This is a genomic window from Paraburkholderia sp. AV2 (assembly GCF_054968425.1).
In genome coordinates, this window is the sequence record NZ_JBANLK010000014.1 from 1 (window position 1) to 57,320 (window position 57,320).

Sequence of the window (57,320 nt, forward strand, 5' to 3'; positions counted from 1 at the left end):
CCCCATCGGTCAGCATGCCCTGCTGCCCGAGCGTGCCGTCCGGCAGGTAGATGCGATAGGCCCTGCCCTGGCGATGGTTCGTGAAACTCATCGTCAAAGACCGCCAGTTCCAGGTGAAGCCGGCGTACGAGTTCCCGGGCGGCATCGCCGCTCGCCCCGTGGGCCAGCGGCGGCCTGGGCGCGGTCGGCCCGTGCACGAACCCGACGCCCGCCACAGACTTCGCATCCTTCACGACCAGATCGTTCACGCCGTTGCGTGGCAGCACGCAGGACAGGTCCTCGTTGGTGAGCCAGGCGTGCAGCGTGAGGTGGTGCACATCGCTGTCGTCCGGCTCGCGTGCGGGGCCAAGCAGTTTCAGCCACGTATGTGTGCGGACAAACTGCTGAAGGGTGTCGTACCGGCATTCGTTGTTCCCGACCAGTTCCAGCTCACGCCGCAGCGAGAAGTAGCGCGGGCTACGGCGCGTATTGTCGGAAAGGGCCGTGTCAAGCGGACGAAAGGGAATGTGCTCAGAGTCCTCGTTCACCTGCCCGACCACGAAATCAACCGAATGCACCCCGTAATCGTCCGGTTTGTCCACCACGGGCGTAAGCCGGTGCTCGGTGTCCTGTGGATTGATATCGAGCCGCGCCGTCATGATCGGAAAATAGTTGGTCACGGGTGCGCAGAAAAGTGCAAGCTGCGACGCATCGACCTGCTGGTCAAACGCGGCGACTTCGCGGTTGAGCAGTAGCACGATCTCAACCGCTGGTCCTTCTATCCTTTTCAGACCAGCAGCGAGGCCCGTGAGGGTGAAGAACCAGAACCGGGACGGCAGCGCATAATATTCTTGGACCTGCATCTGCCCGTAGAACTTCAGTCGCACCGGGCGCAAGAGGCTTTCGTCCGGCTCCAGCCCCTCATACCCCACCCGCATGCCTGGCATGCCGGGAACCTGTGCGCCGTACAGGTTGCACTGATCGAACTCACCCGATATGCCCATCACCGACGTGTGAATCAGCTCGAACAGGCGCGAAGCCAGCGCTTCCTCGCCACACAGATAGACAGGCAGGCGGTCCAGCCCGTCAAGGCGGGCGAGCGGCGTGCCATTGAGGGTCGCGAGGCGAACGCGCAATGCACTACGCAAACGCGTCAGGTCATCGCTGTTGTGGAGGTAACGATGCAGGCTCGGAATGTCAGGGGGAATGCCGGTAAATCGCAGGTACTCAATTCCGAGAGGCCATATCCCGACCGGCTGGCTCGTGAGGAATTCGCAGAGCGTGGCGTTGTCCCCGGCCTCGCCCATCGTGAGCGTCGTGTGCCGTGGCAGGGTGAGGCCCTGCGGGCTGTGCGCCGCCAAGGCGTCGAGATAGAAACGCACCACGCCCATCGACGGCTGTGGTGCTGCGAAATTCGGATTGACGCCCTCCAGGATGCGCAGCGGAATCTCAAGGGGCCAGCGGTCGATGTGCAGGCATGTGCGGGCATTGATGAAGGCCGCCCCCTGGAGCAGTCGCTCCACGTAACGGTTCCCGACCTCGCTCGCCTGGACGCCCAGCCTGGCAGCGATCTTCACATGCCCCTGTGTGAACTCGCCAAACAAGGCGGTGATATAGCGCAGTTCGTGCACGTAGCGCTCTGGAAGTTCCAGGTCCATCGCCATCCTGTCAGAATTATCAGTAATTCGAACGATGCGTCACGGTAAACTCCATACTACGAAAACTCAAATGCGGGGCGCATCAAGTCACTTGATGCTGATGGACCTCAAGGCGCGAATCAATTCGACGGATGCCCGCGAACGCAAAGCGGGCGAGCGGGCACTGAACGGGGTTAGCAGACCGCACGGGCGAGTCCGCGTCGTAGTGGCGGCTGATCGCGCGGATGGCATCCAGCGTGTATCACTCGATGCGACCTGGCAATACTCATGGTGCAAATGCTTTTCAGAGTAGTTCGATATCACCCTGCTGATCTGGTCGCATATCAAGAAATAAGGCTCCATCACATTCCGCTTCCAGAGAGGTTCCACAATGGCAGTTCCTTTGCATCTGTGGTTGAGAGACGAACACAGGCGATACAACCATGATTAACAGTATCAGGCGTGGTAACTTTCGCATTCATCCTGAAGGGCAAATGCGACTTAGCGAAGGATGCATTACCGTTATCAATCACCTTGAATTCGATCGGCTACGGCGGTACATCCGGTCTCATAAGCCCGACTTGCCGGTTCCCGGTGGCCCGTTGCGCGCTTACGGTACGGTGGACGTTCGATGAATCGGCTACTTCGACGCGCGGCATATCTGATTGCGTTCATTGCCGCGTCGGTTGTCGGAGGGTGGTGGATAGGCAAAGCCCTTTCGTCGTTTTCATTCGAAATGCCGTATTGGCTCGACGTCACCATTCGTGCAGGGATGCACCTGACGGGCATGCATGACCCGCTCAATCCCGAGGACATCGAGACAATCGGTCTTTTCGCTCTTTGGCTGATTTACTCCCTTGTCGTTGCCGCCATGTTAGGGATCGTGCTGTCCGGGTTACGACGATATTTGAAGAAACGCCGTGCGTGCGGCTGGTACGGTTGAAGTGCGATGAAGACGATCCCGCTGCGCGGCACGCGCTCCTTGGGTTTGACAGGACGCCGTGGGGAAACTCGGGGAAGATGTTTGCAGATGCACGGAAACGACGCCACTCCCCACGCACGAGCAGAAAATCTTTGCGCAACAAGGTCTTGACGCGATTGGTCAGGTGTTATCCACGGACCTTTCCACGGTTTCTGTGGATAACGGCATGCCGCCCTCATACCCTCGCGGGCCCAATCAGACGGCCCACGAAAAATTACATTTCCATTTCACACCCTGTAATTTCCAGAAATATTCCAAACCCTTACTAACAACAACCCTACGATTGAAATAAATAGAAACATATGAAATGATACCGATTCTCATTCGGATCGACCCAAAACGCATCGGTCCAATCAATAACAACCAGCCAGCGTAGCGTCGTGTCCTTGTCTGTTTGAGGGGCGGCCCAGCCAGCCAACGCACCCGTGCCGTCATGCGCTGTCACGCATGTCCAGCCGGCCGGGGCCTTCGTCGGACAGGACTCCCATGTTGAACAGGACGCCGCTCGCGAGTGCGCTCGCGCTGGCTTTTGCCGTGCCCTTCGCTTCCACCGCGCTCGCGCAGAGCGCTCCGGCCGCCGCCGCACCAGCCGCGGCCTCCTCCGCTGCGGCGGAAGGCTCGACGCTCCCCGCCATCTCCGTGTCGGGCCAGACCGATCCCCAGGACTTCCAGGCCGAGCGCTCGACGGTGGGCGCGAAGACGCCCACGGCGCTGCGCGACATCCCGCAGTCGGTCACGGTCATCAACAAGGCCGTGATGCAGTCGCAGGGCGCGACCTCGTTCCAGGACGCGCTGCGCAACGCGCCCGGTATCACGATAGGCGGCGCGGAAGGCGGCCAGATCGGCAACAACATCAACCTGCGCGGCTTCACGGCGCAGAACGACATCTACCTCGACGGCTTCCGCGACCGCAACCAGTACTATCGCGACACCTTCGACCTCGACGCCATCGAAGTGCTCTACGGCCCTTCGTCCATGCTGTTCGGCCGCGGCTCGACAGGCGGCGTGGTGAACCAGGTGTCGAAGAAGGCCAATCTCACGCCGTCGGCGGAAGTCTCGACCACGGTCGGGACCGACGACCGCTATCGCACGAGTGTCGACCTGAACCATCCGCTGGGCGACACGGCGGCGTTCCGCCTGAATGCGTTCGGCCAGTCGCTCGGTTCCACGCGCGACGAGATGAAGAACAAGGACTACGGTATCGCGCCCGAACTGCGCTTCGGCATCGGCACGCCGACCGAGGTGACGCTCTCCGCGCTGATCCAGCACAACTACGACATGCCCGATTACGGCGTGCAGTCGATCAACGGCCATGCGTTCGCGCCGTCGAAGAGCACGTATTACGGCCTTACTGACGACCGCACGATCCAGGACGTCCAGACGGTCACGGCGCGCGTCGATCACAAGTTCAACGACCAGTTCAAGATTACCAACCAGACCGAGTTCTCGCACTCGCTCACCGACGCGCGCGAGACCGCGGCCGGCGCCGTGCTGACCGGTCCGCTGGCCACGAGCCCGGCGCTCTCGAACGGCAACTACACGACGCTGCCGCTCTCGGACCTCTACGTCAAGCTTGCGAGCCACGACCGCGTGATCGAGAACCACTCGATCTACAACGACTCGATGGCCGAGTACAAGTTCGACACGGGCTTCCTCAAGCACGACGTGATCGCGGGTGTCGAGGTCGGCCACGACAGCTATACGAACCAGGCCTATACGCGCAACAATCTGCCGATTCTCTCGCTGCTCGATCCGGCGTACATGTCCACGCCATCGAACGTCACGCAGACCGTGGGCAATCACGCCGAGTCGGGCGCGACCTCGCTCGCGGCCTACATGAACGAGACGATGTCGTTGGGCGAGCACTGGAAGCTGATAGGCGGGCTGCGCTGGGACCGCTTTCAGGCGCACATCTCGAACACGATCAGCGCGCCGGGCTATGCGGACCAGACCAACACGTTCACGAGCGTGCGCGCCGGCGTGATCTATCAGCCCACCGACTGGCAGTCCTACTATTTCTCTTACGGCACTTCGTTCGACCCGTCGCTCGAATCGCTCACCGTCACGAACAATACGCAGAATCTCGCGCCGGAAACCACCAAGTCGTACGAGGTGGGCGGCAAGTGGGATCTGCTGAACGGCAATCTTTCGGTGACTTCGGCGCTGTTCCAGCAGGAGATGAACAACGCGCGCACGCAAACCTCCTCGGGCGAGTACCTGCTGGAAGGCGACGTGCGCGTGCGTGGCTTCCAGGCGGGCGTGAGCGGCCACCTCACGGACAAATGGCAGGTGTTCGGCGGCTACACCTACATGGACGGCGTCGTGCTCCAGGCGCTGGACGGCACCCAGGGCAACACGCTCGCGAACACGCCGCGCAACACGCTGACGCTCTGGACAACTTACGAGGTGGCGCCGCACTGGGAAGTGGGCGGCGGCCCGACCTACATGTCGGCGCGTTATGCGGCGAACACGAACTACGTTTCGGTAGGCGGCTACACGCGCTGGGATGCGATGGCCGAATATCACCAGAAGAAGTGGGACGTTCGCCTGAACCTGCTGAACCTCACCAACAAGTTCTACTACGACGCGCTCATTCAATCCGATGGCGGGCGCTCGGTGCCGGGCGTGGGACGCACGCTGCTCGCGACCTTCGACTATCGGCTGTGAGCGCAAGATGCCGTCACACGCCGTAACGCAATTGCCCGAAAAGTCGCGCACAATGCGCGGTTTTACGCGCGTGGCGAGCGTGGCGGATGGAAAGGAAACCCGATGCTGGTGCACATACCGAATGTACTGACACCCGACCAGGTGCGCGGCCTGCGCGAGCGGCTCGACCGTGCGGGCGACGCCTGGGTGGACGGCCGCGCGACGGCCGGTTATACCGGCGCGCCCGTGAAGCGCAATCAGCAGATCGCCGAGCACACGCCGATCGCGCGCGAACTGGGCGATGTGGTGCTGGCCGCCATCGAGCGCAATCCGCTCTTCATCAGCGCGGCGCTGCCCAATCAGGTGTATCCGCCGCTCTTCAGCCGTTACGAGGGCGGCATGACGTTCGGCAGCCACGTGGACGGCGCCGTGCGGGTGCTGCCCAACGGCGTGAAGCTGCGCACGGACGTTTCAGTGACGTTGTTTCTTTCGGCGCCCGACGAGTACGACGGCGGCGAGCTCGTGGTCGAGGACAGCTACGGCGTGCAGGAGGTCAAGCTGCCGGCCGGCGACATGATCGTCTATCCGGCCACGAGCCTGCATCAGGTCACGCCGGTCACGCGCGGCGTGCGCCTCGCAAGTTTCTTCTGGGTGCAGAGCCTCGTGCGCAGCGATACCCAGCGCGCGCTGCTTTTCGACATGGACACGGCGATCCAGCGCCTGAACGCGAGCGACGCGGACGCGCAGGCCCGCCGCAGCCTGGTCGGTTGCTATCACAACCTTTTGCGCATCTGGAGTGAAACGTGAACTATCCCGAGGCCGTGGAAATCGAGGCGGCGAAGCCGCGCCCGGCGCAACTCGACGCCGCGGCGCGCGATGAGCGCGCGAAACGTTCACGCCGCGGTTCGCGCCGCGCGACCTTCATCAAATGGTTGCGCAAGGTGCACGGCTGGGTGGGACTCTGGGGCGCGGCGCTGGGCCTCCTGTTCGGCGTGACGGGTTTCGTGCTCAACCATCGCGGCGAGCCGCTGCGTATTTCGACGGGCGCACCGCAGGTTTCGACCGTGCAGCTCAAGTTGCCCGATCCCGCGCCCGAAACGCCGCGCGCGCTCGTGAAGTGGTTGCAAGGGCAGCCGGATCTGAAGCTGCCGACGCGCGTTGGCCGCGTGCAGAAGGAGCCGGAACATCCCGTGGCCTGGGGCGACCGCGAGACCGTTCAGCCCGAGCACTGGCAGTTGATGTTCTCGTCGCCGCACGAGAGCGTCACGGTCGAGTACTGGGACGGCAACGATTTCGTCACGCTCAAGCGCAACAGCAACTCGCTGCTCGCCACGCTCACGAACCTGCACAAGGGCGTGGGCATGAGCGTGGGCTGGGTGCTCTTCATCGACAGCTTCGCGGGCGCGCTGATCCTGCTTTCGCTGACCGGCGTGCTGCTGTGGACCGAGCTCAACAAGCGCAAGACGGTGGGCGCCGTGCTCGTGATCGGCTCGATCATCGTGGCCGTCTGCGCAGGGCTGGCCTGATCGCGCCCGAGGGGGCGCCGCCGCGCCTGGGTGGCTTGGGGGTGACCTGGGGGGCCCTCAATCGCCTTCGTTTTCCACGCCGCGCCGGCGCAGCAGATAGGTGTCCATGATCCAGCCATTTGCGTCGCGCGCCTCGCCGCGCACGCGAACGATCTCGTCCTTCACCTCGTCGAGGCGGCCCGATATGAGAATCTCGTCGGGCGTGCCGACATAGGCGCCCCAGTAGATGTCGAGGTCTTCGTCCGCGAGGTCGCGGTAGGCGTTCTGCGCGTCGAGCATCACGACCACGCTGTCCGTGTCCGCAGGAAAGCCCTGCGCGAGACGGCGCCCGGTCGTGATCGCCACGGGTCGACCGATGAAGTTGAGCGGCACGCGATGCTTCGCGGCAAGCGCCTGAACGCTGCTGATGCCCGGAATCACCTCGAAGTCGAACGCGAGGCGCTTTTGCGCCTGTATCGCGTCGAGAATGCGAATCGTGCTGTCGTAGAGCGACGGGTCGCCCCACACGAGAAAGGCGCCGCACTGGCCGTTTTCGAGTTCCTCTTCGATGAGCCGTTCGAACACGCGCTGCTTGTCGCGGTTCAGTTCCTCGACGGCCGCGCGATAGTCGGTGCCGTCGCGCCGCCGCTCGGGGCTTGCCGCTTCGACGATACGGTAGTCGCGATCCTTGATGAAACGCGCGCAGATTGTCTTGCGCAGCGCCACGAGCTTGTCCTTTGCGGGGCCCTTGTCCATCACGAAGAACACGTCTGCCTGATTGAGCGCATTGATGGCCTGCACGGTCAGGTAGTCGGGGTCGCCCGCGCCGATGCCGATGACCAGTATTTTCTTCCGTTCCATGGGGGTGTTCCGTTCAGGATGAGCGCCGTGCGCTGCGCAGGTTGCCGGCATTCGCGCGGAGGCGGAACGCGCCGTCCGGCGAATGATAGCGTGACTTCGACCTTGCGCTTCGGTCTTCAGGGCTCTTGCTGGCCGGCGAGGGCAATTTCCTTCAATACGCGCTTGCGCGGTCCCCTTACGCTTGGGCCGGTGATGCACTCGCCCGCCGGGCGTAACGAACATAACCCGCGATAACCCGCGATAACCCGAGGATGACCGTGAGCATGGCACTTTCCATGGCCGCTTTCGCGCTGGCCACGTCGATTACTCCAGGACCCGTCAATGTCGTCGCGTTGGGCGCGGGCACGCGGTATGGATTTCGCGCGAGCCTGCGCCACGTGACCGGCGCGACAGTCGGCTTCGTGCTGCTTCTGCTGCTGATCGGGCTCGGGCTGCACGAACTGCTCGCGCAATGGCCGTGGCTCACGCGCGCGATTCGCTGGGCTGGCGTGGCCTTCCTGCTCTACGTGGCCTGGCGCCTTGCCGCCGACAAGGGCGAGATCGGCACCGCCGCCGCCGCGCGCGGCCCCTCGCTGTGGGTGGGCGCGGCCATGCAGTGGTTCAACCCGAAGGCGTGGCTCGCCTCGGTGGCGGGCATGGGGGCCTATGCGGCCTCGGGCGAGAAGGTGCTGGTCTGGCAGTTCGCCGCGATCTACTGCGTCGTCTGCTATCTCTCGATCGCCTGCTGGGCCTGGGCCGGCGCGTCGTTGCGCCAGGCGCTGCGCAAGCCGGCGCGGATGCGCCTCGTGAACCGCAGCATGGCGGTGCTGCTTGCCGCGAGCGCGCTGTATCTGCTCAAGACCTGAGCGGCATTCAGGCGTTGCCGCGCTACTGTCCCGCGCGGTACTGTCCTGGCGTCGCAGCAACGAACTGGCGGAACGCGCGCTGGAGATGCGCCTGATCGGCAAAGCCGGCATCCGCGGCGACATCGGCGATGGCTCGTCCACGCCGTAGTTGAGCCCGGCTGAATTCGATGCGCCGGTTCACGACATAAGCGTGAGGCGTCATGCCGTACTGCTGCCTGAACGCGCGGATCAGATACGAAGGCGAGAGGTCGGCCGCCGCGCAGATTTCTTCCAGCCTGAGCGTGCGCGTGTAGTTGTCGTCGATGTATTCGGCGGCGCGCGCGAGACGATGGTTCGGCTCGCGCGCGCTGGCAGGCGCGGGATTCAGCGTTTGTTGCAGCGTCGAAAAATAGGCCGTGACGGCGCTTTCCTTGCGCAGCGTGCTCTCGTGCGTATCGGTGAGCAGCGCGTAGAGCCGGTTGAGCCCGGCGAAGAGATCGGCACGCAGGCTCAAGGTCTGTTCGAACGCACGAAAGCCCTGACCGGCGTTGAAGCCCAGATCCTGCTGCCGTTGCGCGAGCCAGTCCACGTCCAGATAGAACATGCGGTAGGCCCACGGCGCGTCTTCGGCCGGATTGCACGCATGCGCGACTTCGGGATTGACCACCACGACCGTGCCCGCGCCAATGGACTCGAGCGTGCGACCGTTCAGGTAAGTGCTGCGCCCGCCCGTTACCGCGCCGACCGAAAACGTGCTATGCGCGTGCAGGCCGTAGCGCACCTTGCGGCCGTCGGCAATCGCGCGGACCTCGATGAACGGCAGCGCCTCGTCGCGCCAGAATTGGGGCACGGCAGCGGTTCGGGGCGATGAGGGCACGGCGAGTTCCCGTTTTGAAAGGCGAGCATCGATCTTATCGCAAGGTGGCCGCTACCCGGCCTTTACCCTTTCGCCTCGCGCGTCACCGTGCGCCAGGACACATTCCTGTGAAGATTCACAACAGCGTCACATACCCCCCGCGATAATCCCACGCTCGAATAGATGGCCTATGCGTCATGAGTCGCACAACGATAGTGCGGCCGGCGCACTGACGGCCCGGGGATTTCGACATGACCATTCGTCACCGCATCACGCTACTCATCGTTCTGATGTTCGTCGCGCTGTCCGCCATCGGCGGCTACGCGGTCTACCAGACACGCCGCAGCGCCGCCGACGTCCGCCAGGTGACGCAAGGTGTCGTGCCGAGCGCGCTGGCTTCCTCCGATCTCGTCGCGCTCGTGAAGGACGTGCAGCTTGCCACCATGACGCTCGTCTACGCGCCCGACGCGAACATGGTCTCGCAGGCGCAGGACGACCTGAAGACCAAGGAAGCCGCGCTGCGCGCCGCGCTCGACGTGCAGCGCAAGGCTGCTGCGAGCCACGCGCAGGAAGGTCTTGTCGCGCAGGCCGACGACAGCATCGCGAACTACTTCTCCGCGATCGACGACACCGCGAAAATGAAGGCCGCGGGCAAGAACGAGCTCGCGCAGGCCTACCTCTTCGCGAACGTCGCGCAGTACCGCGACGAACTCGAAGGCATCGTCACGACGCTGCGCGTCGAGAAGAACCGCCAGAAAGACGACGCGATCACGGCGCTCAACGGCACGCTCGACACCACCACGAGCGCCATCGCCGGCGTGACGGGCGGCGCGATCGTGCTGCTCACGCTGATCGGCCTCCTGCTGTATCGCCAGATCACGCGACCGCTTTCGAGCATGCAGGCGATGATGAGCGAGATCGCCTCGAACCAGGACTTCACGCGGCGCGTGCCCGTGGGCCGCATGGACGAAATCGGCCACTCGATCGTCGCCTTCAACGGCATGATCGAGAAGATCCAGCAGAGCTCCGCGCAGCTCAAGCGCAAGACCGACGACATCCAGGCGATGCTGCAGAACATGCAGCAGGGCATTCTCACGGTGATCGAAGGCGCGACCATTCACAACGAGTACTCGGCGTATCTGGAAGCGATCTTCGAAACTAACGAGATTGCCGGCCGTCCGCTCATGGACCTCGTTTTCGCCAACACGACGCTCGACGCCGACACGATCGCCCAGGTTCAAGCCGCGGTCGATGCGTGCCTTGGCGAAGACAGCGTGAACTTCGCGTTCAACCAGCATCTGCTCGTGAACGAGATCACGCGCACGATGCCCGACGGCCGCGAGAAGGTGCTCGACCTGAGCTGGTCGGCGATCACCGACGAAAACGACGTGGTCGTGCGCCTCATGCTGTGCGTGCGCGACGTGACCGAACTGCGCGAACTCGCGGCGGAAGCCGGCGAGCAGAAGCGCCGCCTGCAGATGATCGGCGAGATTCTCGCGGTGAGCGAAGAGAAGTTCCATCAGTTCGTGGAAAGCTCGAAGGGCTTCATCCACGAAAACGAACGCATCATTCGCCAGAACGACTGCGCCGACATGGATGCCGTCGCGGAACTATTCCGCAACATGCACACGGTGAAGGGCAATGCGCGCACGTACAGCCTGCAGCACCTCACGGGCGTCGTGCACGAGGTCGAGCAGCGCTACGACGCGCTGCGCCGCGAGGACCCCGATCACACGTGGGACCAGCAGTCGCTGATCGAGGATCTCGAGCGCGTGAAGCATTCGCTCGAGCACTACGCGACGATCAATGCCGAGAGCCTGGGCCGCGGCGCGGGTGCGAAGGGTCGGGAAGGGCGCGTGAGCGTGGCGCGCGAACAGATCGAAGCCAGCCTGCGCGCGCTCGACGCCGCTCGCGACGACGACCTCGCTTCGCTGCGCGCCATGCGCGAGGCGGTGCGCGGCCTGCTCGCCCGTATCGGTACCGAAACGGTAGGCGATGCGTTGGCGGGCGTGCTCGACTCGCTGCCATCGCTGGCCGAAGAGCTGGACAAGGTCGCGCCGATCGTGAGGATTGCGGACCATGATTTGCGCCTGAAGAGCGAAGTGGCGCCCACGGTGAAAGACGTGTTTACGCACCTGCTGCGCAACTCGCTCGACCACGGCATCGAAATGCCGGCGCAGCGCCGCGCGCAGGGCAAGGACGAGGCGGGCCATATCGACATCGCGGCGAACGTGGAAGGCGGCGCCCTGAAGATGGTGCTCGCCGACGACGGCCGTGGCCTCGCGCTTGCACGCATCCGCAGCATTGCGGAGGAGCGCGGCTGGCTCGCCCAGGACGAAGCCGCGAGCGACGAGACGATTGCCGGCTTCATTTTCCACGCGGGTTTCTCGACGGCGCAGCACGTGACCGAGGTGTCGGGCCGCGGCGTGGGCATGGATGCGGTGCGTGCGTTCCTCGAACGCGAAGGCGGCCGCATCGAGCTGCGCTTCACGGACAGCCGGCAAGGCGCGGATTACCGCCACTTCGAAACGATAGTCTGGCTGCCGCAGCAATGGGCCGTGAGCGGCGCCGATCGCGCCGCGCACGCGCGGGCGCTGGCGGATTGATCGATGGTGGGGGCTGAAGTGGTGTTACCGATCTTGTTGGGGGGCGCGGCCGGGGCCGCGCTCGTGGCGTTTGCCGCCGCGGCGATGCAGGCGCGGCAGCGCGCGTTGTCGCGCCGCGCGTCCGAAACGCAGCTCGCCGCGCATGGCGCCGCGCTCGCGCAGGCCGAGGAACTCGCGGACGAACGCGTGGCCGCCGTCACGCAGGAAACCGGCGCGCTCCATGCGCAGATCGACACGCTGCGTGCCGAGCTGGCCCAGCGCAAGTCGCTCGCGGATGCCCTGGAGGCCGCGCTCGACGAAGCGCGCACGCGCAGCGAGGACGCCCTGCAGCGCGCCTCGCGCATCGCGGGGGAGGCCACGCGCCTGCGGCTCATGTCCGCTACCTTCGAGCGCTGGCACGAGCAAATGATCTCGCTGATGGCGCAGAACCACGACATGCACCAGAAGAATCAGGAGCTCTCGTCGATCGTGAGCCACGTGCTGATCGTTTCGCTCAACGCATCGATCGAAGCGGCGCGCGCGGGGGCGGCCGGCCGCGGCTTCTCGATCGTGGCGGGCGAGGTGCGCGCGCTCGCCACGCGCTCGCAGGACCTCTCGAAGAGCTACCGTGACAGCCTGAACCGCAACGACCTCATCACGGCAGCCACGTTCCAGGACATTCAGGCAGGCGGCAAGATGATCGCGGCCTCGCTGGCGAGCGTGGAATCGCTCTCGAACCAGTTGCAGGCGCATCTCGGGGAAGCGCGTACCGAGGCACACGCATGATCGGCGCGCAGGCAAAGGACAGCATCGAGCGCATCTTCTTTTCGGCGGTGCGCACGCGTCTCGTGACGGACGAGCAGCATGGCTGCGAGATCAGCCCGCGCCCGGCGGAAGCGGCGCAGGGCGAGCATGTCGTCGTGCTCACGATCTCGTCGATGCAGTTCCGCCTGCTGCTGCTGTTGCACTTCGAAGACGACGAAGCGACGCGCCAGTACTACCTGGGCCACGTGGGCGATGTGCAGCGCTCGCTCACCGAATGTTTCATGGAGTTCGGCAACCTGTGCTGCGGGGCGATGAACCAGCAGCTCGTCAATCATTTTCCGGACCTCGGCATGTCCACGCCGTATGCGCTCAGCAGCGCGTGCCTGCCGTACCTGCACGAGCTGAAGCCGGACTATGTCTCCACCTATGCGCTTACGCTCGACGGCAGTGTGCGGCTTGGCGCGACGCTGTGCGTCTGCTCGCAGACACCGCTCGACTTCGTCGCGGCACAAACGGAAACGGCCAGCGAAGGGGCGGGCGAGCTGGAACTGTTTTAACGAAGGAAGCGCTGCACGCGGCGCAAAGGAGTATCGATATGGCAAAGATTCTGGTGGTGGACGACTCGAGCACGGTGCGCGACGAAGTGGCGGGCTTTCTGCGCAAGAACGGTCTCGACGTGGACACGGCAGTGGACGGCAAGGACGGTCTCGCGAAGCTGCGCTCGAATCCCGGCGTGAAGCTCGTGGTGAGCGACGTGAACATGCCCAACATGGACGGCCTCACGATGGTCGAGAAGATTCGCAGCGAGCTTTCGAACACGGCCGTCAACGTGGTGATGCTGACGACGGAAAGCAGCCCGGCCATGAAGGAGCGCGGCAAGGCGGCCGGCGTGCGCGGCTGGATCGTCAAGCCGTTCAAGGGCGACGCCGTGCTGGAGACGTTTCGCAAGCTGGCGGGGTGAAGCCGGCCTGACTCTTTTCGAACGCGCGTGAGTCGCGGCGCGCGCGTTCAGGCCACGCCGGCTTCGGCGCGCGCCGCATTCACTTCCGGCACTGCAGCTGCTTTCGCCGGGCTCAGCAGCACGGGAATCGACTTGGACGTGGGCGTGCCGGCGCCGTCCGCGACGGAGGAGAGCGGCACGAGCGGATTCGTCTCGGGGTAGTAGGCGCCGAGGCAGCCGCGCGGAATGTCGTACTCCACGAGCAGGAAGTCCTCCACGTGCCGCTTCACGCCGTCGTCCCAGACGCTCGTGATGTCCACGTGCTGGCCCGCCTCGAAGCCGAGCATCGCGAGATCCTCGCGGTTCGCGAACAGCACGCGGCGCAGGCCGTACACGCCGCGATAGCGGTCGTCGAGGCCGTAGATCGTCGTGTTGTACTGATCGTGCGAGCGCGTCGTCATCAGCGTGAGGAGCCGCTCGCCGTGCAAGGCGCGCGCGCGGTGCAGGGGCGTGTCGAGCGCGACGGGATGCACGACGAACTGCGCCTTGCCGCTCGGCGTCTTCCATACGCGGTCGCGCGAGGCCACGCCGAGGTGAAAGCCGCCCGGCTTCTTGAGGCGCTCGTTGTAGTTCTCGAAGCCGTCGAACACCTTCTCGATGCCGTCGCGAATCTTCGCGTAGTGGCTCGCCAGATCGAGCCAGTCCACCTTGCCGCTGCCGAGCGTGGCGTGCGCCATGCGCGCGACGATGGCGATCTCCGAAAGCAGGTTCGCCGAAGCCGGACGGTTCATGCCGTACGAGATGTGGACCATGCTCATCGAATCTTCCACGGTCACACCTTGCGGCACGCCGTTCTGCAGGTCGATTTCGGTGCGGCCGAGCGTGGGCAGGATCAGCGCGTCGCGGCCGTGCACGAGGTGGCTGCGGTTGAGTTTCGTGGTGATGTGTACCGTGAGATCGCAGGCCCGCATCGCTTCCCACGTGCGCGGCGTGTCGGGCGTCGCAATCGAGAAGTTGCCGCCCAGGCCGATGAACACCTTCACCTTGCCTTCGAGCATGGCGTGGATCGTTTCCACCACGTCGTAGCCGTGCTCGCGCGGCGGCTCGAAATCGTAGGCCTTGCCGAGACGGTCGAGGAACGCCTGGGTCGGCTTTTCCTCGATGCCCACCGTGCGGTCGCCCTGCACGTTCGAATGGCCGCGCACGGGGCACAGGCCCGCGCCGCGCCGGCCGATGTTCCCGCGCATCATCATGAGGTTCGAGAGCAACTGGATCGTCGGCACCGAGTTCTTGTGCTGCGTGAGACCCATGCCCCACGTCGAGATCACGGCGCGCCCCTTCGCGTAGATGTCCGCGAGCCTCAGCACCTCTTCGAGCGGCACGCCGGCTTCGGCGACGAGGGTGTCCCACGACTCGGCTCGCAGATCCTCGGCGAAGGCGGCGAAGCCCACCGTATGCTGCGCGATGAAGTCGATGTCGAGCACGCGTTCGCCGCCGGCCGCGAGCGCCGCGTCGTTGAGTTCGATCACGCGCTTGGCCACGCCCTTGATGAGCGCGAAATCGCCGCCGACGCGCGGCCGGATGAACACCGAACTGATCTTCACGCCGGAGGGCGAGAGCATGTCGAACGTATGCTGCGGGCTCGCAAAGCGTTCGAGCCCGCGCTCCTTGAGCGGATTGATCGAGACGATGGTCGCGCCGCGCTTCGCGCACTCGCGCAGCTCGCCCAGCATGCGCGGATGGTTGGTGGCGGGATTCTGGCCGAAGATGAGAAGCGTGTCGGCGTGCTCGAAGTCGTCGAGCGTGACCGTGCCCTTGCCGATCCCCACCGTGCCCGGCAAGCCGCGGCTCGTGGCCTCGTGGCACATGTTCGAGCAGTCGGGGAAGTTGTTCGTGCCGTACAGGCGCACGAAAAGCTGGTAGAGGAACGCGGCTTCGTTGCTCGCGCGGCCCGAGGTGTAGAACGCGGCGCGGTTCGGATCGTCCAGCGCCTTGAGATGCTTCGCGACGAGCTTGAACGCGTCGTCCCACGTAATGGGCACGTAGCGGTCGCGCGCGGCGTCGTAGACGAGCGGATCGGTCAGGCGGCCGTGCTGCTCCAGTTCGTAGTCGGACTGGGTCATCAGTTCGCTGACCGTGTGGGCCTCGAAGAACGCGGGCGTGACGCGCTTGCCCGTGGCTTCGGCGGCCACGGCCTTCACGCCGTTCTCGCAGAACTCGAAGGTGGACGCATGCTCGCGGTCGGGCCACGCGCAGCCGGGGCAATCGAAGCCGTCCGGCTGGTTCTGCTTGAGCAGCATGCGGAAGTCGCCGCCAGGCACCCTTTCCTTGACGAGGTTGATCGCAACCTGCTTCAAAGCGCCCCAGCCGGCGGCGGGGTGGTGATACGGCTCGATGCGGGCGGACGGCTTCTTCATGATGCGTGGTGTTCGAGGTCAGGGCGCGAAGCCCGGTGGAGCAAAGCCTACTGTGTTCCTGTGCGAGCGGAGGTCACAGAAAAATGGAAAGTCGAGGGATACAGTTGCGGCGATTTGTCATAGACTGCGGGGATTGCCCCGAGATCCGCCTTTATCGGCGCCCAGGCCGCCCACGCCAACCATGACCCGCTACGAACGCCTTGCCGACGATATCGAAGCCGCGGTGCGCCGCGGCGTGTTCGGGGCGGGCGAGCGCATTCCCTCGGTGCGGCGCGCGAGCGAGCAGCACGGCGTGAGCATCAAGACGGTGCTGCACGCCTACGCCTTGCTGGAGAGCCGGGGGGTGATCGAGTCGCGGCCGCAGTCGGGCTATTTCGTGCGGGAATCCCGGCGTGTGCGCGGCGCGGCGTCGCGCGATGGCGACCTCGCCGCGCCCAAAGCGGGCCGCGCCAGCGCTCCGAAGCCGCCCGCGGCCGCGCGCGTGGACGTAAGCCGCCTCGTGCTCTCCACGCTGCGCAGCATCGGCGCGCAGGACGCCGTGCCGCTCGGCTCGCCGTATCCCGACCCGGCGCTGTATCCGTGGCGCCGCATCAACCAGTACGCGAACGCCATCGCACGCCGCCATGCGAGCTGGAACCTGATCGACGACCTGCCGCCCGGCAACCCCGAACTGATCCGCCAGATTGCCCGCCGCTATGCGGAAAACGGCACGCCGGTCGACCCCGAGGAGATCGTCGTTACCGTGGGCGCGACCGAGGCCATCAATCTGAGCCTGCAGGCCGTGGCGAAGCCCGGCGATACGGTGGCCGTCGAATCGCCAACCTACTACGCGATGCTGCACGCCATCGAGCGGCTCGGCATGCGCGCGATCGAAGTGAGCACGCACCCGGAGACCGGTCTCGACCTCGACGCGCTCGAGCGCGTGCTCAGGCGTCAGAAGGTGGCGGCCTGCATGGTGATGCCGAATTTCCAGAACCCGCTGGGCTTTCGCATGCCCGACGAGCGCAAGGCGCGGCTCGTGGCGCTGGCCGAGGCGCACGACATGCCACTCATCGAAAACGACGTCTATCAGGAGCTTTATTTCGGGCAGACGCGGCCCACGCCGCTCAAGCATTTCGACACGAGCGGAATCGTGCTGCACTGCGCCTCGTTTTCGAAAAGTCTTTCGGCCTCCTACCGCATCGGCTGGGCGATGCCGGGCCGCTATCGCGCCCAGGTCGAAAAGCTCAAGTTCCTGAACACGCTGACCACGCCCTCGGTGCCGCAAGTCGCGCTTGCCGACTATCTGCGCCACGACGGCTACGATCGCCACCTGCGCCGCCTGCGCCGCTTCTACCGGCAACAGGCGCGGCTCATGCGCGCCATGGTGCAGCGCTTCTTTCCTGCCGGCACGCGCACGTCCGACCCGCAGGGGGGCTACGTGCTGTGGGTGGAACTGCCGGCGAGCGTGGATTCGATGCGGCTCTATCAGGCGGCGCTCGCGCGCGGCATCACGATCGGGCCGGGTTACATGTTCTCGATGCGCGACGACTTTCACCACTACATCCGGCTGAACTACAGCTACCCCTGGACGGCGCAGACTGAGGCGGCGCTGAAAACGCTTGGCGATCTGGTCGCGCAGAGGATCTGAGGAAAGAGACGATGAACGCAGAAACGAATGGAGCAGGCGACGAAGACGAGGGCATCGACCCGGTGCTGGTGGCCGTCCTCGAACAGCTCTGGCGCGCCGGGCGCGAGACGCCGGAGCGCGCGTGGTCGCTCGCGAAGCTCTCGAAGCAGGCCGCCGTGCCAATGAGCGGGCTGCGCAGACATTTGACGGCGCTGGTGGACAGCGGCCTCGTGGTGATGACGCTCGCGGAAGACGGCACGGGCACGGCGAGCCTTTCCGCGGACGGCCGGGCGTTTTGCGCGGAGGTGTTCGGCGAGGGCGCGCCCGGCGGCGGCGTTTGACGCGGCGGCGAGGGGCATATGAGGGCAACCTCGGGCAAAGTATTGCGGCTGGCGCTAAGCTAGCGGCCATCGGTTTCAATTGACAAAGACGGGCAACAACGTCCCATGGACTATATCGACAGCCTGCGGATCTTCCGCTCCGTGGTCGAGGCGCGCAGCTTCACGCGCGCCGCGGACATGCACGGCTTCACCACCCCGGTCGTCTCGCGCGCGATTGCGCGGCTCGAAAAGCGCCTCGGCAGCCGGCTCTTTCACCGCACGACGCGCGCCGTTTCGCTCACCGAGACCGCCGAGCGCTTCTATGAAGGCTGCTGCCGCGTGCTGGACGACCTCGACGCACTGGAGGCAGGCGCCTCCGAGCAGACGCGCGAGGCGAGCGGCGTGCTGCGGCTCGTCGCGCACACCACGGCGACGGTGAGCCGGCTCGTGCCGCTCATCTCCAGCTTCAAGCGCGCGCATCCGCTGGTCACGCTCGACGTGATCCTCACGGAGCGCCCCGTCGATCTCGTGGCGGACGGGTTCGACATCGGCCTCTTGCTGCCGTTCATGCTCAACAGCGACACCACGGTGACGCGTCTGCTCGAACGCATTCCGCTCGCGCTCGTGGCGGCGCCCGGCTACCTCGCGCAGAATCCGGCGCCCACGCATCCCTCCGATCTCGCGCACCATACCTTCCTGACGATGCCGCCTTCGCTGCGCAAGCCGGAGCTGTCGTTCCGTCGCGGCGACGAAGAGGTGACCGTGCCGCTGCGCTACGAGGTGGCCTCGAACAACCCCGAGTTCAACCGCGCGATGGCGCTGGAGGGCTTCGGCATCGGCATCCTGCCGGTGGGGCTCGTGCACGCGGAGCTGGCGGCGGGCCAGCTCGTGCTCTTGCTCGACGACTACGAGATCATCAACGCGGCGATCGAGATCCGGCTTGCGTACAGCACGCGCACGCTGCTGCCGGCCAAGGTGCGCGCCTTCATCGACCATGCGACCGCGTTCTACGATGAGATGGAACAGTCGGGGCCGGAGGCGGCACCGGTGCTTTAGTAAGTAAAATGAAGGGTTGGCGCCCATTATTGCCGCGGCATTCACACTGTGATGCCGGTCCTGGCACTTGTCCCCGGACCGGTTGCGCGCTAGTCCGTGCATATGCACACTAACCCGACACTTCGGCTTCCCGAACATGACGACTGTTTCGCCGTTCGCCAGGCCGCCCGTCATTTGTCGCAGCTTTACGAGCGGCATCTTTCGGCGGCCGGGCTGACACCGACGCAGTTCAGCATACTCGGCGCGCTCGAACACCGGTCGAGCCTGACGATGGCGGAATTGGGCCGGGTCCTGGTGATGGAGCGCACCACGCTCGTGCGTGCGCTGCGGCCATTGTTGCGCAACGGCCTCGTGGCCGACGCCGCCGCCACGCGCCGCCGTCAGCTTGCGTTGACGCCCGAAGGCCGGGAGCGCTTCGGCATTGCGGGCGAGTATTGGCGTTCGGCGCAGGACGAGTTCGAGCGCCGCTTCGGTCCGCAACGGGCGGCGTGGCTGCGGCGCGAACTGTTTCGCGTCACGCGTGCGGTCTGAGGGAGTTTCGGTCGTGCAGCAGTTTCGTTGCCGGTTCGCTTGAAGTCGAACAACGGCGCTTTTTTTGTCTTGATTAGTGCATATACACAGGTGAGCGACATGTCGAGTCCTTCCACTTCCGCCACAGGTCAGGCCGCCGGGCGCGCCCGGACGGCCCAGCCGCCATGGATGGCGCTGGCCGTCGGCGCCGTCGTGCTGGTGCTCGCGCTGGCGCTCGGCTACTGGTTCTTCGTGCTGCGCTTCGTGCAGACGACCGACGATGCCTACGTGGGCGGCAACGTCACGGTGATGGCGCCGCGCGTAAGCGGCTTCGTGAACGACATCCTCGTGCAGGACAACCAGTATGTGCACGCAAACCAGGTGCTGATCCGCCTCGATGCGCGCGACTACGACGCGAAGCTTGCCCAGGCGAATGCCGGGGTGGACAGCGCGCGCGCCGCCGTGGCCGAGCTGGAGGCGCGCCAGGTGCTGCAGGAGGCCGTCATCAACCAGCATCAGGCGGAGGTGCGCGCGTCGAACGCGGAACTCACGCGCAGCGGCGAGGACGAGACGCGCTATCGCGAACTCGTGAAGGACGACGCGGTGTCGAACCAGCTCGTCGAGCGCGCCGATGCGGACTACGCGAAGGCGCAGGCCTCGGTGGCGAGCAGCGGGGCGGCGGTGCAGGCGGCGCAGCGCGAGCTGGGCGTGCTGGCCGCGCAACTGGCCGACGCGAAGGCGCGCGTCGCCACGGCCGAAGCGAACCAGCGGCTTGCGGCGCTGAACGTCGAGTACACGACGATCCGCTCGCCGGTGGACGGCTACATCGGCAACCGCACGGCGCGCGTGGGCCTGCTCGCGAACGTGGGCGCACCGCTCCTGACCGTGGTGCCGGCGACCGACCTCTGGGTGGATGCGAACTTCAAGGAAGACCAGTTGAAGAAGATGCACGCGGGCGACCGTGCCGACGTCGAACTCGACGCGGCGACCGGCACGCTGCACGGCTACGTGGAGAGCCTCGCGCCCGCCACGGGCGCAACCTTCAGCGTGCTGCCGCCCGAGAACGCCACGGGCAACTTCACGAAGATCGTGCAGCGCGTGCCGGTGCGCATTCGCCTCGACGTGCCGAAGGGCATGGAAGGCGTGCTGCGCCCGGGCCTCTCCGCAACCGTGAAAGTGCATCTCGGCGACACCGTGAAGACGGCGTCGGCGCACTGAAAAGGGTGAGCGACATGAATGCCCCCCAGACCGAGGCCACGCTGGAGCGCCCGCTTGCCGCGCCCGCCGCCGCGGCCCCCGCAAAGCCGCTCGAACCGCATCTCCAGCCCATGGCGCAGCGCGCGTTCGCGTTCGCGCTCATGTGCATCGGCTTCTTCATGGCGACGCTCGACATCCAGATCGTCGCCTCCTCGCTGCGCGACATCGGCGGCGGTCTTTCCGCGAGCCAGGACGAACTTTCCTGGGTGCAGACGGCCTATCTGATCGCGGAGATCATCGTGATCCCGATGTCGGGCTGGCTCTCGAAAGTGTTCTCCACGCGCTGGCTCTTTGTTGCGTCGGCGGTAGGCTTCACGATCACGAGCATGCTGTGCGGCCTCGCCTGGGATATCAACTCGATGATCCTCTTTCGCGGCCTGCAAGGGGCATTGGGCGCCGCGATGATTCCCACGGTGTTCACGACCGCCTTCGTGCTGTTTCCGGGCAAGCAGCGGATCGTGGCCTCCACGACGATCGGCGCGCTCGCCTCGCTCGCACCCACCATCGGCCCCGTGATCGGTGGCTGGATCACCGACCAGTGGTCGTGGCACTGGCTGTTCTATCTGAACGTCGTGCCGGGCATTGCCGTGGCCATGCTCGTGCCGCGCTACGTCCACGTGGACGAACCCGATCTCTCGCTGATCAAGCGCGGCGACTACCTCGGCATCGCGTTGATGTCGGGTTTTCTCGGCTGCCTCGAATACGTGCTCGAAGAAGGGCCGCGCAAGAACTGGTTCGGCGACCACGTGATCGTCGCGTGCGCCTGGATCTCCGCGATTTGCGGTTTTCTTTTTCTCGTCCATGCGATGACCGCGAAAGATCCCATTGTCGATCTGCGCGCGCTTGCCGTGCGCAACTTCGGCATCGGCAGCCTGCTCTCGTTCGTGACCGGCATCGGCATCTTCGTCTCCGTGTTCCTCACACCGCTTTTTCTGGCCGAAGTGCGCGGTTTCAGCTCGCTGCAGATCGGTCTTTCGCTGCTCTCGGTCGGCGTGTTCCAGCTGCTTGCGCTTGGCGTGTACGCGTTTGCCACGCGCTACGTCAGCATGCGCGTGCTGATGGTGTTCGGCCTCGTCATGTTCGGGCTGGGCTGCTATCTCTACGTGCCGCTCACGCACGACTGGGGCTGGCAGCAGTTCCTGCTGCCGCAGGCGCTGCGCGGCATCGGCCAGCAGTTCGCGGTGCCGCCCATCGTGACGATGTCGCTCGGCTCGCTGCCGCCCTCGCGGCTCAAGTCGGCCAGCGGCCTCTTCAATCTGATGCGCAACCTGGGCGGCGCGATCGGCATTGCCGTGAGCGCGACCATGCTCAACGACCGCCTCAACTTCCACTATCTGCGGCTGAACGAGAGCGTGACGCACGGGCAGCCGCAGGTGGAGTCGCTGCTCGCGGGGCAGGCGTCGTACTGGTCGTCGGTGGCGGGCGATGCCCTTGACACCGGTGCGGCGGCCCTCGCGAACCTGCATGCGCTCGTGTTGCGCGAAGCCCTCGTGCTCACGTTCTCGGACACGTTTTTCGTGCTTTCCCTGTGCTTCGTGGTCGCCCTTGCGAGCGTGATCTTCTCGAAGCCGATCGGGCTGGGCGCCCCGCCCCCCGACGCTCACTGAGCCATGGAGATCAACATGGATTCCTCCTCGAACATCATGCCGCTGCGCGTCGTGCGCACGCTGGTTGCCTCGCTCGCGAGCGCCATGCTCGCGGCGTGCGCGGTGCAGCCCGCCACGCACGCCGACCTACCGGCCGCCGTCCGCACCACGGCGCCCGCCGCGTGGCGCATCGACACGCCGCAGGACGCGGTGGATGCGCAAACGTGGTGGGGGCAGTTCGGTGGCCCGACGCTGAACCAGTTGCTCGACACGGTGCTGCACGGCAACCTGGACCTGCAGGCGGCGGCCGAGCGCGTGAAGCAGGCGCAGTCGATCACGACGCAAAAGCACGCCGTGCTGCTGCCGCAACTGGACTTCACGGCACAGGGCGCCTACGAACGCGAGAACGTGCCGCCGCCACTCGGCTACGTGAAAGAGGCGGGCGCGGGGCTCGCGCTTTCATGGTCGCCCGACGTGTTCGGCGGCGAGCGGCTCGACCTGCTGGCGGCCCAGGCGAACCTCGTGGGCCAGCAGCATGCGCTGGACGCGGTGCGGCTCGCGCTCGCGGCCGATACGGCCTCAGCCTATGTCGACCTGCGCTGGGCCCAGGCGGAACTGAAGATCCTTCAGGATAACGTATCGATCCGGCAGCGCGCATTGGCGCTCACCCAGGATCGCCTGAAGTATGGGCTTTCGACGCAGCTCGACGTTACGCGCGCGCAGACGCAACTGAGCGAACTGCAGGCGCGCATTCCGCGCGCGCAAGCAAGCATCGAGCATCAGTTGAACCTGATCGCAGTCTATACGGGCCGCACGCCCGAATCGGTCGCGCAGCTTGCGCTGGCGACGCCCGCGCCCATTCCGGTTGCGCCGGCGGGCACGCCGCAACTGTTGCCCTCGGAGGCACTGCTGCGCCGCCCCGACGTGCAGGCGGCCTATGCAACCGTCGAACAACGCGCCGCCGAAGTGGGCGTGGCGCGCGCGGAGCGCTATCCGAAGTTCTCGCTGAACCTTTCGGATGGCGTGCTGGCCGCTTCGTACCTGGGCATGCCGACGCTCACCGACAACCTCTTCAGCGCGGTGCTGGGCGCGACGAGCCCGATCTTCAACGCGGGCCGCATCACGGCCGACATCGACCAGAGCGAGAGCCGCATGCGCGAGTCGCAACTGAACCTGCAGCAGACCCTGCTGCAGGCGCTGCGCGAAGTGGAGGACAGCCGCACGGATCTCGTGAGCACGGCGGGCCAGACGCAGCAACTGACCGATGCGGTGGCGGCCTCGTCGCAGGCGCTCAAGCTCGCGAACCAGCTCTACAAGGGCGGCGCGACCGACTTCCTCGACGTGCTGACGGCGCAGCAGACCTATCTCGCCGACGCCGACCTGCTCAACCAGGCGCAGCGCGAGCACGCGCTCGCGGCGGTGGCGCTGTACCGTTCGCTGGGCGGCGGCTGGAGCCAGAGCGGCGACGTGATCGCGAAGACGGCGGATGTCCCGCGCGGGTGAAATCGTGCAAGGCCCCCACCGCCTGACGAAGCCGGCGCTACTCGCGCGCCGCCGCGCGCCACTGCGCGGGCGTCATGCCCACATGACGCTTGAACACGCGCTGAAACGCGGCGTCGGACTGGTAGCCCACCGCTTCGCCTATCTCGGCCACCGGCTGGCTGCCCTGCGCGAGCAGGCGGCCCGCGAGGGCCATGCGGATTTCGGTGAGCACGTCCGCGGCCGAGCGGCCGAAGGCCTCGTCGAAATGGCGCGCGAAGGTGGCCCGCGACATATGGCACAGCGCGGCGAGGCCGGGCAGCGTCCAGTCGTTGCCGGGCGCGTCGAACATCGCGTCGATGGCGGGCTGCACGCGCGGGTTGCGCGCAAGCGCGAGCAGGCCGCGCGGCGGCGTGTCGCCCTCGCTCGCGTAGCGCAGCGTGAGCGCGAAGAGTGCGCCCGAAAGATGGTTCACGAGCGACTCGCTGCCCGCCGCCGCTTCGAGGGCCTCGTCGCGCATGAGCGCGATCAGGCGCACAAGACGCTCGGGCGCAACGCCTTCGTCGTGCACGCTGCGCACGATGAGCCTTGCGGGCAGGTTGTCGCGCAGGAGCCGTTCCGGCACGGCGGGCAGCAGAAAGCGGCCGCACAGCAGATCGGCGGGCGCTTCCGTGCCCTCGTTGGTCTCGACGGCGAGGCCGTTGCGCATGTGCCGTTGCGTGGCGGCCGGCGTCTCGCCGCTGCCGTCGTGCAGCGTGTGGGCGCCGCCGGTGGGAAAGAGCACGATGTCGCCGGCGCGCATCGCAACGGGGGCGCCGTGTGCGTCTTCGAGCGTGGCCCGGCCGCTCAGGAGCACGTGATACGGGATCTCGCGCGCTTGCGCGCCCGGGTGTTCGATGCGCCACGGCGTGCCGAAGTGGCAGCGCACGTCGAGACGTCCCGTGACGGGCATGAGCGCAAGCAGGCGGCTGAGCAGGTCCATGGCGGCAAGCTCCGCGTAAGGAGTGAGATGAGACGATTGAGCATGAATTCGCGTCATTGTGGCATTAAAAGGACGGGTCCGCGCGACTAGACTGGCATCACGCCATCGACGATGGCCGTGCAAATCCAACCACCGAGTTCAAGGAGTCGATCATGTCCCGCCTTACCGCCATCCAGCCCGCCGACGCCACCGGCGCCACCGCCGAAGTCTTCGCGAAGATCCGCAAGGCCGTCGGCAAGGTGCCGAACGCTTACGCCACCATCGGCAGCCATAGCGCCGAAGCGCTTGGCGCGATTCTCGGCGTCGAAGCCGTGATTGCCGCGGGCACGCTCACGAAGCAGGAAGTCGAAGCCATCAAGCTCGCCGTGAGCGAAGTGGCGGGCTGCGACTACTGTCTGGCCGCGCACACGCTGGCGGGCAAGTTCGCCGGTCTTGCGCCGGAAGCGATGAAGCGGATTCGCGCAGGCGCGCCCACGGGCGACGCGAAGCGCGATGCACTCGTGCACTACGTGCGGGTGCTCGTGACGACTCGCGGCACCGTGCCCGAAAGCGAGGTGAACGCGATTCAGGAAGCCGGCTATACCGAGCGCCAGATCATCGAGATCGCGCTGGCGGTGGCTTCGATCACATTCACGAATCTCGTGAACCGCGTGAACGACACGACGCTGGATTTTCCGGCCGTGGCGTAAGCGTTTTTGCCAACCTGCGTGCGTCGGCGACGTAACGTCGTGACGCTGAGTCGAGACATAAAGCGTGTCATGCCGGACGAAGTTTGCCTCGACGAAAGCATTTGAATGTGTGCATATGCATATATAAAATGAATCGACGCATGCAGTTTTTGTTTGAGGGAGGATCGAAGATGAGCACTCGCGAGATCGTACTGTGCGAACCGGTGCGCACGGCAATGGGCGGATTCGACGGCGCGCTGAAGGGCGTGCCGGCAACGGCATGCGTCGCGGCGTGGTGACGGTATGCGTTGGCGGTGGCCAGGGTATCGCGCTCGCGCTCGAGGCCGTATGATGGCCGTGCGCCGCGTGGTGTGGAACTGCAGGGAGTGAATGGCAATGACGAAGCGGGTGACTCGCGAAGAATGCAACTGTTTTGCGCTGCGGCAGGCCGCGCGCTTCGTCACGCAGCTTTATGAGCGGCACCTCTCGCAGGCGGGCGTCACGGCTGCGCAGTTCACGATCCTCTCGCGCCTCGCCAGCCGGCCCGATGCAACGGCCGCCGAACTCTCGGACGACCTCGTGATGGACCGCACCACGCTCGTGCGTGCGCTCAAGCCGCTGCAGCGCGACGCGCTCGTGGTTTCGGCGGCGTCGGACCACGACACGCGCGTGCTCGTCTACCGCCTTTCGGCAAGCGGCTTGCGGCGCTACGAGAAGGCGCATGTGCTCTGGCAGGACGCGCAGGCCGAATTCGAGCGCTATGTGAAGCGCGACCGCGCGAAGGCGCTGCGCGGCGAGTTGTTTGCACTGACGAAAGCCGCGGCGGCCTGAGCGGCTTCCCAACTGTTTCCCAGCCGCTTTCAATCCGTAAGCACGCCTGAAGCGTGCATAAAGCGCGCAGCCAGCATTGCGATCTGGCGCGAAAATGGCATCATGAGATCTCGGCGCCTGCCGTCAAATGAGCAGGCCACAGGAGTCTGACGCTTCGCCGCCGGGTTCTCATGAAACGACATCGACCGCCGCCGCCGCACTTCATCCGCGAGCACACGCATTACGCGTGGCGCGATCTCGCCCTCACCTCGCTGCCCGTGGCGTTCTTCTGCGCCATCGTGGTGGCGCTCGTGGTCTGGCTCGTCAATCCCGCGCCGCCGCGCACCATCACCATTAGCGCCGGCCCGCGCGACAGCGCCTTCATGGCGATGGCCGAGGCCTACCGCACGATCCTCGCGCGCAACGGGGTGAAACTCAAGATCATCGAGTCGGACGGCTCGGTGCAGAACCTCGCGCGCCTGCTCGATCCGAAGCAGCACGTCGACGTGGGCTTCGTGCAGGGCGGCGTCGTCGACGGCAAGGACGTGAGTTCGCTCATGTCGCTCGGCAGCGTGGAGTATCTGCCGATGGTCGTGTTCTACCGCGGCTCGGGGCTCACGCAACTCTCGCAGCTCGAAGGCAAGCGCATCGCCATCGGCCGCGAGGGCAGCGGCACGCGGCTCCTTTCGCTCAACCTGCTCGACGCCAACGGCATCGATCCCGGCGGCGACACCACGCTGCTGCCGCTCGACGGCTTGCAGGCGGCGACGCAGCTCGTCTCCGGCAATGCCGACGCGGCCATGCTGAGCGGCGACTCGGCCACGCGCGGCCTGATGTTGCGTCTGCTTACGATTCCAGGCATCTCGGTGATGAGCTTCGACGAGGCTTCCGCGTATACGCGGCTTTTCCCGTATCTGGAGGACGTCGAACTGCCGCCCGGCGTGCTGGACCTGCGCCGCCGCGTGCCTGCCGAGACCATCCACCTCATCGGGCCGACGGTGGAGATCGTGGCGCGCGACACGCTGCATCCGGCCGTCTCCGACCTCTTGATCGAGGCGGCGACCGAGGTGAACGGCGCGCCGGGCCTGTTGCAGCGCGCCGGCGAATTCCCGAACACCGAACTGCACGACTTTCGCATCAGCGAGGACGCCACGCGCTACTACAAGTCGGGCAAGAGCTTTCTCTACCGCACGCTGCCGTTCTGGCTGGCGAGCGTGGCGGACCGGCTGCTCGTGCTGCTGCTGCCGCTCGCAGTGCTCGTGATTCCGGCGCTGCGCACGATTCCGGCGCTGTACAGTTGGCGCGTGCGCTCGCGCATTTACCGCTACTATGGCGCCCTCATCGCCATCGAGCGCGATGCGCTCAAGCACACGAGCGAGGCGGAGCGGCGTCAGTTGGCCGAGGACCTCGACGAAATCGAGCGTTCGCTGAACACGGTACGCATGCCGCTTGCCTATGCCGACGCGTTCTACGTGCTGCGCGAACACATCGGTTTCGTGCGCGCTCAACTGGGCGCGAGCGAGACGACGACGCAGTAATGCATGGCGGATTGTTTCGTAGCGCGAAGCGAAGTGGGTGATTGATGCGTGACTTGAGATGGATCGCGGTGTTATCGCATTCCGATTGACACCATGCGAGCAAGGCCCTTATTTTGCCGGTAGCACGCAACTCCGCCTCGGGTCGTAGCGCCTTTGCTAGTCCGAACTGTTGCGGGGAAGCCTGGATAACATATTCAGTCACGAGGAGGACCGTAACGTGAAATCGTCCGGTGTTGGCCAGCGTCACGTCTGGCTCATCTGCGCCGCTCTCGCGGGCGCGCCGCTCTTCGTCGGCCCGGCTGGTCCGACCGCCGCGCTGGCGCAGAACGCGGCAAAGCTCTCCAGCCAGCAACTCGATTCGCTCACCGCGCCCATTGCGCTGTATCCCGACGCACTGCTCGCCCAGGTGCTGATGGCCGCCACGTTTCCGCAGGACGTGCAGGCCGCGGCGGCGTGGTCGAAAGCCAATCCGAACCTGAAGGGCGACGACGCCGTGAAGGCGGTTGCCTCCCAGCCGTGGGATCCGAGCGTGCAGTCGCTCGTGGCGTTCCCGCAGGTGCTTGCCACCATGGACTCGAAACCCGACTGGGTCCAGCAGATCGGCAACGCTTTCCTCGCGCAGCCCAACGACGTGATGGATTCGGTGCAGCGGTTGCGCGTGCAGGCGCAGAAGGCCGGCAACCTGAAGTCGAACGACCAGCAGAAGGTGGTCGTGCAGCCTGCCTCGAGTACGACGACCACGCAAACGATCGTGATCGAGCCGGCCAATCCGCAAGTGGTCTACGTGCCCACCTATAACCCCACCGTCGTGTACGGCGCGTGGCCCTATCCGGCGTATCCGCCCGTGTACATGCCGCCGCCTCCGGGGTATGCCATTGCCACGGGATTCATGACCGGGCTGGCGTTCGGCGCGGGCGTGGCCGTGGCGAACTCGCTGTGGGGCGGTTTCAACTGGGGCGCGCATGACGTGAACATCAACGTTAACCGCTACAACAACATCAACGTCAACAACCGCATCAATACGAACAACGCCACGTCGAACTGGAACCGCAACCAGAACGTCGAGCGCCGTAACCAGAACTTCAACGGCAACAACCTGAACCAGCAGCGCAACCAGTACCGCGGCTACGACCAGTCGCGCCAGCAGGCCGCGCAGGCGTTCCAGAACCGCACGGGCCAGAGCATGGGCGGCAACGCGAACGAGCGGTTGCAGGGCATCCAGAACGGCGGCAACCGGCCCGGCGCGAACGGCGCAAACGGTAATAACGCGCTCAGCAACCGCGGACAGAATGCGAATGGCGGCAACGCGATGAACAATCGCGGGCAGAACGAGAACCGCGCAAAAGGTAACGGCCCGAACAATCGCGGCGAGAACGCGAATCGCCAGAACGACATCAACAACCGTGCCCAGAGCGCGAACCGCGACAACGCGTTGCGCGGGGCGGGCGACGGCAGCGGTGCGCGTGCCGACACGCAGCGCGGCCAGCAAAGCCGGGACGCCTTCCAGAATCAGAATCGCGGCGGCATGGGCGGCGGCCAGGCGGGCGGAGGTGCCCGGGGCGGCTTCGGTGGCGGCGGTGGAGGTGGGGGCGGCCGGCTGGGCGGCGGTGGCGGCGGTGAACGCCGCCTGGGTCGACGTTGAATATTTACAGGAGTCTAGCGATGATCCGCATTCAAGCACGCCGCCTGCCGCAAGACACCCGTCGCCTTCAGACGCGCCTTCGGACAATCCCTTCTCTGGGTCTTGCCGTTGCGCTCGCCTTGGCGTTCGGCACGGGCACCGCGCACGCGCAGGCCGCCTATCCCACGCCCGAGGCCGCGGCCGAGGCGTTCGAGACCGCGCTCGCCACGAACGACCACGAAGCGATCAAGCATGTGATGGGCGCCAACTTCGAGCAGTTCATCCCCACGCAGAACATCGGCGAAGAAGACGTTTACGACTTCCTCGGCGCATGGGCGAAGGGCCATCAAATCGTGCAGGACGACAAGCCGGTAGCGGGCAAGGCGAGCGCGCATCTCGAAGTGGGCGACAGCGGCTGGACGCTGCCCATTCCGATCGTGCAGGGCGCGCACGGCTGGAGCTTCGATCCGCGCGAGGGCGCGAGCGAAATACTCACGCGCCGCATCGGCCGCAACGAGCGCGCGGCGATGCTCACGTCGCTCGCCTACGTCGACGCGCAGAAGGAATATCAGACGCAGATGCAGCACTACGCGCAACGCTTCGTGAGCACGCCCGGCACGCACGACGGGCTCTACTGGCCGGTCGAGCGAGGCGAAGCCGAAAGCCCGCTCGGGCCGCTTGCCGCCACCATGCCGCACGACGCGAAGGTGACGCCGAAAGAGGGCTATCACGGCTATCACTTCCGCATCCTCACGGCGCAGGGTTCGCATGCGAACGGCGGCGCGCGCGATTACCTCGATAACGGGCAGCTCGCCGGCGGCTTCGCGTTGATCGCGTGGCCGGCGGATTATGGCAAGACGGGCGTGATGAGCTTCATCGTCGATCAGGATGGGCAGATTTATCAGAAGAACCTCGGGCCGAACGGCGCGCGCACGGCGGCGGCAATCAAAGCGTTCGACCCCGATCCGTCCTGGCAGGCCACCACGCCGTGAGCGGCGGAGCGCGAAAGGGATGAACTGTCGGCTGGAGCCAGGCCTTTATCCCTGACTCCGCTCGCATGCAGGGTTGTTCTATGCTGATTGGGCGGGCACGTGAATTGCTGATCACGTGCCCGCCCTTTCTTTCGCGTGGAGACAACAATGCAAAGACGACATTTCATCCTCACGGCCGGCGCGGCCCTCGCCTCGGGCGGTCTGGCCCTCGCGGGCTGCACCACCACGTCAGGCTCGTCCCCCAACGCCGCGGACAACGCTTCGAAGCGGGCATCGATCGACTCGAGCGTGAGCGGTACGCTGAGCAGGCTTTACTCCACCGTGCAAGGTTCGCACGAGCTCGTCGCCAAATCGCGCGGGGTGCTGGTGTTCCCGTCGGTGCTGCAGGCGGGCTTCATCGTCGGCGCGCAGTATGGCGAAGGCGCGCTGCGCGTGGGCGAAGCTTCGGTGGGCTACTACAGCACCGTATCGGGGTCGTTCGGACTGCAGGCCGGGGCGCAGTCGAAGGCCATCATCTTCTGCTTCATGACCCAGGATGCCCTCACCCGGTTCCGCAGCTCGGATGGCTGGGCAGTGGGAGCCGACGCTTCCGTGGCGCTCGTGAAGGTCGGCGCGAACGGCGTTGTCGACACGACTACGGCCACCGCACCCGTCGAAGTTTTCGTGATGACCAATGCGGGCCTGATGGGCGATATCTCGCTGGCGGGCACGAAGGTCACGCGTCTCAATATCTAGGAAGGCTGAACCGGACGAGACATCGGTGTCACGTCCGGTTAATCTGGGGCCGCTTGTCCGTGCGAACCGTCGCCGGCAGTTCGTCTCTTGCGCCCCTTCTGCGCCTCGTTCGGGCGCGCATCATGGATATCCCCTATGCAGGCGTACGGCATATATGCCGATACGCCAGACGGGCCGCGCCTTCGGGTGAAGAGCGGCCACCACGTACGGGTATCCAATGCTAAAGAACTTCACTATTCGCGGGGGGCTCACCCTCGTCATCGGCGCGTTCATTGCGTTTCTGCTGATCGTGATCGGCGTGGCCTACGGCGCGCTCAAGCTCACGAACGACAGTCTCACGGAAGTTCGTGCGGGCGCGCAGGCGCTTGCCGATCTGAAGACCAGTTCGGAAAAGCTGTTGCAGGTGCGGCTCGAGCTTTCCAGTTATGAGACGCGCTTCAGCGTCGGCAAGTCCACCGACGGGATGCTCGACCACGCGCAGCGCGTGCTCACCCAGTCGAACGAACAGTTCCACCGCTACAGTGCGGGCCCCTTTGCCGATCCCGAGCACGCGCAACTGGTCGAGGCCGTCGCGAAGGCGCGCGCCGCGCTCGTGAGCCAGGCGCTGGAGCCGGAGTACAAGGCGCTCGTCGACAACGACTTCAATACCTTCCGCACGATCCAGGGCGAAACCGCCGATGCCTTCTACGCCGACTACGCGAAGGCGATCGATGCCCTGGAGCAGTGGCATGTCGCGCGCGGCCAGCACGATGCCGATACGGCCGCGCAACGGTTCCGGCTTTCGCTCATTGTGTTCGGCGTGATCGGCGCTGTCGGCCTCGTGCTGGGACTGTTGGCGCGCGCGGGGCTGGCGGCGGCCGTCATCAGGCCCGTCAACCAGGCGATCCGTCATTTTCAGCGCATTGCCGCGGGCGACCTGAGCGTGGACGTGCGTGTGCGCTCGACCAACGAGATGGGGCAACTGCTGGGCGCGCTCGTGCAGATGCGCGACGGCCTGACCGGCACCGTCTCGCGCGTGCGCGGCGGCACCGAGGAGATCTCGCAGGGCGCGAACCAGATCTCGGCGGGCAATGCCGATCTGTCCGACCGCACTTCGCAGCAGGCCGCGGCCCTGGAGCAGACCGCGGCGAGCCTGGAGGAACTGTCCGGCGCGGTGCGCCAGAACACGGCGAGCGCGAAGGAGGCGAGCGGGCTCGCCCAGGGCGCGCTCGATACCGTGACGCGCGGCGCGGACGTGGTGGCGCGCGTGAACGAAACGATGAGCGAGATCTCGTCTTCGTCGCAGAAGGTCGAGGAAATCACCGGCATCATCGAAGGCATTGCGTTCCAGACCAACATCCTCGCCTTGAACGCGGCGGTCGAAGCCGCGCGTGCGGGCGAACAGGGCCGTGGCTTCGCGGTGGTCGCGAGCGAAGTGCGCAGTCTCGCGCAGCGCTCCGGCACGGCGGCCAAAGAGATCAAGGAGCTGATCTCGGCGTCCGTGGCGACGGTGGGCTCGGGCGCACGGCTCGTGGCCGAGGCGCGCGGCACGATGGACGCGGCGCGCGACGCCGTGGCGCGCGTGAGCCACATCATGCGCGAGATCGAGGCCGCGACGCACGAGCAGAGCGACGGCATCGAGCAGGTCAACCGCGCGATCGCGCAGATCGACGAGGTCACGCAGCGCAACGCGGCGCTGGTGGAGGAGGTGGCGGCTTCGGCCCAGTCGCTCGAATCGCAGGCCCAGTTGCTGCGCGAAGCCGTGGCCGTCTTCCGGACGAGCGAAACGGCGAGGCACGAGGTGGGTGGCGTCGAACCGGCGATGCTGGCTGCGCCGGCCCTGGCGTGAGGTCCGGGAGGACTTATGCCTCTTCCTGCCCCGTCAGCATCTCGATGAACTTCTCCGCCGGCGGCGACAGCGCGCCGCCTTTGCGCGTGACGATCCCGAAGCTTTGCGACTGCGATTGCAGCGCGATCGGCAGAATCCGCAGCATGCCGTGCTGCACGCACAGGTTCGCGACGTCCGCGGGCAACACCGAAACGAGCCCGGAGTCCTGCATCAGCAGCGTGATCGTCACGAAGGTCGAGGCGGTCGAGATCGGGTTGGTCGGCAGCGCGAACCCGGCGAGATCCATCTCGCGCTCCACCAGCGCGCGCAGCGGCATCTGCGTCGGATAGACCACCCAGCGGTGGCCGGCGAGATCGCGCCATCCCACGTTGCCGGGCAACGGCGGGTGGGCGTGGCCCACCGCCACGGCAAGCGGCTCGTCGCCGATTTTGCGGTAGTGATACTTCGAAGGCTGATCGCTCACCGCGGCGCGTCCGATCACGAGGTCCAGATGCCCTTCGTCGAGCAGCAGCAGCATCTTCGCGCTGGTGTCCTCGATCACCTCGATCGAGAGGTTGGGCTGGCTCGCATGCAGCCGGTCGATGACCGGCACGACGATCTCGGGAATCGCCCCCATGATCGAGCCGATCGCGAGCCGGCCGCCGCGCCCGCTGCGGATCTCCGAAATGTCCTCGCATAGCGCGTTCAGGTCGGTCGTCAACAGCCGCGCGTAGCGGATCACGCAGTGGCCGAACTGGTTCGCGATCATGCCGTTCTTCGAACGCTCGAAGAGCGGCGCGTCGAGCATCGACTCCAGCTCGTGCAGCATCTTGCTCGCGGCCGACTGCGTCATCGACATCGCGCCCGCTGCCTTGTGCAGCGATTTGTATTCGTCGAGTGCGATCAGCAACTGGAGCTGGCGGATTCGCAGCCTCGACAGCAGGGTATTCAGGGTTTTCATCTAAGTCGTAGAAGCGATCACAAGATGGAAATTTCTCAATATACAGGTGCGAAAGGCGGCCCGTATAGTCTCGGCTGGAGACGGTCTCCGGCGCTCCCGCGCCTTCCTGGAACACCACAATGGCAACACTCAGCGACGCAACGGCTCGCCTCAACTCGACTTCCCCCATCATCCGGTTGCATCGTAACGACGATGTGGTCATCGCCCGTTCCCAGCTTGTTGGCGGCGCGGTGCTGCCCGGCGAGGGCGTGACCGTGACGGGCCTCATTCCCGCCGGCCACAAGGTGGCAGTTCGCGCGATCGAGCCGGGCCAGCCCGTGCGCCGCTACGGCCAGGTCATCGGTTTCGCGAGCCGTCCGATCGCACCCGGCGAGCATGTGCATACGCACAACCTTGCGATGGGCGAGTTTCAGCGCGACTACGCGTTTTGCGAAGACGCGAAGCCGACCCGTTATGTCGCAACGGGCGCGACCTTCGAGGGCATCGTGCGCCCGGACGGACGCGTCGCGACGCGCAATTACATCGGCATCCTCACCTCGGTCAACTGCTCGGCCACGGTGGCGCGTGCGATCGCGGACCACTTCCGCCGCGACATTCATCCCGAAGCGCTCGCCGCCTACCCGAACGTGGACGGCGTGGTCGCGCTCACGCATGGCGTGGGCTGCGCGGTGGACGCCGAAGGCGAAGGGCTCGCTATCCTGCAGCGCACGCTGGGCGGCTACGCGATTCATCCTAACTTCGCGGCGGTGCTCGTCATCGGGCTGGGTTGCGAGACCAACCAGATCACGCGGCTCGTCGAGAAGCAGCATCTGGAGGACATGGTCGCGTCCGGCCGCCTCAGCACGTACAACATCCAGGACGCGGGCGGCACCGTCAAGTCGATCGCGCGTGGCATCGAACGCATCGAGAGCCTGCTCGCGCAGGCGAACGACGTGCGCCGCGAACCGGTGCCGGCTTCGCATCTCGTCGTCGGCCTGCAGTGCGGCGGCTCGGACGGCTACTCGGGAATTTCGGCGAACCCGGCGCTCGGCGCGGCCGTCGATCTGCTCGTGGCGAACGGCGGCACGGCGATTCTTTCCGAAACGCCTGAAATCTACGGCGCCGAACACCTGCTCACGCGCCGGGCCGAGCGCCCCGAAGTGGCGGGCAAGCTCGTCGAGCGCATTCGCTGGTGGGAGGATTATTGCGCGCGCAACCATGCGGCGATGGACAACAATCCCTCGGCGGGCAACAAGGCGGGCGGTCTCACCACCGTGCTCGAAAAATCGCTGGGCGGCATCGCGAAGGCGGGCCACACGAACCTCGTCGACGTGTACGAGTATGCGCAGCCGGTCACGGCAAAGGGGCTCGTGTTCATGGACACGCCCGGCTATGACCCGATCTCCGCGACGGGCCAGGTGGCGGGCGGCGCGAACCTGATCTGCTTCACGACGGGCCGCGGCTCCGCGTATGGCTGCGCGCCGACACCCTCGGTCAAGATCGCGACCAACGAGGCGCTGTGGCAGCGCCAGCAGGACGACATGGACCTGAACTGCGGGCCGATTCTCGCGGGCGAGAAATCGATCGAGGAAGTGGGCGCCGAACTATTTCAGCTCATGCTCGACGTGGCGTCCGGCCAGCGCTCGCGCAGCGAGATTCACGGCTATGGACAGAACGAATTCGTGCCCTGGCAGATTGGCGCGATTACCTGATTGCGGTGCGGGTACCGGGACGCGAGCCGGGTGCCCGCGCAGTCCATGCGCCGCTTCGCGTGGCTTGTGACTCAGGAATGCGAAGCATGAAAACGCGGGCGGCATCCGGCAACAACGAACCGAATCCATCATGAAGACTACTCCCCAGGCGCCCTATAAAGGCGTGTTCCCCGTCGTTCCGACCATCTTCGACGATGACGGCCGGCTCGACCTCGACGGCCAGAAGCGCTGCGTCGATTTCATGATCGACGCGGGCTCCAACGGTCTTTGCATTCTTGCGAACTTCTCCGAGCAGTTCGCTCTTTCCGACGCCGAGCGCGACACCGTCATGCACGCCGTGCTCGAACACGTCGCGGGCCGTGTGCCGGTGATCGTGACCACCACGCATTTCAGCTCGCTCGTGTGCGCGGCGCGCAGCCGAGCGGCTCAGGACGCGGGCGCGGCGATGGTCATGATCATGCCGCCGTACCACGGCGCGACCATCCGCGTGAGCGAGCGTGCGGTGTTCGGCTTCTTCGCGGAAGTCTCGGACGCAATCGATATTCCCGTCATGATCCAGGACGCGCCGGTGGCGGGCACGCCGCTTTCGGCTGCGTTTCTTGCGAAGATGGCGCGCGAGATCGAGCCTGTCTCGTACTTCAAGATCGAAACCGCGCAGGCCGCGGCGAAGCTGCGCGAGCTGATCGAGCTGGGCGGCGATGCGGTGATCGGGCCGTGGGACGGCGAGGAGGCGATCACGCTGATGGCGGATCTCGAAGCCGGCGCAACAGGTGCGATGACGGGGGGCGGCTACCCCGACGGCATACGCACGATTGTCGACGCCTATGCGGCAGGCGATGCCGAACGCGCGGCCGAGCTCTATCAGCGATGGCTGCCGCTCATCAACTACGAGAACCGCCAATGCGGCCTCGCGGCGTGCAAGGAACTCATGAAAGAGGGGGGCGTGATCCGCTCCGCGGCGCTGCGCCGTCCGCTCGCGCCCGTTCATCCCGCGACGCGCGAGGGCCTCTTGCGGGTCGCGCGTCGTCTCGATCCACTCGTTTTGCACTGGGGACGTTGACATGTCGATTCCGACTGGTTTGATCATTGGGCAGCGGGCCGTGCCCGGCACGAACGGCGCGATCCGCGGCGTCGAGGCGGCGAGCGGCGCCGTACTCGAACCCGCGTTTGGCGGCGCGACGCCGGCGGATGTCGAGGCGGCCTGCGCGCTCGCATGGAACGCGCTCGACGCGTACCGCGAAACCCCGCTCGAAGCGCGCGCAGCATTTCTGGAAGCGATTGCGCAGAACATTCTCGATCTCGGCGATGCGCTGATCGAACGCTGCATGACCGAGACGGGCCTGCCGCGCGCGCGCCTGGAAGGCGAACGCGGACGGACCGTCGGCCAGTTGCGGATGTTCGCGCAGGTGGTGCGCGACGGCGACTGGCTCGGCGTGCGCATCGATCCGGCGCAGCCCGAGCGCAAACCGCTGCCGCGTGTCGATCTGCGTTTGCGCCATGTGGCGCTGGGGCCGGTCGCCGTGTTCGGCGCGAGCAACTTTCCGCTGGCGTTTTCCGTGGCGGGCGGCGATACCGCCTCGGCGCTTGCGGCGGGCTGCCCTGTGATCGTGAAGGCGCACCCCGCGCACCCCGGTACGAGCGCGCTCGTTGGCGGCGCCGTGAAGCGGGCGGTGGCGGACTGCGGCATGCCCGAAGGCACATTCTCGCTGCTCTTCGATGCGGGCATCGAGGTAGGGCAGGCGCTCGTGAAGGATTCGCGCATCAAGGCCGTCGGTTTCACGGGCTCGCGCCGCGCCGGTGTGGCGTTGATGGGCCTCGCCGCTGCGCGGCCGGAGCCGATCCCCGTCTATGCCGAGATGAGCAGCATCAATCCGGTCCTGCTGTTCCCGGCGGCGCTGGAGGCCCGCGCCGAGTCGATCGGTACGGCGTTCGCCGCGTCGCTCACGCTCGGCGCCGGTCAGTTCTGCACGAATCCGGGGTTGATCATCGCGGTGGACGGACCGGGTCTCGACCGCTTCGTTGCGGCCGCATCGAACGCGCTGTCCGGCATCGAGGCCGCAACGATGCTCACGCCCGGCATTCACGCCGCTTACGAGGCGGGCGTTGCGCGTCTCGCGGACCATCGCGAGGTGACGACGCTGGCGCGCGGGCTCTCGATTGTCGGAGGCAATCGAGGCCAGGCAGCGCTGTTCGCGACGAGCGCCGAGTCGTTCCGCGCCGATCCGCACCTGCAGGAAGAGGTATTCGGCGCGGCTGCGCTGATCGTGCGCTGCCCGGGCGCGGAGAGCATGCTCGACCTCGTGGAAAGTCTGGAAGGACAACTGACGGTCGCGCTGCACGTCGACGCGGGCGATTACGAAAGCGCACGCGCGTTCCTGCCCGCGCTCGAACGGCGGGCCGGCCGCCTGCTGGCGAACGGCTTTGGGACGGGCGTGGAAGTCGGGCATGCCATGGTGCACGGCGGACCTTATCCGGCGACCTCGGACGGCCGCACGACCTCGGTGGGCAGCCTCGCGATCGCGCGCTTTCTGCGGCCCGTGAGCTACCAGGATCTGCCCGAAGCGCTTCTGCCGCCCGCGCTGCACACCGCCAATCCGCTGGGCCTGAACCGGCTCGTGGACGGCAAGCCGCAGCGCGCCACAGACGCCGCATAACGGCGCATACGACGCATTGCCGTACCCATGAAGGAGACAGGCTAAATGGAAGCCACGCAGGTTGCCGCAGTCCGCATGTCCAGCACGCGATGGAAGATCTTTTTGTTGCTGCTGATGCTCGTATCGCTCAACTATATCGACCGTGCCGCGCTTTCGGTCGCCATGCCGAGCATTGCACAGGAGTTTCAGCTAACGCCCGAGAAGCAGGGGCTTATCCTGAGCGCGTTCTTCTGGACCTATCTCTTCATGCAGGTGCCGTCCGGCATGCTGGCCGACCGCCTCAAGCCGCGCGTGGTGATCGCGGCGGCGACGATCGGGTGGGGCTTCTTTCAGGGCATCGCCGCGGTGAGCGTCGGCTGGTTCACGCTGCTGCTCACGCGTTTTGGACTCGGCGTCAGCGAAGCGCCCATCTATCCGGCCGGCGGCAAGCTCAACGCGATGTGGCTCACGCAGAACGAGCGCACGCGCGGCGCTTCGCTGATCGACGGCGGGTCGGCGCTCGGCTCGGGTGTCGGCGCGATCGTCACGGCACTGCTGATGGGCTGGTTCGGTTCGTGGCGCGCGGCCTTCGCGGTGGCCGGGATCGGCACGGTCCTGTGCGGCATCTGGGCGTGGTGGTACATCCGCAATACGCCGCGCGAACATCCGCGCATCAACGACGCCGAGGTCGCGTACATCGAAGCGGCGCTGGCCGAGGAGGATCGCGGCGAACCGAAGGCCGAGGCGGGATCGTCGCTGCTGAGCTTCTTCCGCTACCGTTCGGTGTGGGGCATGTGCATGAGCCACACCTGCACGAACCTGATCTTCTACGGCCTGATGACCTGGCTGCCGAGCTACCTGTACAAGGCGCACGGTTTCGACCTCAAGTCCATGGGCAACGCGACGTTCCTGATCTTCCTGATGGGCTTCATCGGCGAGATCTGCGGCGGCTGGATTGCCGACCGCTGGAAGATGGCGGGCGCCGGCGCGAATCTCGTCTATCGCACGATGATGGTGATCGGCGCCGCGGCCGTGGCGGCCTCGATGTGCGTGGTCGCGTATGCCGGCTCGCCGGCCGTCGTCGTCGCCCTGCTTTGCGTGGCGCTTTTCTTCGTGCGCTGGTGCGGCGGCTGCAACTGGGCCACGCCGGCCATGCTCGCCACGCGCAAACGCGCCGGGTCGCTCTGTGGCATCATGAACTTCGTCGGCAATATCGCGGGCATCTTCGTGCCGATCTTCATCGGCTACATCGTGCAGCACACGGGTTCGTATTTCCTTGCCCTGATGTTCTTCGTCGCGGTGGCCGGCTTCCAGATTCTGTGCGCACTGCTTATCAACTATCAGAGGAAGCTGCCGGTGTGACGGCGGCGCTGCCAACCATGAACCAGATCGAGATTCCAGAACGTATCCGGCGTGTCGGCGTGATCGGCCTCGGGCTGATGGGCGATGCGATCGCGCACAACATCCTGAAGCGCGGCTTCGCACTGACGGTGCTCGCGCACCGCAGCCGCGCGAACGTGGACGCGCTCGTCGCGCGCGGCGCGACCGAGGCCGCTTCGGCCGAGGAACTGGCGCGCAACGTGGACGTGGTGCTGATCAGCGTGACCGGCACGCCGCAGGTGCGCGACGTGCTCACGCGCGAGCACGGCTTGCTGGCCGGCGCGCATCCTGGACTGATCGTGATCGACGCCACGACCGCCGACCCCGAGTTCGCGGAGGAAGCGGCCACGGCGCTTGCTGCGCGCGGCGCGCAGTTTCTCGACGCGCCGGTCAACCGCACGCCGAAGGAGGCGCGCGAAGGCCGCCTCAATGTGCTCGTGGGGGGCGAGACCGAGGTGGTCGAGACGGTGCGGCCGCTGTTCGAAACCTACGCGGAGACGATCCATCATCTCGGCCAGGCCGGTTCCGGTTATCGCGCGAAGCTGATTCACAACTTCATCGCGCAGGCGAATGCCGCGGTGCTGGCCGAAGCATTCGGCACGGCGGCGAAGGCGGGGGTGGACCTGCGCGAGTTCGCCGCCCTGTGCCGCTTGAGCGGCGGACATAGCCGGACCTTCGACCGCATCGTGCCGTACGTGCTGGAGGGCGACGACAGCGGGCAGCAGTTCGCGCTGCGCAATGCGCTGAAGGATATGCGTGCGTATGCACGTCTGGCCGGCGAACAGGCTTCGACCGCAATCGTTGCGGAAGCGGCGCGCCAGCTCTATCTGCTCGCGACGAATCTGGGCCACGGCGACGAGTACGTGCCGCATCTGTTCGACGTTGTGGGCGAGTTGAACGGTGTGCGCGTGCGCGCGGAATAAGAAGGCCGCAAAAAGGCTGCAAAGGCAATGCACAAACGAAAATGACGCAGTCCCGCGAGGGATTGCGTCATTGCCGAAGTACCGCCTGCGAAGTACTACCTGATTTTTACTACTTGATTCGTTGGTAGGCTCGATTGGACTCGAACCAACGACCCCCACCATGTCAAGGTGGTGCTCTAACCAACTGAGCTACGAGCCTGTCGAGGCGCGAATTATAGAGAGAGTCGAACGCGCTTGCAAGCCCCTTCTGCGCCGCCATTCATTTGCGGGCATACGCATGAGCGCGCCCGCTTGCGCTTACTTCAGCAAGGTCATCTGCACGACCTTCACCACGACGAGCGCGACCGCAATCAACAGATAGCCGCGCAGCACGCCCATCCATACACGCTTGCTGAGCGTGAGGTTCGGCGCCGGCAATTCGTCGAGCGGCGGCATGCGCCACATGTCGCGCGCCATCTGGCCGACCGGCGGGTGAATCGTCACCAGTACGGGCACGAGCAGCAGGCTCAGGAGGCACAGGCCCACGGCGAAGCGTTCGAAGCGCCGGAAGTTGCCGGTGCTGACCGCAGCCATGGCGAGCGCGGCGGCGATGCACACGCCCGCCACCTTCGAAACGCCGAAGAAGTCCAGCACGAAGGTGATGCCGATGAACTCGGTCACGATGGTGAGCGCGTTGAGCAGAAACAGGTCGATCACGCTGAAAGCGCCCCAGAATTTGCCGAAGCGCTCGAAGATGAGCCGCGCGTGGCCCACGCCGGTCACGGCGCCGAGGCGCAGCACCATTTCCTGATTCACGTACAGCACCGGTTTGCGTATGGCGGAGGGGCGTGCGGAATCAGGAGGCGAATGCCTTCACGCGTTGCCAGAACGCACCGAAGCGAGAGGACGCCGTGCGTGGCTGCCACGAAAGAAAGCTGGCGTAGTGGCTGCGCGACTCTTCCATGTGCGGCAGATTCGAAAGAAGGAGGGCGAAATGCATGTGAGTGCTCCGTGCGCCGGGTTCGACGCGTAAATCGCGGAAAGCCGGCGGACACGGATCACCCGCGCATCATGGGCGCGGCAGCCGTCCGCCTGCTTTCCCCAGTTGAATGTGAGGTAAGCGGCATAAGGGATGACTGTCACTGTCGGGCATTACGGCTCCTTTTCCGGTTGGCCGCGCGTTGGCAACGCGCGTGTTGAACCACGCGCCCGTTTTGCGAACAGAAACGGCGGGCGCGAGCGAACGCGGCCGCGAGCGGCGGCTCGCGACACGACGCCAGCGGAGCGGGGCGCGCAGGCAGCACGCGAAAGGCGTGTGCGCACGAACCCGGCGTCCGGATGGCGCTAATTCAAAAGGTGCACGGGGGGTGAAGCGATGGCGCGCACCGTCTGCCTGATGATGGCGGGACGGCGGCGTAAAGAAGGGCGCGGACGTCTGGCCGGTCAGGCAGAAAAACAGATCGAAGATCGACTACTGCAAGAGTCCACGGCGTGGGCCCCGGTTGTGAAGATGGGCGGATTCTAGTGACGGAGAAAGCACAAGTCAACACGTTTCCCTAAGCAGAGCCAAGGTATTTTTTATGGCGGCAATACGGTACGCAATGACGGGATTTAGTCTTTCATCCGCCCGACAATGAAGCCGTTCAGAAAGCATGGCAAGCCGCGCCGCGCGCGCTGAATGCGAACCGGATGCATTCGCCATGGCGCCGCGTGGCTGGCCTTTCCGGCTGCTCACGGAATGCCTGCCGGATATTTCGCACTGCGATTTCATTCGATGCTTTTTTTACTTGCGGTTTGGTGGAAGTGGCGAATACAATGCGCCCGTCTCAAAGAAAGGAGTCTCTCGTGGACACATGCTCCAGTAGTGGAAGTCCGATGCCGGCTTGCGCCGGCGATATGTTCGCGAGATAGCCGCAAAGGGCGCTCGGGGGTCCCGCAAAGCGGTCCCTCAAGCACCGCTCCTTTCGCCGCTAACTCGCTGAGTCGGGTTAGCGCGCTTCCTTCGTGACAGGCCAGAAGCCTGTCCGCCTGCAGCACGCTCCCTCTGTTTCGATCGTCTTTCGCAACGCCGCTTGCGAGGGGCCGTCGCGTATTCATTCGTCGCCCGATGCGTTCGGGCTCGACGTCGCTCGATTTGCCATGAAGAACAACCTTAAAACTCGCCTGCTCACGACCGGCACGCCGCTCTCGCTCGCCGCGCTGCTCGCTTTCGCCATCGCACCCGCCGCGTTCGCACAATCGTCCGGCGAAACGCAACCCGCACCTGCAGCAGCCGGTTCGCCGGCCCAGCCACCCGCAGCCACCGCTGCACCCGAGGATCCGTCGAACGCTGCGCCCACGGGTCTGTGGGCGCGCTCGAACCTCTTCGGCGACATGAGCGGCCTGCGCTCGTGGATGGGCAACTACGGCGTGACCTTCGGTCTGCAGGAAACGAGCGAGTACATGGCCAATCTCTCCGGCGGCACGCACCGCGGCGGCGCGTACGACGGCGTCACGCAGTTCGGCCTCGGGGTCGACACGCAGAAGGCGTTCGGCCTGCCGGGCGGGATCTTCAACGTGTCCGCGCTGCAGATTCACGGCACCGACCTGAGCGAACGCAATCTGCAGACCCTGCAACTCGCCACGGGTGTCGAGGCCGATGCGGGCACGCGCCTCTGGGAACTCTGGTACCAGCAGTCGCTGCCGGGCGGCAAGGTCGACGTGAAGGTCGGCCAGCAGAGTCTCGACCAGGAGTTCATGGTCAGCCAGTACGCGGGCACTTTCATGAACGCGACGTTCGGCTGGTCGGCGCTGCCGTCCGTCGATCTGCCCGGGGGCGGCCCGGCGTATCCGCTGTCGTCGCTCGGCGTGCGCGTGCGCGCAACGCCCACCGACGCCATCACGGTGCTGGGCGGCGTGTTCGACGGCAACCCCGCGCCTGGCGTGGGCGACCCGCAGAAGCTCAACGCCAGCGGCACGACGTTCAATCTGCATAACGGCGCGCTCGTGATCGGCGAGGTGCAGTATGCGATCAACCCGCCGTCGTCCAATCCGAATGATCCGAAATATTCAGGACTGCCGGGTACTTACAAGCTGGGCTTCTGGTACGACAGCAACCGCTTCGCCGATCCGGGCTACGACAACACCGGCCTCTCGCTCGCCAACCCGGCCACTACGGGCGCGCCCGCGACGCACGGCGGCGACTACAGCATCTATGCCGTCGCCGACCAGATGGTCTGGCGCCCCAGCGCGGACAGCCCGCAGTCGGTGGGCGTGTTCGCGCGCATCATGGGCGCGCCGGGCGACCGCAACGTCGTCGATCTGGGCGTGAACGCGGGCGTGACGCTCAAGGCGCCGTTCAAGGGCCGCGACAACGACGTGGTGGGGCTGGCCGTGGGCTATGCGCATATCGGCTCGCATGCGCAGGATCTGGCGAGCGCGCAGGGGACCTACACGCCGGGTTATCCGTCGCGCAGCGCGGAGACGGTACTTGAAGCGACCTATCAGTATCAGGTCGCGCCGTGGTGGCAGCTTCAGGCCGACTTCCAGTACGCGTTCCGTCCGGCGGGCGGCATCCCGAATCCGGATAACCCGTCGCAGCGCGTTGGCGACGAGGCGATTGTCGGCTTGAGGACGACGATCGCGTTCTAAAGCAGGCGGTGGCCATTGAAACCCGGCCCATGGACTATGCCACCGCGGGCGTGTGGGCTGTGTCCTCGCGCCCGATGGAGCGGGGCGGGAACGGGTCGAGCGCTTTGACGTTCCGTCGCAAAAAGAATCCGACACTTATTTCTCGGCAAGGCCGCTCAGTCAAAGCATAGGGATATCCACTAAGGGTTCTGTCGGATGGCAGACGAAGATTTGCCGCGTATATTGGCCTCAACGAAAAAAAATGCAGCGAGTGAAAAAAATTTCATTTCCTGCTTTTGCACTGGAGAGGACATGACGAAATCCGCCGGCAGACCTGATCCCGAGGACAGTCTCGCCATCAGGGCCGCCTGGTTGCATTACGCGGCAGGGCAGACGCAGGCCGATGTGGCCGCGCGCCTTGGGGTGAGCAACGTCAAGGCGCATCGGCTGATCATGCGCGCCAATCAGAGCGGCGCCGTGAAGGTCACGATCGATGGCGAGATCGCGGAATGCGTGGTGCTGGAAACGGAGCTTGCCGAGCGCCATGGGCTTGCCTATTGCGAGGTGGTGCCGGACCTGCACGAGGTGGGCCTGCCCCTGCGTGCCCTGGGCATTGCCGGGGCCCAGTTTCTGCAACGCGAGATCGCGGCGTGCCAGGGCGGCGTGATCGGCATCGGGCACGGCCGGACGCTGGCGGCCGCCGTTGCCGAGATGCCGCGCATGGACGCGGGCAACGTGCGCTTCGTGTCGCTCGAGGGCGGCGTGACACGAGACTATGCGGCGAATCCGTACGACGTGATCTACCGGCTGGCGGAGAAAACGGGCGCGGTGTCTTACGTGCTGCCGCTGCCGTTTTTCGCCAATACCGCCGAAGACCGGGAGGTGCTGCTCTCGCAGCGCGGCGTGCGCGAAGTATTCGACCTCGCGGCGCACGCGGACCTGATGATCGTCGGGATCGGCAGCGCCCATCCTGACGCGACGCTTGTTGCCTCGCAGATGATCGAGCCGCAGGAAATTCGTGAGGTAAGCGAACTAGGTGGCCGGGGCGAACTGCTTGGACACTTTTTCGATCACGCCGGCAAGCCCGTCCAGACTTCGTTGGCCGCGCGCACGGTTGCGCCCGCGCTGGCCGATCTGGCGGGGCGCCGCATCGTGGCGATCGCCGGCGGCGCCGAAAAGGTCGACGCCATCCGCGCCGTTCTGCACAGCCGCCTCCTGAGCGGACTCGTGACGGACGAGGCCACGGCGCTCGCGCTGCGCGACGAGCCGCAAGCGGTGGAGTGAGCGCGATGGCAAGCCCCGGACACGATCTCCTGATCGGCATCGACGCCGGCACCTCGGTCATCAAGGCGGTGGCCTTCGATTTGAGCGGGCGGCAGATCGCCGTGGCGTCGACCCCCAATCGCTACGCGACGAGGGCCGATGGCGCGGCCTTTCAGTCCCTGAACCAGACCTGGGCAGACTGCGCGCGCACACTGCGCGATCTCGGCACCCGGGTGGAGGGTCTCGCGCAGCGCACCCGGGCGGTGGCGGTCACGGGGCAGGGCGACGGCACCTGGCTCGTCGGCGCGGGCAACGAGCCCGCGAGCGATGCCTGGCTCTGGCTCGACGCGCGCGCCGCAGGCACGGTGCGGCGGCTGCAGGGCAAGCCGGCCAGCCGCGCCCGCTTCGAGGCGACCGGCACCGGGCTTGCGGCATGCGGCCAGGGCGCGCAGCTCGCGCATATGGCGGCGACGCTGCCCGAAGTACTGGACCGCACCGAAGTCGCGCTGCATTGCAAGGACTGGCTGTATCTGAAGCTCACCGGGGTCCGCGCAACGGATCCCTCGGAGGCGAGCTTCACCTTCGGCAACTTCCGCACCCGCACGTATGACGACGCCGTGATCGAGGCACTCGAACTGACGGCGCACCGCGCGCTGCTGCCCGAGATTCTTGACGGCACCGAGGTCACCCATGAACTTTCGCCCGAGGCCGCGAAAGCAACGGGTCTGCTGGCCGGTACGCCGGTGTGCCTCGGCTTCGTCGACATCGTGCTCACGGCGCTGGGCGCCGGCATCCATACCGCCGACGCCGCCGGGGCGAGCTGCTCGATCATCGGGTCGACCGGCATGCATATGCGTGCGATGCGTAACGCCGACGTACATCTGAACGCCGAAGGCACGGGCTATGTCATCGCGCTGCCCATGCCGGGCATGTCGGCGCAAGTGCAGTCGAACCTTTCCGCGACGCTCAATATCGACTGGATCCTGAACCTGGCATGCGACCTGCTTGCGGAGTTCGGCCCCACGCTGTCGCCGGGCGACCGGGTGAACTACATCGACGGATGGCTGCAGCGCGGCCGGCCGGGTGCGCTGCTTTACCATCCGTACATTTCGGAAGGGGGCGAGCGCGGACCGTTCATCAACGCCAACGCGCGAGCGGATTTCATAGGACTCACCAATGAAATCCGCTTTCCGGACCTGCTGCGCGCCGTGGTCGAGGGGCTGGGCATGGCCACGCGCGACTGCTATGCGGCCATGGGCGGCGCGATGCCGGCGGACTTGCGGCTCACCGGCGGGGCGACGCGCTCGCGCGCCTTGCGCGCGGTGCTGGCCGCGGTGGTTGGGGCCCCGGTGCGGATTTCCGCGCGCGAAGAAGCCGGCGCGGCCGGGGCGGCGATGATGGCCGCGGTTGCGCTGGGCGTCTACCCCGACATGCACGCCTGCATTGCCGAGTGGGTCGCGCCGCTGCTGGGGCAGGCCGAGGCGCCGGACCCGGATCTGGTGCGCACCTACGCGCAGCGCTTTCCCGCCTACCGCGGGGCGCGACATGCACTTGAGCCGGTATGGGAGGCCATGGCCGGGGAGACGAAGGCGAGCCTTCAGTCCGAAGCGCTTCATGCCGGCGTGCAAGCCGAACCGGGGGTGGTGCAATGAGCGACAACGCGACCGTGGATCTGCTCGTCATCGGCGGCGGCGTCAATGGCGCAGGCATCGCGCGCGATGCCGCGGGCCGCGGACTCTCGGTCATCCTGTGCGAAAAGGACGATCTCGCCCAAGGCACCTCGTCGCGCTCGGGCAAGCTCGTGCACGGCGGCCTGCGCTACCTTGAGTATTACGAGTTCCGGCTCGTGCGCGAGGCCTTGATCGAGCGCGAAGTACTGCTTAACGCTGCGCCGCACATCATCTGGCCGATGCGCTTCGTCCTGCCGCACAGCCCCGATGACCGTCCGGCCTGGCTCGTGCGACTGGGACTGTTCTTATACGATCACCTGGGCGGGCGCGAGAAGCTGCCGGGAACGCGCACGCTGGATTTGCGCCATGGCGTCGAAGGTCAGCCGGTCAAGGATCAGTACCGCAGGGGCTTCGAATATTCCGACTGCTGGGTCGACGACGCGCGCCTCGTGGTGCTCAACGCCGTGGATGCCGCGCAGCGCGGCGCCCGGGTGCTCACGCGGACCGCGTTCGTTTCGGCCCGGCGCGAAGGCGGTGCGTGGCGCGTGGAACTGCGCGACACCCGTGACGGCGCGACTCGCGTGGTCACCGCGCGGGCGCTGGTCAATGCGGCCGGCCCCTGGGTCGCCGACGTCGTCGGGCGCGTGACGGACGGCCACTCGACGCGCAAGGTGCGGCTCGTGAAGGGCAGCCATATCATCACCCACAAGTTCTGGGAGGGTACGCACGCCTGGCTGGTTCAGAACCGCGACAAGCGGGTGATCTTCATTAATCCTTATGAAGGGGATATGGCGCTCATCGGCACCACCGACGTTCCCTGGGACGGTGCGCCGGAAAGCGTGTCGATCGACGAAGCGGAAGTGGAATACCTGCTGGCCGCCGTGAGCCGGTACTTCAAGGCGCCGCCGCGGCGCGAGGACGTGGTGCAGACCTTCGCGGGCGTGCGGCCGCTTTACGACGACGGCAACGGCAACCCCTCGGCGGTGACGCGCGACTATGCGTTCGACCTCGACGCCAATGGCGGCGCGCCGCTGCTCAACGTCTTCGGCGGCAAGATCACCACCTTCCGCAAGCTGGCCGAGCAGGCGCTGCAGCATCTGCAGCCGACGTTCCCGCGGATGGGGCGCGACTGGACGGCCACCGCGCCCCTGCCCGGCGGGGACATCGAGGGCGGCGACGTGCCGAAGTTCACCGAACGTCTGCAGCGCGACTATCCCTGGCTGCCGGAGGAACTGGCGCGCTACTACGTGCGGACCTACGGAACGCGCACCGCGCAGGTGATCGGTTCCGCGACCTCGCTGGCAGGACTCGGCCGGAAATTCGGGCCGAACTTCTACGAGGCCGAGGCCCGTTATCTGATGGCGCACGAGTGGGCCGAGACGGTGCCCGACATTCTGACGCGGCGTACCAAGCACGGGCTGCACATGAGCGCCGGGCAAATGGCTGCGTTCGACGTCTGGTTCGATGGCCGCCTGGCGGCGATGTCCGCCTGAGCCGGGACGCGATCGATCCCACCACTCCACGGAACGAACATGGCTTTCACGCTTTCACTCAACACCAACCCGCTCGTCAATCGCTTCGCGCAAGCCGACGACCTCATCGACACCATCGCGCACGGCATGAAGATCCGCGACGTGCAGCTCACGCACGAGTTCATCAATCCGTCGTGGCCTGCCTCCGTCAACCGGCGCCTCGTGCGCCAGATGCGCGCGGCGATGACGCGAACCGGCGTGCGTATCACGTCGGGCATGACCGGACCTTACGGGCGGCTCAACCACTTCGGCCATCCGGACGCCGACGTGCGGCGCTACTACGTCGACTGGTTCAAGACCTTTGCCGATATCGTCGCCGATCTCGGCGGCAACGCGATCGGCACCCAGTTCGCGATCTTCACCTACCGCGACTACGACGACGCCGCCCGGCGCGAGGCCCTGATCCGGACCGCCATTGACTGCTGGGCCGAAGTGGCGGAGCACGCAAAGAGCGCCGGCCTCGCGTTCGTATTCTGGGAGCCCATGTCGATCGGACGCGAGTTCGGCGAGACGATTGCCGCCTGTATGGCGCTGCAGGAGCGGCTCAGTGCCGCCAGGATGGCGGTGCCCATGTGGATGATGGCCGACATCGATCACGGGGATATCACGAGCGCCAACGCCGACGACTACGATCCCTATGCCTGGGCGCGCGCGGTGCCGCGGGTCTCGCCGATCATCCACATCAAGCAGTCGCTGATGGACAAGGGCGGCCACCGACCCTTTACGGCCGAGTACAACGCACGCGGCCGAATACAGCCGGAGCCGCTCATGAGCGCGCTTCACGCGGGTGGCGGTAAGGATAACGAAATTTGCCTGGAGCTGTCGTTCAAGGAACGCGAGCCGACCGATCGCCAGGTTGTCGCCCAGCTTGCCGAATCGGTGGCGTTCTGGGCTCCGCATTTCGACACCGGCGTTGCCGATCTGCACATTTGACGGGACCTGACTGCGATGCACGGCGCAATGACACAGAAACTGATCAACGACGGCGACGCCGCTGTCGACGAGATGCTGGACGGTGTGATGGCCGCGCACGGCGACCTGCTGCGGCGAGACGAGCGTGCGCCGCGCGCCGTCGTGGCGCGCCATGGACCGCGCCCCGGCAAGGTGGCGGTCGTGATAGGCGGCGGGTCGGGACACGAGCCGACGTTTCTCGGCTTTGTCGGCAAGGGATTGGCCGACGCGGCGGCGGTGGGCAATGTCTTCGCGTCGCCCCCGCCGCAGCCGGCCGTCGATGCGGCGCTGGCCGCGCACGGCGGCGCCGGCGTGCTGTTCCTGTACGGCAACTATGCCGGCGACGTGATGAATTTCGACATGGCCACCGAACTGCTCGGGCTGGAAGGCGTCGAGGCGCGCACGGTGCTGACGACCGACGACATTGCTTCCGCGCCCCGCGACCGGCGGCAAGAACGGCGCGGCGTGGCAGGCAACGTGTTCATTTTCAAGGCGGCGGGAGCGGCGGCCGACCTGATGATGCCGCTGGCGGAGGTGGAGCGGGTGGCGCGCCGCGCCAACGACCGGACCTTCACTTTGGGCGTGGCGCTCGCCCCCTGTTCGCTGCCGCAGACACGGCGCGCGAACTTCGAGATCGCGGCGGGCGAGATGGAGGTCGGCATGGGCATCCACGGCGAGCCGGGCATGCGCCGGGAACCGCTGCGTCCGGCCGACGCCGTGGTCGACGAGATCATGGACGCGCTCCTCGCCGAGATGGGCGCGGCGCGGGGCGATCGCGTGGCGGTGCTGGTGAATTCGCTGGGCGCGACGCCGCTCATGGAGCTGTACATCCTCAATCGTCGCGTGGCGCAACGGCTGGCCGAGGCGGAACTGACCGTGCATCGCACGCTGGTGGGGCCGCTGTGCACGTCGCTCGAAATGGCCGGGGCGTCGATCACCTTGATGCATCTCGACGAAGAATTGCAGGGTCTGCTCGACCACCCCTGCGCGTGCGCCATGTTCCAGACGGAGGCCGGGCAATGTTCGCGCTGACGACCGAAGACGTCGCACGGCTGTTCCGGAAGCTGGCCGGAACCATGGAGGCCGCACGGGACGAGCTATGCCGCCTCGACGGCGCGATCGGCGACGCGGACCACGGCATCGCGATGGCGCAGGGTTTTGCCGCCGCGTCCACGGCGATCGACGCGTTGCCCGCGCAGGCCACGCTCGCCGGGCAATTCAACGCGGCGGCCAAGGGGTTCCTGAATGCGGTGGGCGCCTCGACGGGGCCGCTCTATGCCACCGCGTTCATGCGGGCCGCGAGCGCCGCGGGCGCGCGCACGGCCATGCCGCTGGCCGAAGCGCCGACGCTGATCGTGGCGATGGCCGAAGGCATCCGCGCGCGCGGCAAGGCCGAACCGGGCGAAAAGACGATGGTGGACGTGTGGGCGCCGGCTGCGTCCGCGGTGCAGCAGGGCATGGCCGGGGATCTGCCGCTGTCCGGACTCATGCAGCGCATGCGCGACGCGGCGGCGGCTGGGGCGGAGTCGACGAGGTCGATGACGGCGACCAAAGGGCGGGCGTCGCGTCTCGGCTTGCGTAGCGTCGGGCATGTGGATGCGGGTGCGGCCTCCGCCGCGATGGTGCTCCACGTGATCGCCGAAGACTGGTCGATGCGGGCGGATCCGGTTTCTTCATCCGGCCTGCCAGGCATTAAGGAATAGAGGAGTCTTGACTATGAGCACATTCACCCCGCCGATGAAGCGCCGCGCGAGACGCAGCGCCTGGACAGCGGTCGCGGCCGTGCTGGCGCTGATTCTGATTGCGGCGATGGCGCTGAGCACGAAGGTCGTGAAGATCGGGTCCGACTCGGATACGCAGGTCAAGACCTTCGATCCGGCGGCCTATGGTGCGACGCAGTTTCCGAAAACGCAGGCCGCGATCGAGAAGCGCGCAGTCAGCGCTGCGACGCTGGCCGCGGCCATTGCGAGCGACGCGGACGCGGCCGGCAAGCAGTACGGCGTGGCGGGCGGCGGAATCGGCCCCGAAATGTCGGTCAGCTTTACGGGCGTGGCCGGCAAGGACGACGACGGCGTCTATTACGTCAAGGTGCCGGGTTTGCCCGATGCCGTGACCATCCGGGTGCAGACCGGTCCGGCGATCAACGGCACCGATCTGCGCGACGCTACGGGCACCATCAGCTTCGAGCAGTTCACGAACCAGATCGACTACCAGAACGCGGGATACGCGATCAACGCGGAGATGAAAAAAGAGGTCCTGTCGAAAGTCGACACCAGCAAGTTGACGGGCAAGACCGTTTCGGTCGTCGGCGTATTCCAGTTGATCAATCCGAACGGCTGGCTCGTCACGCCGGTCAAGCTGGAAGTGAAATGATGAGCGCGCTCCCGCTGCAATCCATTCCGGACGACGTGGTGCTGTCGGCACGCGACATCGTCAAGTCGTACGGCGGCGTGCACGCGCTGAAAGGCGTGAACTTCGACATCCGGCGCGGCAAGGTGACCACCCTGTTCGGCGAGAACGGCGCGGGCAAATCGACGCTGATGAAGATCCTGGCCGGCGTGGAGACGCCGACGTCGGGGCATATCGAACTCGACGGAGAACGCATCGCCTTTTCGTCGGCGAACGACGCGCGCGACCACGGCATCTCGATCATCCACCAGGAGCTGAGCCTCGCGCCCAATCTGAGCGTGCGCGACAACATCTTCATGGGCCGCGAACTGCGCGCCGCCATGGGCGTCAATTTTGCCGAGGAAGCGCGGCAAACGAGGGATCTCATGGTTTCCCTCGACGAGGAGCAGATCGACCCGCTGACCCTCGTTCAGGACCTGCGGCTGGGCCAGCAGCAGGTGGTCGAAATTGCCCGGGCGCTTTCGATCGACTCGCGCATCCTCATCATGGACGAGCCGACTTCGGCGCTGAGCGCTTCCGAGGTGGAAGTGCTGTTCAAGGTGATCCGCGACCTGACGAGCCGCGGCGTGTCGATCGTCTACATCTCGCATCACCTCGAAGAGGCGCTGCAGATCACCGACTACGCCGTGGTGCTGCGCGACGGCAGGATTACCGCGACGGCCGAAGCGAGCGAGATCGATCTGGGCTGGATCGTGCGCAACATGGTGGGCGAGAACTTCGATCTCGGCTCGCCGCCCACGGGCTATGCGTTTGGCGAGGTCGCGCTCGCGATCGAAGACGTGAGCGTTGCCGACCCGTCCGGAGCCGGCATCTCCGTAGTCGATCACCTGTCGCTGCGGGTGCGCGCGGGCGAGATCGTCTGCATTTACGGACTGATGGGGGCGGGGCGCACGGAATTGCTCGAAGCCGTCGCCGGCCGCCATCCGACCACCGGCGGCAAGGTCCTGCTCGAAGGCGAGGACCTTGCCTCGCTGAGCATCGCCGGGCGCATTGCCCGGGGCCTCGTGCTGGTGCCGGAGGATCGTCAGCGCGACGGTCTTGTCCAGACCATGACCGTTGGCACCAATCTTTCGCTCGCGAGCATCCGCAGCTTCGTACGGGGGCTGTTGCTTTCCTCTTTCCGCGAGCACGAACTCGTCGGCCAGTCGATTCGCAACGTGCGCGTCAAGACCTCGGGACCGGGGGCGGTGATCGGCTCCTTGTCGGGCGGCAATCAGCAAAAGGTCGTGATCGGGAAGATGCTGGCCACGCGGCCCAAAGTCATTTTGCTCGACGAGCCCAGCCGCGGCATCGATATCGGCGCGAAGGCCGAAGTCTTTCGCCTGCTTGCCGAGAGCGCCGCGCAGGGCCTTGCCGTGCTGTTTTCCACATCGGAAGTTGCCGAATGCCTGAGCATCGCGCATCGCATTGTCGTCATGCGGCGGGGCCGGATTTCCGCGGAGTTCGGCACCGATGCCACCAAAGACCAGATCATGGCCGCCTCCGGCGAAGCCGTGGCGATCTGATCGTCGAGATGTATGGAGATTTGAACGTGAACGACGCCGCCAAGCCTTCCCATTCAACGACCCACGCGAGCCGCTTCGGCTCCGGATTCGATATCGGCAAGATGCTGCTGGAGGGACGAGCCTTCTTCGCGCTGATCGCGATCGTCGTCCTCTTCTCGTCGCTTTCGCCGAACTATTTCTCGCTCGAGAACTTCCTGACGATGGCCTCGCACGTGGCCATCTACGGCATTCTCGCGATCGGCATGCTGCTCGTGATCATCAACGGCGGCATCGATCTGTCGGTGGGTTCGACGCTCGGCTTGTCCGGCGTGGTGGCCGGATTCCTCATGCAGGGCGTGACGCTGAACCTGTTCGGCGCTGTGCTGTACCCGGCGGTCTGGGTGGTCGTGGTGCTGTGCTGCCTGCTCGGCGCATTCATCGGCCTCGTCAACGGTGTGCTCATCGCGCGGTTCAAGGTGCCGGCTTTCGTCGCCACGCTCGGGGTGATGTACGTCGTGCGTGGCCTGGCACTCCTGATGACCAACGGCCTGACCTACAACAATCTCGGCGGCCGTGCGGACCTGGGCAACACGGGATTCAACTGGCTCGGCTTCGATCGCCTGTTCAACATTCCCGTTGGCGTGCTGATTCTGGTGGTCATCGCGCTGCTCGGCGGCATCCTCTTGAGCCGCACGCCGTTCGGCCGCTGGCTCTACGCTTCGGGCGGCAACGAGCGCGCCGCCGAGCTTTCCGGTGTGCCGGTGAAGAAAGTGCAGATCAGCGTTTACATGCTCTCGGGCGTTTGCGCGGCCATCGCCGGCTTGATCCTGTCGTCGCAGCTCACTTCCGCCGGTCCGACGGCTGGCACAACCTATGAACTGACGGCCATCGCCGCCGTGGTCATCGGCGGTGCGCGGCTGACGGGCGGCACCGGCAATATTCGCGGCACCCTGCTCGGGGCCTTCGTGATCGGCTTTCTTTCCGATGGCCTCGTCATCATCGGCATTTCCTCGTATTGGCAGACCGTTTTCACCGGGGCCGTCATCGTGCTCGCGGTGCTGCTCAATGCCATTCAGTATCGCCGCCGCGTCAAGCGCCCCGCGCCGACCGGCAGCCAACCCACTTCCGCGTAGGGCGTCGGCAAGGCTCGAACTGCGCCGCCGGCTTGCGGGAAGCATGTCAGACCCAGACGCCATCACTAACCGAACAAAGAGACCGACTACCATGATTACCAAAAGACATACCTTGATGCTCCTTGCGCTCGCCGTCGCCATGCCCCTGTTTGCGGGGCAGGCCCAGGCGCAGAACCACGGGCTCATGACCATCATCGTCAACGATCCCGCGAACCCCTACTGGCTGACCGAAGGCAAGGTCGCCGCGGCCGAGGCACAAAAGCTCGGCTATACCGCGAACGTCGCGGCGTCGAAAGGCGACACCAATACCGAGAGCCAGTTGATCGACACCGCGATCACCAACAAGTCGGTTGCGATCATTCTCGATCCGGCGAATGCCAGCGGGTCCATTGGCGCGGTCAAGAAGGCCGTCGCCGCCAATATCCCCGTCTTCCTCGTCAATGCCGAGATCAACCAGGAGGGCATCGCCAAGGCGCAGCTCGTTTCGAACAACGCGCAAGGTGCGGCACTGGGCGCCCAGCAGTGGGTGAAGGACGTTGGTTCGAAGGGCAACTATGTGGAGCTGCTGGGCGCGCCGTCCGACAACAACGCGGCCACGCGTTCCAACGGCTACCGCTCGGTGCTCAGCCAGTATCCGGACCTGAAGGAAGTCGGATCGCAGGTCGCCAACTGGGATCGCACCCAGGGCTTTAACGCGACGCAGAGCCTGCTGCAGGCGCACCCCGACGTCATGGGCGTGATCAGCGGCAACGACGAGATGGCGCTGGGCGCCATTGCCGCGCTCAAGCAGGCCGGCAAGCTCTCGCAGGTGAAGGTGGGCGGGTTCGACGGCTCGCCGGCCGCGGTTGCCGCGGTGAAGGCCGGCGAGTTGCAGTACACGGTGCTGCAGCCGGTCGCCACGTTTGCCGCCAAGGCCGTGCAGGAGGCCGACCAGTTCCTGAAGACGGGCAAGACGGGCGTGAGCGCCGAAAAGCAGTTGTTCGACTGCATCCTTATCACCAAGGCCAATGCGGGTAAGTTCATCGCGCCGTTCACCCTGGCGAAGTGATGTGACGGCGGGGAGACGCCGGGGCGACCCGGCTCGCTCTCCCTGCCCGATTTGCAGCGGCACGAGTTTGCGCATCCGATTGACGACCTCATCATGACCCACTTCCCTTTCTGGATTGGCACCAGTTGGAAAATGAACAAGACCCTGGCCGAGGCGCGCGCCTTTGCTCAGGGCTTGCTCGACGATACCCCCGACGCGCGCGTGCAGCGCTTCGTGATTCCGCCGTTTACCGCCATCCGCGAAGTCAAGGCGATCCTCGCGCCGACCAGCGTGAAGGTCGGCGCGCAGAACATGCACTGGGCCGATCGCGGTGCCTGGACCGGCGAGATTTCGGCGCCGATGCTGGTGGATTGCGCCATGGACCTGGTCGAGCTCGGCCACTCCGAGCGGCGCGAGCATTTCGGCGAGACCGACGACACGGTTGGGCTCAAGGTGGAAGCCGCGGTGCGGCACGGGCTGACTCCGCTGATCTGCATCGGCGAAACCCTGGCCGATCGCGACAGCGGGGCCGCCACTGAAGTGCTGGCTGCCCAGGTGCGCGGCGCGTTGGCGCGATTGAGCGCCGACTCTCGCGCGGCGCCGCTGCTGCTTGCCTACGAGCCGGTCTGGGCCATCGGCGAGCACGGCGTGCCGGCCAGCGCCGCCTATGCCGACGCTCGCCAGGCCGAGATCATCGCGGCAGCGCACGACATGCTCGGCCGGCGCGTGCCATGCCTTTACGGCGGCTCGGTCAACCCGGACAACTGCGCCGGGCTGGCCGCCTGCGCGCATATCGACGGATTGTTCATCGGGCGCTCGGCCTGGGATGTGGCCGGGTACCGGGATATTGTCGCGCGGGTCAGGGCGGTGCTCTGAGGTCGCCGCGCGGTTGCCATCCAAAACTGAAGGAGATCATCGTGAAGCTTGCAATTGCCGGAGACAGCGCGGGGGCCGGGCTCGCCCATGTGCTGGCGGAATATCTCAAGGATCGGTTCGACGTTTCCGAGGTATCGGAAAACGACCAGGGTAATCAGGAGTTCTATGCGGATCTGTCCGACCGCGTGGCGTCGGACGTGGTGCGCGGCGCTTACGACCGGGCTATCCTGATCTGCGGCACGGGAATAGGCGTTTGTATTTCCGCCAACAAGGTGCGCGGGATTCGCGCGGCGTTGTGCCACGACACCTATTCCGCGGAACGCGCGGCGCTCTCGAACAACGCGCAGATCATCACCATGGGCTCGCGCGTGATCGGGCCCGAAGTGGCCAAGGCCATTGCCGATGCCTTTCTCGCGCAGACCTTCGACGAGAACGGCCGAAGCGCGGGCAACGTGACGGCGATCAACGCGGTCGATTCGAAATACCGCCGATAGACCGCCGATAGGCGTGGGCGGTTGGGGCTCCTTGTCGTGACGGAGCCGATCGCAGCTGCCGAACGGGCGTACCGGAGACACGATGGAGACGTATCTGCTCGGCCTCGATAGCGGGTCGACCGCCACCAAGGCCGTTATCTTCGACACCGCGGGCCGTACCGTGGCGGTGGGGTCGCGGCGTGTGGAGCAGCGGCAGCCGCGTCCTCGCCACGTCGAGCGGGACATGAACGAGACCTGGGCGGCGGCGGGCGCGGCGATTCGCGATGCGCTCGAATCCTGCAAGATTCCAGCGGACGCCATTGCGGCTGTCGGAGTGACGGGGCACGGCGACGGGCTTT

49 protein-coding genes, 1 tRNA gene and 2 pseudogenes (1 of these 52 running past the window's edge) are annotated in these 57,320 nt (G+C 66.0%); 43 read left to right on the forward strand and 9 right to left on the reverse strand.

What is annotated here, in order from left to right; translation table 11 throughout:
- Positions 1–1,637 (reverse strand): type VI secretion system baseplate subunit TssF (gene tssF / locus V8683_RS12425; protein ID WP_462880639.1); only part of this gene is annotated, 1,637 nt, incomplete at its 3' end.
- Positions 1,638–2,053: 416 nt separating this feature from the next.
- Between tssF and V8683_RS12430 the strand changes: the two are divergent.
- From V8683_RS12430 to V8683_RS12450, 5 genes and pseudogenes are all read left to right on the forward strand, one after another.
- A pseudogene (locus V8683_RS12430) lies at positions 2,054–2,251 on the forward strand (tlde1 domain-containing protein); the annotation flags it as partial.
- Positions 2,248–2,559: a hypothetical protein gene (locus V8683_RS12435; RefSeq protein WP_411191821.1), complete on the forward strand. Its 312-nt coding sequence runs from the start codon at positions 2,248–2,250 to the stop codon at positions 2,557–2,559. The pseudogene V8683_RS12430 and the gene V8683_RS12435, both read left to right, overlap by 4 nt.
- Positions 2,560–3,084: 525 nt before the next feature.
- Positions 3,085–5,265 (forward strand): TonB-dependent receptor, encoded by a 2,181-nt coding sequence (locus V8683_RS12440; RefSeq protein ID WP_411191820.1) that lies wholly within the window; start codon positions 3,085–3,087, stop codon positions 5,263–5,265.
- Positions 5,266–5,367: 102 nt separating this feature from the next.
- Positions 5,368–6,051, forward strand: a complete 684-nt coding sequence (locus tag V8683_RS12445) for a Fe2+-dependent dioxygenase (protein ID WP_411191819.1) — start codon at positions 5,368–5,370, stop codon at positions 6,049–6,051.
- Positions 6,048–6,770, forward strand: coding sequence for a PepSY-associated TM helix domain-containing protein (locus tag V8683_RS12450; RefSeq protein ID WP_411191818.1), 723 nt, complete (start codon positions 6,048–6,050; stop codon positions 6,768–6,770). Before V8683_RS12445 ends, V8683_RS12450 begins: the two co-directional genes overlap by 4 nt.
- Before the next feature lie 57 nt (positions 6,771–6,827).
- Here V8683_RS12450 and cobF read toward each other — a convergent pair whose 3' ends face one another.
- Positions 6,828–7,610, reverse strand: coding sequence for a precorrin-6A synthase (deacetylating) (gene cobF / locus V8683_RS12455; RefSeq protein ID WP_411191817.1), 783 nt, complete (start codon positions 7,608–7,610; stop codon positions 6,828–6,830).
- A 257-nt stretch (positions 7,611–7,867) separates the two neighbouring features.
- Here cobF and V8683_RS12460 point away from each other — a divergent pair, with 257 nt between their 5' ends.
- Positions 7,868–8,455 carry a LysE family translocator gene (locus tag V8683_RS12460; protein ID WP_411191816.1) on the forward strand — a complete coding sequence of 196 codons (588 nt, stop codon included), beginning with the start codon at positions 7,868–7,870 and terminating at the stop codon, positions 8,453–8,455.
- Between the two features lie 22 nt (positions 8,456–8,477).
- Here the strand turns inward: V8683_RS12460 and V8683_RS12465 are convergent, their stop codons facing one another.
- Entirely contained in the window at positions 8,478–9,311 is an 834-nt protein-coding gene (locus V8683_RS12465) for an AraC family transcriptional regulator (protein WP_411191815.1), read from the reverse strand.
- Between the two features lie 230 nt (positions 9,312–9,541).
- On the opposite strand from V8683_RS12465, the gene V8683_RS12470 reads away from it, so the two are divergent.
- Genes V8683_RS12470 through V8683_RS12485 form a run of 4 tightly spaced genes read left to right on the forward strand, consistent with a single transcriptional unit; the run spans position 9,542 to position 13,601 of the window.
- Positions 9,542–11,896, forward strand: coding sequence for a HAMP domain-containing protein (locus V8683_RS12470; RefSeq protein ID WP_411191814.1), 2,355 nt, complete (start codon positions 9,542–9,544; stop codon positions 11,894–11,896).
- Positions 11,897–11,899: 3 nt separating this feature from the next.
- Positions 11,900–12,661: a methyl-accepting chemotaxis protein gene (locus V8683_RS12475; protein WP_411191813.1), complete on the forward strand. Its 762-nt coding sequence runs from the start codon at positions 11,900–11,902 to the stop codon at positions 12,659–12,661.
- Entirely contained in the window at positions 12,658–13,197 is a 540-nt protein-coding gene (locus V8683_RS12480; RefSeq protein WP_411191812.1) for a hypothetical protein, read from the forward strand. Before V8683_RS12475 ends, V8683_RS12480 begins: the two co-directional genes overlap by 4 nt.
- 38 nt (positions 13,198–13,235) lie before the next feature.
- On the forward strand, positions 13,236–13,601 hold the full coding sequence (locus V8683_RS12485; RefSeq protein ID WP_411191811.1) for a response regulator: 366 nt from the start codon (positions 13,236–13,238) through the stop codon (positions 13,599–13,601).
- Positions 13,602–13,648: 47 nt separating this feature from the next.
- On the opposite strand, the gene V8683_RS12490 is transcribed toward V8683_RS12485, so the two are convergent.
- A complete protein-coding gene (locus V8683_RS12490; protein ID WP_411191810.1) occupies positions 13,649–15,997 on the reverse strand; it encodes an FdhF/YdeP family oxidoreductase in 2,349 nt (782 codons plus the stop codon).
- Positions 15,998–16,178: 181 nt separating this feature from the next.
- Here V8683_RS12490 and V8683_RS12495 point away from each other — a divergent pair, with 181 nt between their 5' ends.
- From V8683_RS12495 to V8683_RS12525, 7 genes are all read left to right on the forward strand, one after another.
- Positions 16,179–17,627, forward strand: a complete 1,449-nt coding sequence (locus V8683_RS12495; RefSeq protein WP_411191809.1) for an aminotransferase-like domain-containing protein — start codon at positions 16,179–16,181, stop codon at positions 17,625–17,627.
- Positions 17,628–17,638: 11 nt separating this feature from the next.
- Positions 17,639–17,947: a helix-turn-helix domain-containing protein gene (locus tag V8683_RS12500; protein ID WP_411191808.1), complete on the forward strand. Its 309-nt coding sequence runs from the start codon at positions 17,639–17,641 to the stop codon at positions 17,945–17,947.
- Positions 17,948–18,052: 105 nt separating this feature from the next.
- Positions 18,053–18,982: a LysR family transcriptional regulator gene (locus V8683_RS12505; RefSeq protein WP_411191807.1), complete on the forward strand. Its 930-nt coding sequence runs from the start codon at positions 18,053–18,055 to the stop codon at positions 18,980–18,982.
- Between the two features lie 102 nt (positions 18,983–19,084).
- Positions 19,085–19,513 carry a MarR family winged helix-turn-helix transcriptional regulator gene (locus tag V8683_RS12510; RefSeq protein WP_411192530.1) on the forward strand — a complete coding sequence of 143 codons (429 nt, stop codon included), beginning with the start codon at positions 19,085–19,087 and terminating at the stop codon, positions 19,511–19,513.
- 99 nt (positions 19,514–19,612) lie between these two features.
- Positions 19,613–20,710 (forward strand): HlyD family secretion protein, encoded by a 1,098-nt coding sequence (locus V8683_RS12515; protein ID WP_411191806.1) that lies wholly within the window; start codon positions 19,613–19,615, stop codon positions 20,708–20,710.
- Positions 20,711–20,820: 110 nt separating this feature from the next.
- Entirely contained in the window at positions 20,821–22,356 is a 1,536-nt protein-coding gene (locus V8683_RS12520) for a DHA2 family efflux MFS transporter permease subunit (RefSeq protein WP_411192529.1), read from the forward strand.
- Positions 22,357–22,371: 15 nt separating this feature from the next.
- Positions 22,372–23,838, forward strand: a complete 1,467-nt coding sequence (locus tag V8683_RS12525; RefSeq protein WP_411191805.1) for an efflux transporter outer membrane subunit — start codon at positions 22,372–22,374, stop codon at positions 23,836–23,838.
- A gap of 37 nt (positions 23,839–23,875) precedes the next feature.
- Here V8683_RS12525 and V8683_RS12530 read toward each other — a convergent pair whose 3' ends face one another.
- Entirely contained in the window at positions 23,876–24,796 is a 921-nt protein-coding gene (locus V8683_RS12530) for a cupin domain-containing protein (protein ID WP_411191804.1), read from the reverse strand.
- Between the two features lie 152 nt (positions 24,797–24,948).
- On the opposite strand from V8683_RS12530, the gene V8683_RS12535 reads away from it, so the two are divergent.
- From V8683_RS12535 to V8683_RS12565, 7 genes are all read left to right on the forward strand, one after another.
- Entirely contained in the window at positions 24,949–25,485 is a 537-nt protein-coding gene (locus V8683_RS12535; RefSeq protein ID WP_411191803.1) for a carboxymuconolactone decarboxylase family protein, read from the forward strand.
- Between the two features lie 375 nt (positions 25,486–25,860).
- Positions 25,861–26,295 carry a MarR family winged helix-turn-helix transcriptional regulator gene (locus V8683_RS12540; protein ID WP_411191802.1) on the forward strand — a complete coding sequence of 145 codons (435 nt, stop codon included), beginning with the start codon at positions 25,861–25,863 and terminating at the stop codon, positions 26,293–26,295.
- A gap of 170 nt (positions 26,296–26,465) precedes the next feature.
- A complete protein-coding gene (locus tag V8683_RS12545) occupies positions 26,466–27,812 on the forward strand; it encodes a TAXI family TRAP transporter solute-binding subunit (RefSeq protein WP_411191801.1) in 1,347 nt (448 codons plus the stop codon).
- Positions 27,813–28,029: 217 nt separating this feature from the next.
- Positions 28,030–29,454: a DUF3300 domain-containing protein gene (locus V8683_RS12550; protein ID WP_411191800.1), complete on the forward strand. Its 1,425-nt coding sequence runs from the start codon at positions 28,030–28,032 to the stop codon at positions 29,452–29,454.
- A 20-nt stretch (positions 29,455–29,474) separates the two neighbouring features.
- Entirely contained in the window at positions 29,475–30,425 is a 951-nt protein-coding gene (locus V8683_RS12555; protein WP_411191799.1) for a DUF2950 domain-containing protein, read from the forward strand.
- Between the two features lie 147 nt (positions 30,426–30,572).
- Positions 30,573–31,160, forward strand: coding sequence for a BPSL1445 family SYLF domain-containing lipoprotein (locus V8683_RS12560; protein ID WP_411191798.1), 588 nt, complete (start codon positions 30,573–30,575; stop codon positions 31,158–31,160).
- Between the two features lie 217 nt (positions 31,161–31,377).
- Positions 31,378–32,988, forward strand: coding sequence for a methyl-accepting chemotaxis protein (locus V8683_RS12565; RefSeq protein WP_411191797.1), 1,611 nt, complete (start codon positions 31,378–31,380; stop codon positions 32,986–32,988).
- 13 nt (positions 32,989–33,001) lie between these two features.
- Here the strand turns inward: V8683_RS12565 and V8683_RS12570 are convergent, their stop codons facing one another.
- Positions 33,002–33,928 (reverse strand): LysR substrate-binding domain-containing protein, encoded by a 927-nt coding sequence (locus tag V8683_RS12570; RefSeq protein WP_411191796.1) that lies wholly within the window; start codon positions 33,926–33,928, stop codon positions 33,002–33,004.
- Positions 33,929–34,047: 119 nt separating this feature from the next.
- On the opposite strand from V8683_RS12570, the gene V8683_RS12575 reads away from it, so the two are divergent.
- The 5 genes from V8683_RS12575 to V8683_RS12595 all read left to right on the forward strand — a co-directional run bounded on the left by V8683_RS12575 (position 34,048) and on the right by V8683_RS12595 (position 40,555).
- Positions 34,048–35,619, forward strand: coding sequence for a UxaA family hydrolase (locus V8683_RS12575; protein WP_411191795.1), 1,572 nt, complete (start codon positions 34,048–34,050; stop codon positions 35,617–35,619).
- Positions 35,620–35,749: 130 nt separating this feature from the next.
- Positions 35,750–36,679, forward strand: coding sequence for a dihydrodipicolinate synthase family protein (locus tag V8683_RS12580; RefSeq protein ID WP_411191794.1), 930 nt, complete (start codon positions 35,750–35,752; stop codon positions 36,677–36,679).
- A 1-nt stretch (position 36,680) separates the two neighbouring features.
- Positions 36,681–38,273 carry an aldehyde dehydrogenase (NADP(+)) gene (locus V8683_RS12585; RefSeq protein ID WP_411191793.1) on the forward strand — a complete coding sequence of 531 codons (1,593 nt, stop codon included), beginning with the start codon at positions 36,681–36,683 and terminating at the stop codon, positions 38,271–38,273.
- 45 nt (positions 38,274–38,318) lie between these two features.
- Positions 38,319–39,614 carry an MFS transporter gene (locus V8683_RS12590; RefSeq protein ID WP_411191792.1) on the forward strand — a complete coding sequence of 432 codons (1,296 nt, stop codon included), beginning with the start codon at positions 38,319–38,321 and terminating at the stop codon, positions 39,612–39,614.
- 17 nt (positions 39,615–39,631) lie between these two features.
- The gene (locus V8683_RS12595; RefSeq protein ID WP_411191791.1) at positions 39,632–40,555 is read left to right on the forward strand and encodes an NAD(P)-dependent oxidoreductase; all 924 of its coding nucleotides are present in this window, start codon (positions 39,632–39,634) and stop codon (positions 40,553–40,555) included.
- Between the two features lie 122 nt (positions 40,556–40,677).
- Here the strand turns inward: V8683_RS12595 and V8683_RS12600 are convergent.
- The 3 genes and pseudogenes from V8683_RS12600 to V8683_RS12610 form a co-directional block, all read right to left on the reverse strand.
- A tRNA-Val gene (locus V8683_RS12600) sits at positions 40,678–40,754 on the reverse strand.
- 239 nt (positions 40,755–40,993) lie between these two features.
- Positions 40,994–41,362: pseudogene (locus tag V8683_RS12605) on the reverse strand (divalent metal cation transporter); the annotation flags it as partial.
- Between the two features lie 28 nt (positions 41,363–41,390).
- Positions 41,391–41,534 (reverse strand): hypothetical protein, encoded by a 144-nt coding sequence (locus V8683_RS12610; protein WP_411191790.1) that lies wholly within the window; start codon positions 41,532–41,534, stop codon positions 41,391–41,393.
- Between the two features lie 1,139 nt (positions 41,535–42,673).
- Between V8683_RS12610 and V8683_RS12615 the strand changes: the two genes are divergently transcribed.
- From V8683_RS12615 to V8683_RS12680, 14 genes are all read left to right on the forward strand, one after another.
- Positions 42,674–44,164, forward strand: coding sequence for a carbohydrate porin (locus tag V8683_RS12615; RefSeq protein ID WP_411191789.1), 1,491 nt, complete (start codon positions 42,674–42,676; stop codon positions 44,162–44,164).
- 291 nt (positions 44,165–44,455) lie between these two features.
- Entirely contained in the window at positions 44,456–45,427 is a 972-nt protein-coding gene (locus V8683_RS12620) for a sugar-binding transcriptional regulator (RefSeq protein WP_411191788.1), read from the forward strand.
- A gap of 5 nt (positions 45,428–45,432) precedes the next feature.
- Positions 45,433–47,058: an FGGY-family carbohydrate kinase gene (locus V8683_RS12625; RefSeq protein WP_411191787.1), complete on the forward strand. Its 1,626-nt coding sequence runs from the start codon at positions 45,433–45,435 to the stop codon at positions 47,056–47,058.
- A complete protein-coding gene (locus V8683_RS12630) occupies positions 47,055–48,569 on the forward strand; it encodes a glycerol-3-phosphate dehydrogenase (protein ID WP_411191786.1) in 1,515 nt (504 codons plus the stop codon). The genes V8683_RS12625 and V8683_RS12630 overlap by 4 nt, the downstream gene beginning before the upstream one ends.
- Before the next feature lie 39 nt (positions 48,570–48,608).
- Positions 48,609–49,541 carry a sugar phosphate isomerase/epimerase family protein gene (locus V8683_RS12635; RefSeq protein WP_411191785.1) on the forward strand — a complete coding sequence of 311 codons (933 nt, stop codon included), beginning with the start codon at positions 48,609–48,611 and terminating at the stop codon, positions 49,539–49,541.
- Between the two features lie 27 nt (positions 49,542–49,568).
- The gene (locus V8683_RS12640) at positions 49,569–50,591 is read left to right on the forward strand and encodes a dihydroxyacetone kinase subunit DhaK (RefSeq protein WP_411191784.1); all 1,023 of its coding nucleotides are present in this window, start codon (positions 49,569–49,571) and stop codon (positions 50,589–50,591) included.
- On the forward strand, positions 50,579–51,262 hold the full coding sequence (gene dhaL, locus V8683_RS12645; protein ID WP_411191783.1) for a dihydroxyacetone kinase subunit DhaL: 684 nt from the start codon (positions 50,579–50,581) through the stop codon (positions 51,260–51,262). Before V8683_RS12640 ends, dhaL begins: the two co-directional genes overlap by 13 nt.
- A 13-nt stretch (positions 51,263–51,275) precedes the next feature.
- Complete coding sequence (locus V8683_RS12650; RefSeq protein ID WP_411191782.1) at positions 51,276–51,932, forward strand: DUF2291 family protein; 657 nt, start codon at positions 51,276–51,278, stop codon at positions 51,930–51,932.
- Positions 51,929–53,473: a sugar ABC transporter ATP-binding protein gene (locus V8683_RS12655; RefSeq protein WP_411191781.1), complete on the forward strand. Its 1,545-nt coding sequence runs from the start codon at positions 51,929–51,931 to the stop codon at positions 53,471–53,473. The genes V8683_RS12650 and V8683_RS12655 overlap by 4 nt, the downstream gene beginning before the upstream one ends.
- Before the next feature lie 26 nt (positions 53,474–53,499).
- Positions 53,500–54,585 carry an ABC transporter permease gene (locus V8683_RS12660; protein ID WP_411191780.1) on the forward strand — a complete coding sequence of 362 codons (1,086 nt, stop codon included), beginning with the start codon at positions 53,500–53,502 and terminating at the stop codon, positions 54,583–54,585.
- A gap of 91 nt (positions 54,586–54,676) precedes the next feature.
- Positions 54,677–55,633: a D-ribose ABC transporter substrate-binding protein gene (locus V8683_RS12665; RefSeq protein WP_043203241.1), complete on the forward strand. Its 957-nt coding sequence runs from the start codon at positions 54,677–54,679 to the stop codon at positions 55,631–55,633.
- A gap of 93 nt (positions 55,634–55,726) precedes the next feature.
- Positions 55,727–56,488 carry a triose-phosphate isomerase gene (locus tag V8683_RS12670; protein ID WP_411191779.1) on the forward strand — a complete coding sequence of 254 codons (762 nt, stop codon included), beginning with the start codon at positions 55,727–55,729 and terminating at the stop codon, positions 56,486–56,488.
- 41 nt (positions 56,489–56,529) lie between these two features.
- Entirely contained in the window at positions 56,530–56,982 is a 453-nt protein-coding gene (derI, locus tag V8683_RS12675) for a D-erythrulose-4-phosphate isomerase (RefSeq protein ID WP_027796730.1), read from the forward strand.
- A gap of 82 nt (positions 56,983–57,064) precedes the next feature.
- On the forward strand, positions 57,065–57,320 hold the beginning of the coding sequence (locus V8683_RS12680; protein WP_411191778.1) for an FGGY-family carbohydrate kinase. It continues 1,286 nt past the right edge of the window; only the first 256 of its 1,542 coding nucleotides appear in the window; it begins with the start codon at positions 57,065–57,067; its stop codon lies off the right edge, out of view.

What these genes read in the sequence shown, in the direction of transcription:
- V8683_RS12435 (WP_411191821.1), top strand. Translation starts at nt 2,248, where the DNA reads ATGAATCGGCTACTTCGACGCGCGGCATATCTGATTGCGTTCATTGCC.
- V8683_RS12440 (WP_411191820.1), top strand. Translation starts at nt 3,085, where the DNA reads ATGTTGAACAGGACGCCGCTCGCGAGTGCGCTCGCGCTGGCTTTTGCC.
- V8683_RS12445 (WP_411191819.1), top strand. Translation starts at nt 5,368, where the DNA reads ATGCTGGTGCACATACCGAATGTACTGACACCCGACCAGGTGCGCGGC.
- cobF (WP_411191817.1), bottom strand. Translation starts at nt 7,610, where the DNA reads ATGGAACGGAAGAAAATACTGGTCATCGGCATCGGCGCGGGCGACCCC.
- V8683_RS12470 (WP_411191814.1), top strand. Translation starts at nt 9,542, where the DNA reads ATGACCATTCGTCACCGCATCACGCTACTCATCGTTCTGATGTTCGTC.
- V8683_RS12475 (WP_411191813.1), top strand. Translation starts at nt 11,900, where the DNA reads ATGGTGGGGGCTGAAGTGGTGTTACCGATCTTGTTGGGGGGCGCGGCC.
- V8683_RS12480 (WP_411191812.1), top strand. Translation starts at nt 12,658, where the DNA reads ATGATCGGCGCGCAGGCAAAGGACAGCATCGAGCGCATCTTCTTTTCG.
- V8683_RS12485 (WP_411191811.1), top strand. Translation starts at nt 13,236, where the DNA reads ATGGCAAAGATTCTGGTGGTGGACGACTCGAGCACGGTGCGCGACGAA.
- V8683_RS12490 (WP_411191810.1), bottom strand. Translation starts at nt 15,997, where the DNA reads ATGAAGAAGCCGTCCGCCCGCATCGAGCCGTATCACCACCCCGCCGCC.
- V8683_RS12495 (WP_411191809.1), top strand. Translation starts at nt 16,179, where the DNA reads ATGACCCGCTACGAACGCCTTGCCGACGATATCGAAGCCGCGGTGCGC.
- V8683_RS12500 (WP_411191808.1), top strand. Translation starts at nt 17,639, where the DNA reads ATGAACGCAGAAACGAATGGAGCAGGCGACGAAGACGAGGGCATCGAC.
- V8683_RS12505 (WP_411191807.1), top strand. Translation starts at nt 18,053, where the DNA reads ATGGACTATATCGACAGCCTGCGGATCTTCCGCTCCGTGGTCGAGGCG.
- V8683_RS12510 (WP_411192530.1), top strand. Translation starts at nt 19,085, where the DNA reads ATGCACACTAACCCGACACTTCGGCTTCCCGAACATGACGACTGTTTC.
- V8683_RS12515 (WP_411191806.1), top strand. Translation starts at nt 19,613, where the DNA reads ATGTCGAGTCCTTCCACTTCCGCCACAGGTCAGGCCGCCGGGCGCGCC.
- V8683_RS12520 (WP_411192529.1), top strand. Translation starts at nt 20,821, where the DNA reads ATGGCGCAGCGCGCGTTCGCGTTCGCGCTCATGTGCATCGGCTTCTTC.
- V8683_RS12525 (WP_411191805.1), top strand. Translation starts at nt 22,372, where the DNA reads ATGGATTCCTCCTCGAACATCATGCCGCTGCGCGTCGTGCGCACGCTG.
- V8683_RS12530 (WP_411191804.1), bottom strand. Translation starts at nt 24,796, where the DNA reads ATGGACCTGCTCAGCCGCCTGCTTGCGCTCATGCCCGTCACGGGACGT.
- V8683_RS12535 (WP_411191803.1), top strand. Translation starts at nt 24,949, where the DNA reads ATGTCCCGCCTTACCGCCATCCAGCCCGCCGACGCCACCGGCGCCACC.
- V8683_RS12540 (WP_411191802.1), top strand. Translation starts at nt 25,861, where the DNA reads ATGACGAAGCGGGTGACTCGCGAAGAATGCAACTGTTTTGCGCTGCGG.
- V8683_RS12545 (WP_411191801.1), top strand. Translation starts at nt 26,466, where the DNA reads ATGAAACGACATCGACCGCCGCCGCCGCACTTCATCCGCGAGCACACG.
- V8683_RS12555 (WP_411191799.1), top strand. Translation starts at nt 29,475, where the DNA reads ATGATCCGCATTCAAGCACGCCGCCTGCCGCAAGACACCCGTCGCCTT.
- V8683_RS12560 (WP_411191798.1), top strand. Translation starts at nt 30,573, where the DNA reads ATGCAAAGACGACATTTCATCCTCACGGCCGGCGCGGCCCTCGCCTCG.
- V8683_RS12565 (WP_411191797.1), top strand. Translation starts at nt 31,378, where the DNA reads ATGCTAAAGAACTTCACTATTCGCGGGGGGCTCACCCTCGTCATCGGC.
- V8683_RS12570 (WP_411191796.1), bottom strand. Translation starts at nt 33,928, where the DNA reads ATGAAAACCCTGAATACCCTGCTGTCGAGGCTGCGAATCCGCCAGCTC.
- V8683_RS12575 (WP_411191795.1), top strand. Translation starts at nt 34,048, where the DNA reads ATGGCAACACTCAGCGACGCAACGGCTCGCCTCAACTCGACTTCCCCC.
- V8683_RS12580 (WP_411191794.1), top strand. Translation starts at nt 35,750, where the DNA reads ATGAAGACTACTCCCCAGGCGCCCTATAAAGGCGTGTTCCCCGTCGTT.
- V8683_RS12585 (WP_411191793.1), top strand. Translation starts at nt 36,681, where the DNA reads ATGTCGATTCCGACTGGTTTGATCATTGGGCAGCGGGCCGTGCCCGGC.
- V8683_RS12590 (WP_411191792.1), top strand. Translation starts at nt 38,319, where the DNA reads ATGGAAGCCACGCAGGTTGCCGCAGTCCGCATGTCCAGCACGCGATGG.
- V8683_RS12595 (WP_411191791.1), top strand. Translation starts at nt 39,632, where the DNA reads ATGAACCAGATCGAGATTCCAGAACGTATCCGGCGTGTCGGCGTGATC.
- V8683_RS12610 (WP_411191790.1), bottom strand. Translation starts at nt 41,534, where the DNA reads ATGCATTTCGCCCTCCTTCTTTCGAATCTGCCGCACATGGAAGAGTCG.
- V8683_RS12615 (WP_411191789.1), top strand. Translation starts at nt 42,674, where the DNA reads ATGAAGAACAACCTTAAAACTCGCCTGCTCACGACCGGCACGCCGCTC.
- V8683_RS12620 (WP_411191788.1), top strand. Translation starts at nt 44,456, where the DNA reads ATGACGAAATCCGCCGGCAGACCTGATCCCGAGGACAGTCTCGCCATC.
- V8683_RS12625 (WP_411191787.1), top strand. Translation starts at nt 45,433, where the DNA reads ATGGCAAGCCCCGGACACGATCTCCTGATCGGCATCGACGCCGGCACC.
- V8683_RS12630 (WP_411191786.1), top strand. Translation starts at nt 47,055, where the DNA reads ATGAGCGACAACGCGACCGTGGATCTGCTCGTCATCGGCGGCGGCGTC.
- V8683_RS12635 (WP_411191785.1), top strand. Translation starts at nt 48,609, where the DNA reads ATGGCTTTCACGCTTTCACTCAACACCAACCCGCTCGTCAATCGCTTC.
- V8683_RS12640 (WP_411191784.1), top strand. Translation starts at nt 49,569, where the DNA reads ATGACACAGAAACTGATCAACGACGGCGACGCCGCTGTCGACGAGATG.
- dhaL (WP_411191783.1), top strand. Translation starts at nt 50,579, where the DNA reads ATGTTCGCGCTGACGACCGAAGACGTCGCACGGCTGTTCCGGAAGCTG.
- V8683_RS12650 (WP_411191782.1), top strand. Translation starts at nt 51,276, where the DNA reads ATGAGCACATTCACCCCGCCGATGAAGCGCCGCGCGAGACGCAGCGCC.
- V8683_RS12655 (WP_411191781.1), top strand. Translation starts at nt 51,929, where the DNA reads ATGATGAGCGCGCTCCCGCTGCAATCCATTCCGGACGACGTGGTGCTG.
- V8683_RS12665 (WP_043203241.1), top strand. Translation starts at nt 54,677, where the DNA reads ATGATTACCAAAAGACATACCTTGATGCTCCTTGCGCTCGCCGTCGCC.
- V8683_RS12670 (WP_411191779.1), top strand. Translation starts at nt 55,727, where the DNA reads ATGACCCACTTCCCTTTCTGGATTGGCACCAGTTGGAAAATGAACAAG.